The organism is Azospirillum sp. A29, assembly GCF_042604625.1.
Lineage (GTDB): Bacteria > Pseudomonadota > Alphaproteobacteria > Azospirillales > Azospirillaceae > Azospirillum > Azospirillum palustre.
This window is the reverse complement of the sequence record NZ_CP170463.1, coordinates 1-57,671: the sequence shown is the minus strand read 5'-3', so window position 1 is coordinate 57,671 and position 57,671 is coordinate 1. Positions and strand designations below refer to the sequence as shown.

At 67.8% G+C, this 57,671-nt stretch carries 30 protein-coding genes (1 of these 30 running past the window's edge); 12 read left to right on the top strand and 18 right to left on the bottom strand.

All coding sequences use genetic code 11. From position 1 onward, the window contains the following. A protein-coding gene (locus ABNQ38_RS08915; RefSeq protein ID WP_377807123.1) for a tandem-95 repeat protein crosses the window boundary here: on the bottom strand, nucleotides 1-11,587 show its 5' portion. The gene continues 5,690 nt to the left of window position 1, outside the view; only the first 11,587 of its 17,277 coding nucleotides appear in the window; it begins with the start codon at nucleotides 11,585-11,587; its stop codon lies beyond the left edge, outside the window. 320 nt (nucleotides 11,588-11,907) lie between these two features. On the opposite strand from ABNQ38_RS08915, the gene ABNQ38_RS08910 reads away from it, so the two are divergent. Both ABNQ38_RS08910 and ABNQ38_RS08905 read left to right on the top strand, forming a co-directional pair. Further along, complete coding sequence (locus ABNQ38_RS08910; protein ID WP_377807122.1) at nucleotides 11,908-16,029, top strand: peptidase domain-containing ABC transporter; 4,122 nt, start codon at nucleotides 11,908-11,910, stop codon at nucleotides 16,027-16,029. Nucleotides 16,030-16,080: 51 nt separating this feature from the next. After that, entirely contained in the window at nucleotides 16,081-17,403 is a 1,323-nt protein-coding gene (locus ABNQ38_RS08905; RefSeq protein WP_377807121.1) for an HlyD family type I secretion periplasmic adaptor subunit, read from the top strand. 129 nt (nucleotides 17,404-17,532) lie between these two features. On the opposite strand, the gene ABNQ38_RS08900 is transcribed toward ABNQ38_RS08905, so the two are convergent. Continuing rightward, a complete protein-coding gene (locus tag ABNQ38_RS08900) occupies nucleotides 17,533-17,748 on the bottom strand; it encodes a hypothetical protein (protein ID WP_377807120.1) in 216 nt (71 codons plus the stop codon). 319 nt (nucleotides 17,749-18,067) lie between these two features. Here ABNQ38_RS08900 and ABNQ38_RS08895 point away from each other — a divergent pair, with 319 nt between their 5' ends. Continuing rightward, complete coding sequence (locus ABNQ38_RS08895) at nucleotides 18,068-19,615, top strand: hypothetical protein (protein WP_377807119.1); 1,548 nt, start codon at nucleotides 18,068-18,070, stop codon at nucleotides 19,613-19,615. A 19-nt stretch (nucleotides 19,616-19,634) separates the two neighbouring features. Here ABNQ38_RS08895 and ABNQ38_RS08890 read toward each other — a convergent pair whose 3' ends face one another. The 3 genes from ABNQ38_RS08890 to ABNQ38_RS08880 form a co-directional block, all read right to left on the bottom strand. After that, nucleotides 19,635-20,315, bottom strand: a complete 681-nt coding sequence (locus tag ABNQ38_RS08890) for a LuxR C-terminal-related transcriptional regulator (protein WP_377807118.1) — start codon at nucleotides 20,313-20,315, stop codon at nucleotides 19,635-19,637. A 228-nt stretch (nucleotides 20,316-20,543) separates the two neighbouring features. Beyond that, entirely contained in the window at nucleotides 20,544-21,983 is a 1,440-nt protein-coding gene (locus tag ABNQ38_RS08885) for a PAS domain-containing sensor histidine kinase (RefSeq protein WP_377807117.1), read from the bottom strand. Between the two features lie 286 nt (nucleotides 21,984-22,269). Further along, on the bottom strand, nucleotides 22,270-24,537 hold the full coding sequence (locus tag ABNQ38_RS08880) for a CheR family methyltransferase (RefSeq protein WP_377807116.1): 2,268 nt from the start codon (nucleotides 24,535-24,537) through the stop codon (nucleotides 22,270-22,272). A 159-nt stretch (nucleotides 24,538-24,696) separates the two neighbouring features. Here ABNQ38_RS08880 and ABNQ38_RS08875 point away from each other — a divergent pair, with 159 nt between their 5' ends. Together ABNQ38_RS08875 and ABNQ38_RS08870 are read left to right on the top strand one after the other, a co-directional pair. Next, the gene (locus tag ABNQ38_RS08875) at nucleotides 24,697-25,710 is read left to right on the top strand and encodes a chemotaxis protein CheB (RefSeq protein WP_377807115.1); all 1,014 of its coding nucleotides are present in this window, start codon (nucleotides 24,697-24,699) and stop codon (nucleotides 25,708-25,710) included. A 140-nt stretch (nucleotides 25,711-25,850) separates the two neighbouring features. Further along, nucleotides 25,851-28,139, top strand: a complete 2,289-nt coding sequence (locus ABNQ38_RS08870; RefSeq protein WP_377807114.1) for an FdhF/YdeP family oxidoreductase — start codon at nucleotides 25,851-25,853, stop codon at nucleotides 28,137-28,139. 56 nt (nucleotides 28,140-28,195) lie between these two features. Here ABNQ38_RS08870 and polA read toward each other — a convergent pair whose 3' ends face one another. From polA to ABNQ38_RS08855, 3 genes are all read right to left on the bottom strand, one after another. After that, nucleotides 28,196-31,120: a DNA polymerase I gene (polA, locus tag ABNQ38_RS08865; RefSeq protein WP_377807113.1), complete on the bottom strand. Its 2,925-nt coding sequence runs from the start codon at nucleotides 31,118-31,120 to the stop codon at nucleotides 28,196-28,198. A gap of 132 nt (nucleotides 31,121-31,252) precedes the next feature. Further along, the gene (locus tag ABNQ38_RS08860; RefSeq protein WP_377807112.1) at nucleotides 31,253-32,032 is read right to left on the bottom strand and encodes a response regulator transcription factor; all 780 of its coding nucleotides are present in this window, start codon (nucleotides 32,030-32,032) and stop codon (nucleotides 31,253-31,255) included. A gap of 118 nt (nucleotides 32,033-32,150) precedes the next feature. Beyond that, nucleotides 32,151-33,026, bottom strand: coding sequence for a substrate-binding periplasmic protein (locus ABNQ38_RS08855; protein WP_377807110.1), 876 nt, complete (start codon nucleotides 33,024-33,026; stop codon nucleotides 32,151-32,153). Between the two features lie 460 nt (nucleotides 33,027-33,486). Between ABNQ38_RS08855 and ABNQ38_RS08850 the strand changes: the two genes are divergently transcribed. From ABNQ38_RS08850 to ABNQ38_RS08830, 5 genes are read left to right on the top strand one after another with little or no spacing between them, the layout of a single operon-like run. Further along, complete coding sequence (locus ABNQ38_RS08850) at nucleotides 33,487-35,196, top strand: SpoIIE family protein phosphatase (protein WP_377807109.1); 1,710 nt, start codon at nucleotides 33,487-33,489, stop codon at nucleotides 35,194-35,196. A gap of 19 nt (nucleotides 35,197-35,215) precedes the next feature. Next, nucleotides 35,216-35,761, top strand: coding sequence for a SiaB family protein kinase (locus tag ABNQ38_RS08845; RefSeq protein ID WP_109047716.1), 546 nt, complete (start codon nucleotides 35,216-35,218; stop codon nucleotides 35,759-35,761). Between the two features lie 20 nt (nucleotides 35,762-35,781). Beyond that, the gene (gene siaC / locus ABNQ38_RS08840) at nucleotides 35,782-36,156 is read left to right on the top strand and encodes a biofilm regulation phosphoprotein SiaC (protein WP_174473761.1); all 375 of its coding nucleotides are present in this window, start codon (nucleotides 35,782-35,784) and stop codon (nucleotides 36,154-36,156) included. A 20-nt stretch (nucleotides 36,157-36,176) separates the two neighbouring features. After that, entirely contained in the window at nucleotides 36,177-37,130 is a 954-nt protein-coding gene (locus tag ABNQ38_RS08835; protein ID WP_377807108.1) for a sensor histidine kinase, read from the top strand. Then, a complete protein-coding gene (locus ABNQ38_RS08830) occupies nucleotides 37,127-37,915 on the top strand; it encodes a GGDEF domain-containing protein (protein WP_377807106.1) in 789 nt (262 codons plus the stop codon). Before ABNQ38_RS08835 ends, ABNQ38_RS08830 begins: the two co-directional genes overlap by 4 nt. Here the strand turns inward: ABNQ38_RS08830 and ABNQ38_RS08825 are convergent. The 9 genes from ABNQ38_RS08825 to ABNQ38_RS08785 form a co-directional block, all read right to left on the bottom strand. Beyond that, nucleotides 37,912-39,804 (bottom strand): AI-2E family transporter, encoded by a 1,893-nt coding sequence (locus tag ABNQ38_RS08825; RefSeq protein ID WP_377807105.1) that lies wholly within the window; start codon nucleotides 39,802-39,804, stop codon nucleotides 37,912-37,914. The two genes, ABNQ38_RS08830 and ABNQ38_RS08825, sit on opposite strands and share 4 nt — an antisense overlap. A 114-nt stretch (nucleotides 39,805-39,918) precedes the next feature. Beyond that, nucleotides 39,919-40,905 (bottom strand): agmatine/peptidylarginine deiminase, encoded by a 987-nt coding sequence (locus tag ABNQ38_RS08820; RefSeq protein ID WP_377807422.1) that lies wholly within the window; start codon nucleotides 40,903-40,905, stop codon nucleotides 39,919-39,921. A gap of 597 nt (nucleotides 40,906-41,502) precedes the next feature. Further along, on the bottom strand, nucleotides 41,503-42,336 hold the full coding sequence (locus tag ABNQ38_RS08815) for an ABC transporter permease subunit (protein ID WP_098738030.1): 834 nt from the start codon (nucleotides 42,334-42,336) through the stop codon (nucleotides 41,503-41,505). After that, nucleotides 42,333-43,277, bottom strand: a complete 945-nt coding sequence (locus ABNQ38_RS08810) for an ABC transporter permease subunit (RefSeq protein ID WP_377807104.1) — start codon at nucleotides 43,275-43,277, stop codon at nucleotides 42,333-42,335. Before ABNQ38_RS08810 ends, ABNQ38_RS08815 begins: the two co-directional genes overlap by 4 nt. Beyond that, nucleotides 43,274-44,425, bottom strand: coding sequence for an ABC transporter ATP-binding protein (locus ABNQ38_RS08805; protein ID WP_377807103.1), 1,152 nt, complete (start codon nucleotides 44,423-44,425; stop codon nucleotides 43,274-43,276). Before ABNQ38_RS08805 ends, ABNQ38_RS08810 begins: the two co-directional genes overlap by 4 nt. A 100-nt stretch (nucleotides 44,426-44,525) precedes the next feature. Beyond that, nucleotides 44,526-45,623, bottom strand: a complete 1,098-nt coding sequence (locus ABNQ38_RS08800) for an extracellular solute-binding protein (RefSeq protein WP_377807102.1) — start codon at nucleotides 45,621-45,623, stop codon at nucleotides 44,526-44,528. 692 nt (nucleotides 45,624-46,315) lie between these two features. Further along, on the bottom strand, nucleotides 46,316-46,690 hold the full coding sequence (locus ABNQ38_RS08795; RefSeq protein WP_377807101.1) for an EamA family transporter: 375 nt from the start codon (nucleotides 46,688-46,690) through the stop codon (nucleotides 46,316-46,318). A 41-nt stretch (nucleotides 46,691-46,731) separates the two neighbouring features. Next, complete coding sequence (locus ABNQ38_RS08790) at nucleotides 46,732-49,620, bottom strand: UbiA family prenyltransferase (protein WP_377807099.1); 2,889 nt, start codon at nucleotides 49,618-49,620, stop codon at nucleotides 46,732-46,734. A gap of 647 nt (nucleotides 49,621-50,267) precedes the next feature. Beyond that, complete coding sequence (locus ABNQ38_RS08785) at nucleotides 50,268-51,611, bottom strand: glutamine synthetase family protein (protein WP_377807098.1); 1,344 nt, start codon at nucleotides 51,609-51,611, stop codon at nucleotides 50,268-50,270. 168 nt (nucleotides 51,612-51,779) lie between these two features. Between ABNQ38_RS08785 and ABNQ38_RS08780 the strand changes: the two genes are divergently transcribed. Beyond that, nucleotides 51,780-53,060, top strand: a complete 1,281-nt coding sequence (locus tag ABNQ38_RS08780; protein WP_377807097.1) for an NAD(P)/FAD-dependent oxidoreductase — start codon at nucleotides 51,780-51,782, stop codon at nucleotides 53,058-53,060. 66 nt (nucleotides 53,061-53,126) lie between these two features. Next, a complete protein-coding gene (locus tag ABNQ38_RS08775) occupies nucleotides 53,127-54,179 on the top strand; it encodes a hypothetical protein (protein ID WP_377807096.1) in 1,053 nt (350 codons plus the stop codon). A gap of 30 nt (nucleotides 54,180-54,209) precedes the next feature. On the opposite strand, the gene smc is transcribed toward ABNQ38_RS08775, so the two are convergent. Beyond that, entirely contained in the window at nucleotides 54,210-57,671 is a 3,462-nt protein-coding gene (gene smc / locus ABNQ38_RS08770) for a chromosome segregation protein SMC (protein WP_377807095.1), read from the bottom strand.

Here is a 57,671-nt window from a genome sequence, read left to right as displayed (position 1 = left end):
ACCCGTCATTGTCGGTCATCACCAGGTCGCCGAGCTTCAGGTTGATCGCCGTGTCCTCGTCGCCGCGGGCGGTCAGCGTGCCGTTCGGCGTGACCACGTCGGCCACGCCCTGCACCTCGACATGGACGGACACCGCCGCCGCGTCGGCGAAGGCGCCGTTGGAGCCTTCCGTCGCCCGCGCGGTGAAGGTCAAGTTGAAGCCGGTGTTGGAGTTGGCCGACGGGGTGATGGTCAGGCCGGACAGGTCGGCCTGGGTCAACACCCATTTGCCCAGCGTCGCATCGTAATGGCCATGGTTCAGCGTGGCGCCCGCCGGCACGCCGCCGACGAGGATGCTGAGGCTTTCCGACCCGTCGCGGTCGGTCAGGGCGGCGACCACCGACAGCGGGATGGCGGTGTCCTCGCGCCCCACCGCGTCGGAGGCCGACAGGACCGGCGTGTCGGCGACGGCGGTGACGGTCACCGTCAGCGACTGCTGCGCCGAGGTGGCGGTGGTCGCCCCTTCCACCGAGGTGGCGGTGATCTTCAGCGTCAGCGTGCCGGAATAGTTCGGCGGCGGGGTGAAGGTCAGGCCGGTCAGCTGCGCCGGGGTCAGCGTCCAGCTGCCGTCGGCATTGTGGATGCCGGCGGACAGCGTCGCCCCTTCCGGCAGGTTGGTGATGGTGATGTGGTCCAGCGTCTCGCCCGTCACGTCGGACAGGTGGGCATCGATGGACAGCGGGATGGCGGTGTCCTCAAAGCCCGTCGCCGCCGCGGGGATGACGATGGGGGCGTCGGCCACGCCGGTGACGGTCACCGTCAGGGTCGCCGGCGCGGAATCGGCGGTCGAGCTGTTCTCGCGCTCCACCGAGGTAGCGACGACGCTGAGGGTGATGGTGCCGGAGAAGTCGTGCGGCGGGGTCAGACGCAGGCTCGCCAGATCGGCCGCGTTGACCTTCCAGCTGGTGCTGCCGTCGCCCTGGGTGCTCAGGACCGTGCCGAGATTGAGGCTCGCCCCCGCCGGCACGCCGGAAATGGTGACGTAGCCGATGCTCTCAGACCCGTCGGTGTCGGTCAGCGCCGGGGTGATCTTCAGCGCGACCGAGGTGTCCTCGTCCGTCGCCGCGGCGGCGGCGGTCACGGTCGGCGCATCGGCCACCGCATCGACGGTGATGGTGCCGGTCGCCGACTTGCTGCCGCGCACCGTGCCGGCGTTGGTGCTGTCGATGGTCCCGACCGTCAGGGTGTAGGTGAGATCGGCGTCGGAGTTGCGGCTGGTGACGATCTTCAGGCCGGACACCGTCCAGGTTCCGGCCGATCCGCCGGCCACCAGGGCGCTGGTCGGGATCGTCCAGCTGTAGGTCCCCGTGCCGCTGCGCGTCAGCTCCGTGCCGTTCAGGTAAAGCTTGGCACCGGCGACATCCAGCTGCGAGGCCGACATGGTCAGCGTGACCGTCTCCACCGCCTCCGGGCTGGCGGAATCGACGTCGCTGAGCGTGATGGTGGGGGCGATGGCGATGCCGCCGGCCGCATCCTCGTTGCCGCGCGCGTTCAGCGTGGTCAGCGTGATGGAGTCGGCAACCGGCGTCACCTTGACGGTCTGCGTGGCGGTGGAGGTGCCGCCATAACCATCGGTGACGGTGAAAGAGAAGGTCTCCGTGCCGCTGAAATCGGCGTCCGGCGTGTAGGTGAAGGTGCCGTCGGCGTTCACCACCAGGGTCCCGTGCGCCAGGCGCACCGGCTGGCCGTTGTCGCCGGGCCCCTTGAAGGTCATCGTTTCGTCGGTGCGGTGGTTGGTGGTGTCCTGATCGGTCGCCGCCAGCCGGCCGGAAATGGCGTTGTCTTCCGTGGTGGTGGCGGTCGCCGCCGTTGCCGTCGGGGCATAGTTCAGCGCGGTGCGGACATCGACCGGCCGGCCGTCGACATACAGCTCCAGCTTCTCGAAATCGGCCAGCTTGATGCCCAGCGCCGTCAGGGTGGCGGCGTTGGCGACATCGGTGTCCTTGGTCGCGGCGTTGGGGTCGGCCGCAGCCGTCTCGATCCGGTCGCGCAGGGTGCGCAGGTCGGCCAGGATCGATGCGTTCGACAGCTGGGCGGTGGTCAGCATCACCCGGAAAGTGTCGATGCCGGCATCGCCGTCCTGCAGCTCCGGAGCGGACGCGGTGCCGCCGTCGGTGCCGACGGTGAAGATCGACAGGTCGTCGCCCGACCCGCCATGAATGGTGTCGGTCCCGGCCCCGCCGGTGATGGTGTCGTTGCCACCGCCGCCGAGCAGGATGTTGGCGCCGCCGTCGCCGGTGATGACGTCGTCGAAGGCCGAACCGGTGACGTTCTCCAGATTGCGGAGCACGTCGGTGCCCTCGCCGGTGCCGACCCCGGTCGCGAGATTGGCGTTCACCGCGGTCGCCGAGCCGGCATAGGTGACGGTGTCGTTGCCGGCCCCGCCGTCGATGGTGTCATTGCCGGGGCCGCCGGCCAGCAGGTCGTTGTCGTCGCCACCGTCCAGGCTGTCGTCGCCCAGCCCGCCGATCAGGGTGTCGTTGCCGGCCCCGCCGACGATGGTGTCGTTGCCGTCGCCGCCGTCCAGGCTGTCGTTGCCCTTCGGCGTGTTGCCGAAGCTGACGGTCAGCGTCCGCGGGTCGCTGTCGGCGGTGCTGCCGTTCTCCAGCTCCGTCGAGGTCGAGACGACGGTGAGGGTGATCGGGTGGGTGGTATCGCCTTCCTTTGCGGTCAGCGTCAGCCCGGACAGCTGGGCCTGGGTCAGGGTCCAGGTGCCGTCGGCGTTGAGGGTGCCGGCGCTGAGCGTCGCCCCGGCCGGAACGCCGGAGATCGTCACCTTGGAGATGTATTCCGACCCGTCGCGGTCGGTCACGGCGGGGGTGATCGACAGGGCGACGGTGAAGGTGCCGCTGCCATCGCCATAGATCACGTCGTCGCCGGCACCGCCCAGGATGGTGTCGTTGCCGGCACCGCCCGACAGCGTGTCGTTGCCGGCGGTGCCGGTCAGCGTGTCGTTCTGCCCGACCGCCAGATCGTAGGAGATCGGCGTGACGGTGACCGTCGGCTTGTCGGCCACGGCGATGACGGTGACGGCCAGGGTCGTCTGCACCGAGACGGGGGACAGGCCGCGGTCCGTCGCCGTCGCGGTGACGGTCAGGGTGAAATCGACGTCGCTGTCGGCCTTCGGGGTGATCTTCAGGTTGGCCAGCTGGGCCTGGGTCAGGGTCCAGCTGGTGGTGCCGTTGCTTTCCGTGACGTAGCTGCCGGCGCTGAGCGTCGCCCCGGCGGGAACGCCGGTGATCTTGATGCTCAGGCTCTCCGACCCGTCCAGATCGGTCAGGGCCGACCTGATGTCCAGCGCGATGGCGGTGTCTTCGTTGCCGCTCGCCGCGGTGACGCTCAGCGTCGGGGTGTCGGTCACCGGGTTGACGGTGACCGCCAGCGGCAGGGTCGTGGTCGCCTCGGCAGCACCGCGGTCCTTGGAAACGGCAGTCACCGACAGGGTAAAGTCGTCGTCGCTGTTCAGCGGCGGCGTGATCTTCAGCCCGGCGAGCTGGTCGGGATTGAGCGTGATCGAGCCGTTGGTGACCGTCAGCGTGCCGTTCAGCGTGTTGACCAGCGTCGCACCGGCCGGAATGCCGCTGATGCGGATCGTCAGCACCTCAGACCCGTCGGTGTCGACCAGCGCCGGGGTGATCGTCAGCGGAATGGCGGTGTCTTCGTTGCCGGTGACGGCGGTAACGCTCAGCGTCGGCGCGTCGGACACCGGGTTGACGGTGACCGGCAGGGTCTGGGTCACGCTGACCGCATCGGCGACACCGTCCTTGGCGGTCGCGGTGACGGTCAGGGTGAAGTCGTCGTCGCTGTTCAGCGGCGGCGTGATCTTGAGGCCGGCAAGCTGATTGGGGTTCAGCGTGATCGAACCGTTGCTGACCGTCAGCGTCCCATTCAGCGTGTTGGCGAGGATCGCACCGGCCGGGATGCCGCTGATGGTGATCGTCAGGGTTTCCGATCCGTCGGTGTCGGTCAGCGCCGGGCTGATCGCCAGCGGGATCGCCGTGTCCTCATTGCCCGTCGCGGCGGTGACACTCAGCGTCGGCGTGTCGGTGATCGGATCGACGGTGACATGCAGGGTCTGGCTCGTCGTCGCCACCGGCGCGCTGCCGTCCTTGGCGATTGCCGTGACCGTCAGATCGAAATCCACGTCGCTGTTGTGCGGCGGCGTGATCTTCAGGCCGGCAAGCTGGTCCTTCGTCAGGGTCCAGGTGGTGGTGCCGTTGCTTTCCGTGACGTAGGTGCCGGCGCTCAGCGCCGCCCCGGCCGGAACGCCGGAAATCCGGATGCTCAGCGTCTCCGAGCCATCGGTGTCGGTCAGCGCCGGGCTGATCGTCAGCGGGATGGCGGTGTCTTCATCGCCGCGGGCGGCGGACACGGACAGGGTCGGGGTATCCGACACCGGATTGACGGTGACCACCAGCGGCGCGCTGACGCTGACCGGAGCGGCGACACCGTCCTTGGCGGTCGCCGTGACGGTCAGGGTGAAATCGTCGTCGCTGTTCAGCGGAGGCGTGATCTTCAACCCGGCAAGCTGGTCGGGATTGAGCGTGATCGAGCCGTTGCTGACAGTCAGCGTGCCGTTCAGCGTGTTGACGAGCGTCGCACCGGCTGGGATGCCGCTGATCGTGATCGTCAGGGTTTCCGAGCCGTCGGTATCGGTCAGCGCCGGGGTGATCGCCAGCGCAATCGCCGTGTCTTCGTTGCCGGTCGCCGCCGTGACGCTCAGCGTCGGCGTGTCGGTCACCGGATCGACCGTGACGTGCAGGGTCTCCGTCGCAGTCGCCACCGGCGCGCTGCGGTCCTGCGCAATCGCGGTGACGGTCAGGTCGAAGTCCACGTCGCTGTTCGACGGCGGCGTGATCTTCAGACCGGCAAGCTGCTGGGGCGTCAGCGTCCAGGTCGTCGTGCCATTGCTTTCCGTGACCGAAGTGCCGGCGCTCAGCGTCGCTCCGGCCGGAACGCCGGAAATCCGGATGGTCAGAGTCTCCGAGCCGTCGGTGTCGGTTAGCGCCGGGCTGATCCTCAGCAGGATGGCGGTGTCTTCATCGCCACGAGCAGCCGAAACCGACAGGGTCGGGGTGTCGGTCACCGGGGTGACGGTCACCGGCAGCGACTGGGTCACCGAAACCGGGTCGGCAACACCGTCCTTGGCCGTCGCCGTGACGGACAGGGTGAAGGTGCCGTCGCTGTTCAGCGGCGGTGTGATCTTCAGGCCGGCAAGCTGGTCGGGGTTCAGCGTGATCGAGCCGTTGCTGAGCGTCAGCGTCCCGTTCAGCGTATTGGCGAGCGTCGCACCCGCCGGGATGCCGCTGACGGTGATCGTCAGCGTTTCCGACCCGTCCAGATCGGTCAGCGCCGGGGTGATCGCCAGCGCAATCGCCGTGTCTTCGTTGCCGCTCGCCGCGGTGACGCTCAGCGTCGGGGTATCGGTGACCGGATCGACCGTGACGTGCAGGGTCTGCGTCGTCGTCGCGACCGGCGCGCTGCCGTCCTTGGCGGTCGCCGTGACGGTCAGGGTGAAATCGTCGTCGCTGTTCAGCGGAGGCGTGATCTTCAACCCGGCAAGCTGGTCGGGATTGAGCGTGATCGAGCCGTTGCTGACCGTCAGCGTGCCGTTCAGCGTGTTGGCAAGGGTCGCACCGGCCGGAATGCCGCTGATGGTGATCGTCAGCACCTCCGACCCGTCGGTGTCGGTCAGGGCCGGGTTGATGGTCAGCGGGATCGCCGTGTCTTCGTTGCCGGTCGCCGCGGTCACGCTCAGCGTCGGCGTGTCGGTCACCGGATTGACAGTGACCGCCAGCGGTGCGCTGACGCTGACCGGAGTGGCAACGCCATCCTTGGCGGTCGCCGTGACGGTCAGGGTGAAGTCATCGTCGCTGTTCAGCGGCGGCGTGATCTTGAGACCGGCCAACTGGTCGGGGTTCAGCGTGATCGAGCCGTTGCTGACCATCAGCGATCCATTCAGCGTGTTGGCGAGCGTCGCACCCGCCGGGATGCCGCTGATGGTGATCGTCAGCACCTCCGACCCGTCCAGATCGGTCAGCGCCGGAGTGATCGCCAGTGCAATCGCCGTGTCTTCGTTGCCGCTCGCCGCGGTGACGCTCAGCGTCGGGGTATCGGTGACCGGATCGACGGTGACGTGCAGGGTCTGGCTCGTCGTCGCGACCGGCGCGCCGCCATCCTTGGCGATGGCCGTGACCGTCAGGTCGAAATCCACGTCGCTGTTCGATGGCGGCGTGATCTTCAGACCGGCAAGCTGCTGAGGCGTCAGCGTCCAAGTGGTGGTGCCGTTCTGCTCGGTGACCGAGGTGCCGGCGCTGAGCGTCGCCCCGGCCGGAACGCCGGCGACGGTGATCGTCAGCGTCTCCGACCCATCGGTGTCGGTCAGTGCCGGGCTGATCGTCAGCGGGATGGCGGTGTCTTCATCGCCACGGGTGGCGGATACGGACAGAGTCGGGGTGTCGGTAACCGGATTGACGGTCACCGCCAGGGTCTGCGTCACCGAAACCGGGTTGGCAACGCCATCCTTGGCCGTGGCGGTAACGGTCAGGGTGAAATCATCGTCGCTGTTGTGCGGCGGCGTGATCTTCAGGCCGGCAAGCTGGTCGGGGTTCAGCGTGATCGAGCCGTTGCTGACCATCAGCGATCCATTCAGCGTGTTGGCGAGCGTCGCACCCGCCGGGATGCCGCTGATGGTGATCGTCAGCACCTCCGACCCGTCCAGATCGGTCAGCGCCGGGGTGATCGCCAGCGGGATCGCGGTGTCTTCGTTGCCGCTCGCCGCGGTGACGCTCAGCGTCGGGGTATCGGTGACCGGATCGACCGTGACGTGCAGGGTCTCCGTCGCCGTCGCCACCGGCGCGCTGCCGTCCTTGGCGATGGCCGTGACCGTCAGGTCGAAATCCACGTCGCTGTTGGCCGGCGGCGTGATTTTCAGACCGGCAAGCTGCTGAGGCGTCAGCGTCCAGGTGGTGGTGCCGTTCTGCTCGGTGACCGAGGTGCCGGCGCTCAGCGTTGCACCGGCCGGAACGCCGGCGATGGTGATCGTCAGCGTCTCCGATCCATCGGTGTCGGTCAGCGCCGGGCTGATCGTCAGCGGAATGGCGGTGTCTTCTTCACCGCGGGCGGCGGATACGGACAGGGTCGGGGTGTCCGACACCGGGTTGACGGTCACCAGCAGCGGCGCACTGGTGCTGGCCGGCGCGGCGCTCCCGTCCTTCGAGGTCGCGGTGACGGTGAGGGTGAAGTCGTCGTCGCTGTTCACCGGCGGCGTGACCTTCAGCCCGGCGAGCTGGTCGGGCGTCAGCGTGATCGAGCCGTTGGTAACGGTCAGCGTGCCGTTCAGCGTATTGACGAGCGTCGCTCCGGCCGGAATACCGCTGATGGTAACCGTCAGCACCTCCGACCCGTCGGTGTCGGTCAGTGCCGGCGTGATCGACAGCGCAATCGCGGTGTCCTCGTTGCCCGTCGCCGCCGTGACGCTCAGCGAAGGAGTATCCGACACCGGGCTGACGGTCACCGGCAGGGTCTGGCTGACCGAAACCGGGTTGGCGACGCCGTCCTTGGCGGTCGCGGTGACGGTGAGCGTGAAGTCAGCATCGCTGTTCAGCGGCGGCGTGATCTTCAGACCGGCAAGCTGGTCCGGCGTCAGCGTGATCGAGCCGTTGCTGATGGTCAGCGTATTGCCGGCCGTGTTGCTGAGACTGGCGCCGGCCGGAATGCCGCTGATCGTGATCGTCAGCGTTTCCGACCCGTCCAGATCCGTCAGCGCCGGGGTGATCGTCAGCGGGATCGCGGTGTCTTCGTTGCCGCTCGCCGCGGTGACGCTCAGCGTCGGCGTGTCGGTCACCGGGTCGACGGTGACGTGCAGGGTCTGGCTCGTCGTCGCGACCGGCGCAGTGCCATCCTTGGCAATGGCCGTGACCGTCAGGTCGAAATCCACGTCGCTGTTGGCAGGCGGCGTAATCTTCAACCCGGCCAGCTGCTGAGGCGTCAGCGTCCAAGTGGTGGTGCCGTCCTGCTCAGTCACCGAGGTGCCGGCGCTGAGCGTCGCCCCGGCCGGAACGCCGGCGACGGTGATCGTCAGCGTTTCCGACCCGTCGGTGTCGGTCAGCGCCGGGTTGATCGTCAGCGGGATCGCGGTGTCTTCATCGCCACGGGCGGCGGACACGGACAGAGTCGGGGTGTCGGTAACCGGATTGACGGTCACCGTCAGGGTCTGCGTCACCGAAACCGGGTTGGCAACGCCATCCTTGGCCGTGGCGGTAACGGTCAGGGTGAAATCATCGTCGCTGTTGTGCGGCGGCGTGATCGTCAGGCCGGCAAGCTGGCCCGGCGTCAGGGTGACGGACCCGCCGGAAATGGTCAGCAGGTCGCCTGCCGTGTTGGTCAGCACTGCACCGGCGGGGATGCCGGCTATGGTGATCGTCAGCGTTTCCGACCCGTCCAGGTCGGTCAGCGCTGGGGTGATTGTCAGCGGGATCGCGGTGTCTTCGCTGCCGCTCGCGGCAGTGACGCTCAGCGTCGGGGTGTCGGTCACCGGGTTCACCGTGACCGCGAGCGGTGCGCTGACGCTGACCGGAGTGGCGACGCCATCCTTGGCAGTGGCGGTGACGGTCAGGGTGAAGTCGTCGTCGCTATTGAGCGGCGGCGTGATCTTCAGGCCGGCCAGTTGGTCGGGGGTCAGCGTGATCGAGCCGTTGCTGAGCGTCAGCGTCCCGTTCAGCGTATTGGCGAGCGTCGCACCCGCCGGGATGCCGCTGATGGTGATCGTCAGCGTTTCCGACCCGTCGGTGTCGGTCAGCGCCGGGCTGATCGCCAGCGCAATCGCCGTGTCTTCGTTGCCGCTCGCGGCGGAGACGCTCAGCGTCGGGGTATCGGTGACCGGATCGACGATGACGTGCAGGGTCTGGCTCGTCGTCGCCACCGGCGCGCTACCATCCTTGGCAATCGCGGTGACGGTCAGGTCGAAATCCACGTCGCTGTTCGATGGCGGCGTGATCTTCAACCCAGCAAGCTGCTGAGGCGTCAGCGTCCAGGTGGTGGTGCCGTTCTGCTCGGTGACCGAGGTGCCGGCGCTCAGCGTTGCACCGGCCGGAACGCCGGCGATGGTGATTGTCAGCGTCTCAGACCCATCGGTATCGGTCAGCGCCGGGTTGATCGTCAGCGGGATCGCGGTGTCTTCATCGCCACGGGCGGCGGACACGGACAGGGTCGGGGTGTCGGTCACCGGGTTGACGGTCACCGCCAGGGTCTGCGTCACCGAAACCGGATCGGCGACGCCGTCCTTGGCCGTCGCGGTGACGGTGAGCGAGAAATCCGCATCGCTGTTTGTCGGCGGGGTGATCGCCAGGCCCGCCAGCTGACCCGGCGTCAGCGTGATCGACCCGCCGGAAATGGTCAGCGGATCGCCAGCCGTGTTGGTCAGCACCGCACCTGTCGGAATGCCGCTGATCGTGATCGTCAGCGTCTCCGACCCGTCCAGATCGGTCAGCGCCGGGCTGATCGTCAGCGGGATAGCCGTGTCTTCGCTGCCGGTGGCGGCAGTAACGCTCAGCGTCGGCGTGTCGGTGACCGGGGTCACCGTGACCACCAGAGGAGCGCTGACGCTGACCGCATCGGCGCCGCCGTCCCGCGCGGTGGCGGTGACGGTCAGGGTGAAATCCACGTCGCTGTTGGCCGGCGGCGTGATCGTCAGGCCGGCCAGCTGGCTCGGCGACAGCGTGATCGAACCGTTGCCGATGGTCAGCGTGTCGCCCGCACTGTTCTTCAGGCTCGCGCCGACGGGAATGCCGCTGATCGTGATGCTCAGCGATTCCGAGCCGTCGGTGTCCGTCAGGGCCGGCGAGATGACCAGCGGAATGGCCGTATCTTCGTTGCCGCTCGCCGCGGTGACCGACAGAGTCGGCGTGTCGGTCACCGGGTTTACCGTAACGGCCAGCGGAGCGCTGACGCTCACCGGCGCGGCGGTGCCGTCCTGCGCGGTCGTGGTGACGGTCAGGGTGAAGTCGGCGTCGCTGTTGGCCGGCGGCGTGATCCGGAGGCCCGCCAGCTGGCCGGGCGTCAGCGTGACCGCACCGTTGCTGATCGACAGCGTGTCGCCGGCCGCATTGGCGAGGCTGGCACCGGCGGGGATGCCGCTGATCGTGATGCTCAGCGTCTCCGACCCGTCGGTATCGGTCAGCGCCGGGGTGATCGTCAGCGGGATCGCGGAGTCTTCGTTGCCGGTCGCAGCACTGACGCTCAGCGTCGGGGTATCTGTCACCGGGTTCACCGTGACCACCAGCGGCAGGCTGGTGCTGGCCGGCGCGGCGCTGCCGTCGCGGCTGGTCGCCGTGACGGTGAGCGTGAAATCGGCGTCGCTGTTCAGCGGCGGGGTGATCGCCAGCCCCGCCAGCTGGCCCGGCGTCAGGGTGATCGAGCCGCCGGAAACGGTCAGCACCTCGCCGGCCGCATTGGTCAGGACCGCGCCGGTCGGAATGCCGGCGATGGTGACCGTCAGCGTCTCCGACCCGTCGGTGTCGGTCAGGGCCGGGCTGATCGTCAGCGGAATCGCCGTATCCTCGGCACCGGTGACGGCCGAGACGCCGAGCGTCGGCGTGTCGGACACCGGGTTGACCGTGACCGGCAGCGTGGTGGTGACGCTGTTGGGCGCGGCGGTGCCGTCGGTGCTGGTGGCCGTCACGGTCAGGCTGAAGCTGTCGCCGCTGTTGGCCGGCGGGGTCAGCGTCAGGCCGGGGATCTGCGATGCGGTCAGCACGATGCTGCCGTTGACCACCGTCAGCGCCGCGCCGGAGGCGTCGCGCAGAACCGCGCCGTCCGGAATGCCGGCCAGGGTGACCGTCAGCACCTCCGTCCCGCCGGTGTCGGTCAGGGCGGCAGCGATGTTCAGGGCAATGGCGGTGTCCTCGTCACCGGACACCCCGTTCACCGTCAGGCTGGGCGTGTCGGACACCGGTGCCAGGGCCGGCGTCGAGGGAGCGGCGACGGTGGGGGCGACCACCGCGGCGGCCTGCAGGAAGGTCACGCCCTCGGCGGCGGGAACCACCCCGTTGTCGATCACTTGGTCGGGCGTCCCGGGCATCGGGATGTCCGACGCCGCAGCCTCGAGCGGGTCGTAGGCCGAGGTCGTGCGCGCGGCCGATAGCAGTTCCGCCCGCTCCGCCGTCTTGCCGGCGGCCCCGCGGCCCTCCCCGTCCGCCGGGCCGGAGCCTTCGGGACCGGTCGGGCCGGATCCGCGGGTGCCATCGGTGCGCAGAACGTCGCCGTTCAGCAGCAGAGCGTTCACCGCCTGGTCGGCGGCGACCGCCACCGATTCGCCGACGACGGTACCGGTCTGCACCGCGCCGCCCACCATCAGATCCTCGGCGCCACGATAGTCGGTCTGGACATAGCCCAGCGTATCGTCGGGCCGTTGAAGCTGTACCGAGCTTGCCTCATGGATGACGCCGCCCAGGCGGGTGCCGTCGACCTGCTGGAGAAGGGTCAGATCGTCCAGGATCTGACGATCATCGACCGCCGGGACCTTACCCTGAACCGCTTCCTCAGCCATCGGACCGCTCCATAAGTCGGGTGCAAAATCGCACCGCACCACACGTCACGATCCTAGGTTCTAGCGCTCCAACTTGCTTGTGATAAGAAACATCCTGTGATGAGTTTCAACAGGTTGGATGCTGAACCGCTCGTCACCGCCACCCTGAGGGGACCGCCTGGGTGCAACGAAATCCCTTGCAACCGTTGGGTTTTACCGATTTCGCGGAAGCTCCGAAGGGCCGCGCGCGAAGCGCTTTGTCACTCGGTTGCCTTTTGTTGCTATTCGCGGATTTACCTATCACTAGCAATTATGGTGTTGATTAGCGCCCGGTTAACTCCGTGAACAGGTCGATCCGCTTGCAGCCCGCCCCTCAGCCCACCTCCCGCACCACATCGTCCGCCGACTCGGCCAAAGCTTCGGCCGACCGGGATCGGGCCGACAGCAACCGGGCGGCCGAGAAGGCTGCGCGGCGTCTGCTGTCCGGCATGCTGGGCCCGCGCCGCGACCGGGGGATGCTGATCCTCGCATCCTTCGCCCTGAACATCTTCGGACTGGCCCTGCCGGTCACGCTGCTGCACGTCTACGACCGCATCCTGCCGAACGAATCCTACGGCACCATGCTTCTGCTCGGCATCGGCTGCGGAGCGGCGGCGGTGATGGAGGCGATCCTGCGGGTCGCGCGCTCGGCGCTGACCACCTGGATGGGGGCGAGGATCGAGCACCAGTCGAGCGCGTCGCTGATCGACCGGCTGATGCACATGCCGCTCAACGCCTTTTCCCAGCAGGGCATCGGCACCCATTTCGAGGTCTACCGCGCCATCAAGCTGGTGCGGGAATTCTATTCGGGCCAGGCGCTGCAGTCGGCCATCGACATCCCCTTCGCCGTTCTCTACCTGGGCCTGATCGCCTTGCTGGCCGGCTGGCTGGCGGCGATCCCGGTGGCGGTGCTGGGCCTGTTCCTGATCGTCGGCGCCGTGCTGGGCCGGCGGATGCGCCGGGCGCTGGAAAGCCGCCACACGCTGGAGGAGCGGCGCCTGAACTTCATCAGCGAGGTGCTGGGCGGCGTCCACACCGTGAAGGGCCTGGGGACAGAGGCCGGCCTGCTGCGCCGCCACGAGCGCCTGCAACAGGGTTGCAGCGAGGAGGACTTCACCGTCGCCCGGCTCAGCGGCACCGCCTCCGTCGTTGCCGGCACGCTGGCGCAGGCGACGATGATGCTGGTGGTTCTGCTGGGCAGCGTGTCGGTGATCGACGGCGCGATGACCACCGGCGTGCTCACCGCCTGCTCGATGCTGGCGGGGCGCTGCGTGCAGCCGGTGCAGGCGCTGTTCGACCGCTGGGTGCGCTACCAGTCGGTGTCGCTGGCGCTGCGCCGCATCGGCCATGTCCTGCTGGAGGTCGGATCGGACGGCACCGCGGCTCCGGTCGCCAGGGATGGAAGCCCCGAGGCGGACGGTGCGGTCGCCACACCGCTGGCCCCCGGCTCCATCGAGATGGACAAGGTCAGCTTCGCCTACGACCGCGGGCCGGAGATCCTGAGCGGCCTGTCGCTCAGCGTCGGGCCGGGCGAGTTCCTGGGCGTGGTGGCGACCAACAGTTCGGGCAAGACGACGCTGCTGCGCCTGATCCTGGGCGTGCTGCGGCCGCGGTCCGGCGAGGTCCGGGTCGGCGTGCGCACCTTGACCGGGGCCGACGCCATGATCGGCATCGGCGGCGTCGTCTATGTCGGCGAGCATCCGGAGCTGTTCAAAGGCACCATCCTGCAAAACCTGACGCTGTTCGACCCCAGCCGGGCCGATCTGGCGATGGAGGTCTGCCGGCGCCTTGGCCTCGACCGCCGCATCGCCAGCCTGCCGCAGGGCTACGAGACCATCGTCGGCGACGCCTCGCAGGAGGCGCTGCCCCGCGGCGCCCGCCAGATGATCTGCCTTGCCCGCGCGCTGGTCCGCGAGCCGGCCGTCCTGCTGCTGGACGAGCCGAACTCCTCGCTCGACGTCGAGTCCGACAAGGCGTTCCGCCGCGCGCTCGACGAGCTGCGCGGCAGCGTCACCATCCTGCTGGTCAGCAGCCGCCCGTCGCTGCTGTCGCTGGCCGACCGGGTGGTGCAGATCGTCGACGGCCATGCGGTGGCCCGCAACCCGGCCGTCGAAGCCATCGGCGGACAGCCGGCCCTGGTGGCTGCCGTCTCCAGCGCCCCGGCACCGGTTGCCGAGGCCGGCGCCGATGCGGAGCCGATCCGCGCCGCCCATGACGACGGCGACATCCTGCGCCGCCGGCTGGCCGAGGCGTCGGCCGTCGGCGCCTGCATGGTGCCGCTGCTCGACGCGCTCGGCTGGCGCGGCGCGCCGCAGACGCTGGCCGAAGCCCTGCCCCACTTCTCCGAGGTGCAGACGGTGGAGGAGCTGTGCGACGTGTTCCAGCGCCTGCATTTCGAGGGGCGCAGCCTGCGCTTCGACCTCGGCCGGCCGGAATCGTCGCTGATGCCCTGCCTGTTCCGCGCCCGCGACGGCGGCATCTACACGCTGCTGTCCGCCGACGCCGACGGCGTCACCGCCTTCAGCGGCCGGTCGCGCGAAACGGTGACGCTGAACTACGGCAAGGGCACGGCCTACGTCTTCACGCCGCGGGAGGCCGCCTCCGGCGCCGGGAACCAGAACTGGGTCGGCTCGGTCATCCACGCCTATTTCCCGCTGCTGTGGGCGGTGCTGGGGCTGAGTGCCGTCATCAACCTGCTATCGGTCGCCGCCCCGCTCTTCACCATGGCGATCTATGACAAGGTGATCGGCACCGGGTCGTTCGACACGCTGGCGACCATCGCCGTCGGCGCCTTCCTGGTCATCGCCGGCGACTTCGCCCTGCGCCAGATCCGCGGCCAGGCGCTGGCCCATGCCGGGTCGCGCATCGCCCGCACCGTCAGCAACGCCACCATCGACCGCATCCTGATGCTGCCGGTGGGGATGAGCGAACGGGCGGCCATCGGCACGCAGATCGCCCGGGTGAAGGATCTGGAGTCGATCCGCGATTTCATCAGCCAGGGGCAGGTGGCGGCGCTGTTCGACGTGCCCTTCGCCCTGTTCTATCTGGGCGTGATGGCGGTTCTGGGCGGGCCGCTGGCTCTGGTCCCGCTGGCCGCCGTTCTGGTCACCGCCGCCATCGGCGCCGCCGTCCACCCGCTGGTACGCGCCCGCACCGGCACCACCGCGCGGGCCGACACCGAGCGGCAGGAATTCTTCGTCGAGATGGTCGCCAAGATGCCGGCCCTGCGCGCCATCGGCGGGCTGGCCCACTGGCGCGACCGCTATGACCGGCTGTCGGCCCGCACTGCGCGGTCGGGCCACACCGCCGCCAACCTGTCGGCGACCCATGCGGCGCTGGCCGGGCTGGTGGTGCCGGTGGCAGGATTGGCCACCGTCGGCGTCGGTGCCCTCCAGGTCTTCGCCGGCACGATGACGCCGGGCGCGCTGATGGCGTCGATGATGCTGCTGTGGCGGGTGATGGTGCCTTTGCAGACCGCCGTCTCCATGCTGCCGCGCATCGAGCAGCTGCGCGCCAATGCCCGCCAGATCAACGGCCTGATGAGCATCCGGCCGGAGCGCGAGCCGCGCTGCGCCACCTTGCAGCCGCGCAAGCTGAAGGGCGAGGTGTCCTTCTCCCGCGTGTCGCTGCGCTACCGCAACGATGCCGATCCGGCGCTGGTCGGCGTGACGTTCAACGTCAAGCCGGGGCAGATCGTCGCCATCGTCGGGCCGGACGGCGCCGGCAAGTCGTCGCTGCTGAAGGTGATGCTGGGGCTGTACGCGCCGCAGGCCGGCAATGTGCGGGTCGACGGCGTCGACATCCGCCAGATGGATCCGGTCGATCTGCGCAAGTCCATCGGCTATGTGCCGCAGGCGAGCTCGCTGTTCTACGGCACCATCGCGCAGAACCTCCGCTTCGCCGACCAGACCGCCGACGAGGCCGAGCTGCGCTGGGCGCTGTCGCTGGCCGGCGCGCTGGACGAGGTGGAGGCGCTGCCGCGCGGGCTGGACACCCGCATCGGCGACAACCAGTCGCTGCGCCTGTCGCCCAGCCTGACCCAGAAGATCTGTCTGGCCCGCGCCTACATCCGCCGTCCGCGCATCCTGCTGCTGGACGAGCCGGCGAGCCGGCTGGACTTCGAGGGCGACAAGGCGCTGCACGCGGCGCTGGCCGCCCTGCGCGGCCACAGCACCATCTTCCTGGTCACCCACCGGCCGAGCCACCTGACGCTGGCCGACACGGTGCTGACCATGGATGCCGGCATGATCGGCCCCGCCGCCCCGGCCGGCGGCCTGCCCGGCCCCCGTCCGGTCGGTCCCGGCACCGGCCCCAATGGCGGCCCTGGCGGCGGCAACAGCGTCGCCAACGGCATCGCCGGGGCGCTGCTGGGTGGGATCGGGCTGCAACGCCCGCCCGGCGTCGCCGCCACACCCCAGCGCTGATCGGGCGCTGACGCCTTCCGCTCTTTCCTCCAGTCCCGTGTGAACCGCAAGATGGCCGCTTCAGACCTCGCCCGCCCCACCGGCAAATCGCTCAGCGCCGACGATGCGACGCTGTCGCTGGTCCGCGCCACCATCCTCGTGCTGGTCCTGCTGATGGCGGCCCTGCTGACCTGGGCCACGCTGATGCCGGTCAAGGAGGCTGTCGTCACCGCCGGGCAGGTGGTGCCGTCCGGCAACGCCCAGGTCGTCCAGCATCTGGAAGGCGGCATCGTGTCGTCCATCCTGATCAAGGAAGGCGATCTGGTGGAGGCCGGCCAGCCGCTGCTCGTCTTCGATCCCAAGCAGGTCCAGGCGGAGCGCGAGCAGATGAACGCCCGCCTGCTGACGCTGGAACTGCGGGCGGAGCGGCTGCGCGCCTTCGCCGCCGGGCGGGCCCCCGATTTCGCCCGCGTCTCCGGCCCCGACACGCCGCAGACGGAGTCGCAGGTCGCCGACCAGACCCTGATCTACGACACTCAGCGGCAGGCCCGCGACACCGCCATCGCCGTTCTGCGCGCCCAGGTGTCGCAGCGCGAGGCGGAACTGGCGCTGTATGAGGGGCAGCTGGCCAACATCAAGGACCAGATCACCTTCATCACGGGATCGGTCGACATCCGCAACAAGCTGGAATCGATGGGCCTGTCATCGAAGCTGCAATCGCTGGAAACCCAGCGCGAGCAGTCGCGCCTGATGGGCGAGCAGCGGCGGATCGAGGGTCAGATCATCGCCACCGGCCAGGCGATCACCGAGGCCGGCAACCGCATCCTCGACCAGTCGGCCAAGCTGTCGCAGGACGCCGTGACCGAGATGGGCACCGTCACCGCCGAGATCGCCCAGCTGCGCGAGGCCCGCGCCAAGCTCGACGACCGTGCCCAGCGTTTGACCGTGCTGTCGCCGGTGCGCGGGCTGGTGCAGGATCTGCGGGTCAACACCATCGGCGCGGTGGTGCCGGAAGGCGGCGTGCTGATGCAGGTCGTCCCGGTCGACCATGAAATGACGGTGGAGGCTCACGTCACCCCGCGCGACGTCGGCCATCTCCAAGTCGGGCAGGAGGCGACGGTCAAGGTTCTGACCTACGATTTCGCCCGCTATGGCGCCATCACCGGCAAGCTGCTGCGCATCTCGGCCTCCACCTTCCTGGACGAGCAGCACCGCCCCTACTACAAGGCGGTGGTGGCGCTTAGCCGCAACCATGTCGGCCGCGACGACGTCCAGCACCCGGTTCTTCCCGGCATGACCACCCAGGTGGAACTGCCCACCGGCGAGCGGTCGCTGCTGGAATATCTGCTGAAGCCGATCTACTTCGCCCTGTCCGACAGCTTCAACGAGCGGTAAGGAAATCGGCCATCCCCTCTTCCCACCGGAGAGAGGGGATGGCGGCCACCCTCTGCACACACTCCACAAACGCAAAAAGGCCGCCGGTCCTGGCTGGACGGGCGGCCGGCGTGGGAACGGCGTAAAGGGTCAGTAGGCGCCGAGCGACCGGGCGACCGCGGTGAATTCCTCGGCGAGCCAGCCTTCCTGCCGGATCAGGTGGCCCATCAGCTGCTTCAGCGCCGCCTCGTAGGCCTCGGCCCGCTCATCGGCCGACAGGCCGGCCGCGGCGAGACGGGCGACGAAATCGTCTGCCGCCTGCTCGGGCCCGACCTGCTCAACCTTGCGGGAGTCGACCTGGGTCATGACTTTGAACAACCTGGGAGCGGTGTCGGCGATCTGCTGCGAAACCATTTAAGCGCCTTGATGCTGGAGGCGATGCCTGGCCCCATAATGAGTGTACGGCACACGTGTGTGAAGAGACCATTTAGCGCTTAAATGAAATAAATTTTGAATGCATTTGATGCATCTCGTTTCAATTGTGTCGGTCTATTGGCCAAGGTTGCGGAGGTGCTGCAAGAAACGGCTCCGACACAGCTCGACAGAATATGTCACGACATACCAGTAGCAATCATTCGTGCCAGTACCTAAAATTGCCGCGATTCAGCAGCGCCCGTGAACGCCAATGGCCGGCCGCCCCAACCGCAGCGCCTCCCTTCAGACCGCTCCGCTCCGTGCGGTCGAACCCGATCCGGCTGCCGTCAGCCTGGACAAGGTGAAGGCGATTCTGGCTCCGCTGGACCGGGCGCAGAAATCCAAGCTGTTCGAACTGGTGCAGGCTGGGCATCTGGAAGACGACCAGATGACGGTGGAAGTCGGCCGGCTGATCGTCGCCATGTTGAACGGCCCGCGCACCGAACATGCGCGCCGCATCTGGACCGGCTGGTTCGATCCGGTGATGCTGCGCACCGACCAGCTGATGCTGGCGGAAAGCCGGCCACCCGGCTGCATGCATGTGGTTGACGCCAGCGCCTGGTGGTTCGCGCTGCTGCCGCACCTGCGCGAATTGGCCGGCCGGGTGCAGTCCGACATCGCCACCCGTGCCAGCGAGCATCCGCTGGACCGGGTCCTCGCCTCCCCCGCCGCGGCGGATTGGGCGGAAGAGCTTCGCGTTCGCTCGCTGACCGTCCTGCGCCAGCGCGGCGTGGCCGGGCCGCTGCTGGCCACCGCCAACTCCGAACGGCTGACGCTGCTGCGCAAGCGCGGGCTGGCGGGGGTGGCGCCGCTGTCGATGAGCGATCTGGCGATGCTGGATTCCATGCTGGAGCATGCGCCGATGTGGAAGGGCATGGTCCGCCCGCGCGAAACCATCGGCATCCTACACGCCGTGTCGGAGATGGCGGAGCACGGCTCGCCCGACGGCGCAATGCACTATGCGCTGGCCCTGATCAACGGGTCGCGCGATCCCGATCAGGCGCTGGCGCTCCATGGCATGTCGCCCAGCCCGGCATTGGTGGAGGCCGCGGTCGGCCATGTGCAGTTCGGCTGGCAATGCCTGCGCCAGAAGCTGGAGGATCTGCATCTCGGCCGCCCTGCCCCGCCGCAGCTGACGGCGGGCGAGACGGTGGACCGTCTGCAGGAGCGTGCCTTCCGCTGGTACGACGCGTTGCAGGGCTTCGGCGTCGAGCGCGGCGGGCGCAACTGGGCGGCGGTCTCGGCCGCCGTCGGCCGGGTGACCGGGCTGGTCGAAGGCGAGGTGGTGCCGGTGCTGAGCCACCGGCTGCTGACGCTGAACGCCAGCACCTCGGCCCGGCCGCTGATCGACCCGGTGCGCTTCATCAACGGTTTCAATCACCGGCTGCGCCGCCGCGGCATCGCCGCCTCGACCAACCCCTGGCTGACGGCAATCGGGGAGCATCTGGCCGCCCTGTTCCGCCAGATCGGCGCCTATGGCCGGGAAGACGCGCTGTCCACAATGGCGGACCTGTGCGAACTGGCGGAGGAGGCCGGCTACCCCATCGAGGTTACGGCCATCGACAAGACCCTGCTGGGCATCGCCGAGCGGGCCCTGCGCGATGGCCGTGAACTGAACGCCGGGGAAAGCAGGCTGATCGAGCGGGTCGTGACCGTCGCGACAGAGGAGCGCCGCCGCTGCCGCTGGTGGGTGTCGGGCGAACTCGTCAGCCTGCTGGACGCCGCCCAGCAGCGCGGCATCGGCCCGACACCGCAATAGACCGCCACCCTTTACCGGATCAGGACGACAGCTTGATCCCCGACTTCATGGTGGCGAGCGCCAGCTGGGTGCGGTTGCGGACGCCCAGCCGCTGCATCACCGTGCGCAGATGGACCTTGATGGTGCCCTCCAGCACGCCCAGCGCCCGGGCGATCTCCTTGTTCGACTGGCCTTCCAGCAGCAGGCGAAGCACCTCGCGCTGACGCTCGGTCAGACTGTTGACGGCGTCGCTTTCGCTGTGGACAGGCGTCGCGGAGGTCGAAAGCGGGATGCGGATCGGCGTGCCGCCGCGCACGGCCGGCGGCGCCGGGGCGAAGATGCCGCCTTCCAGCACGATCGGCAACGCCTGGTCGAGCACCGTGCCCTCGCATCCCTTGTGGACGAAACCGCGGGCGCCGGCGCGGATGCAGGACGCGATCACGTTACCGTCGGTCACCCCCGAAACCACGATCACCGGCACGTCGCCCGCCGCCTCCAGCATCTCAGCCAGACCGCTGTGCTCGTCGGCATCGCCCATCTGAAGATCGTAGAGAATGGCGGTAAGCGCCGGTTCCGAGCGTGCCTTGCGCATGGCGTCAGCCAGCGATCCCGCCTCAATGATCGCAACATTCTCGTAGCGCTGTCGCAGAGCCAGCGACAGACCGTAGCGGACCAGGGCATGGTCGTCGACAATCAGGAACTTGAGGGTAGCGCTTGTCAAGCCACGACGGTCGGACACCTGATCCAACTTTGCGGAGTCGTGAGCATGCTGCACGTGATGGTCCACGTTTGTTCTCCTTTGCTCGTCTAAAGTGCCGCTTCCTATGGAGACGCAGCGCCACGCCGCAACCTTAGGGCCAATCCGGCATCGGAATAAACGGCTCCATCGGCACCCCTAGGGGTGCATGGGGATAGCCGCACTCCAAACCGAAGGTGGCATGCCGCAGCATCAACGGTGGCGTTTGCGCCTTTTACGTTCGGCAAGTGGAACCGTGACCGAAAAGACCGATCCACGGTCCGGCCAGGAGCGCAGGCTAACCGCGTGGCCGAGCCGGCCGGCGAGCCGCGAGACGATTGCCAACCCCAGCCCGACGCCGCGCTTCTGGTCACGGCTCGGGTTGTCGAGCTGCCGGAACTCCTCGAAGATTTCCTTCTGACTGTGCTCCGGGATACCGGGGCCGGTGTCCCACACCTCGATGCGCAGGTGGTCGCCGCAGCGCCGGCAGCCCAGCAGGATTTTGCCGGACGTCGTGTATTTCAGCGCGTTGGCGACGAGGTTACGCAGGATGCGCTCCAGCAGCTGGGGGTCGCTGACCACCATTGCGGTGCTGGGCACAAAGCGAAGGCGCAGGCCGCGCATTTCGGCTTGCGGCATGAACTCGCCATGGATGATTTCCAGCATCGTCGCGACCGGCAACGGCTCGATCATCGGCTCTATCACGCCAGCGTCGAGCCTTGCGGTGTCCAGCATGCCTTCCAGCAAGGTGCGGATCGACAGGTGTGCCGCCAGCAGTCCGCCTATGATCGGTCGCTCCGCCTCACCCAGCCGGCTGCGCAGGACATCGAGGAACAGCCCCATCGACATCACCGGCTGACGCAGATCGTGGCTGGCCGACGCCAGAAGCTGCAGCTTGTCGGCATCGGCGGCCTGGAGGCGGCGCAGCTCCTCGTTGGCGCGGGCCAGCTGGATGTTGGACTCCTCCACCTGCTCCAGCGTGGCGCGCAGTTCCTCGTCCATCGCCCGCAGCACTTCCAATGACGTGTTCAGTTCGAAGTCCGAGCGTTCGAAGTCCCTGCCACGGCGTTCCAGCGCGTTCTCGCGGATGGCCAACCTCTCCTGAATTGCATCCAGCTGCGTCAGGGAGTCGCGGTAGCGCTCCGTCATGATCGCCAATTCGCGAGATCGGCGGTCGATCAGTTCATCAGCGTCGATTTGACGCCGCTCCAGATCCTCGATCAGCGTCTGTGCCTGCTCCAGCTCGGCCGACAGGCGCATCAGCGCGTCGGGCGTCCGGTCTTCCTTCAGGGCCTCCGCCACGCAGATGAAATGCTCGGTTTCGCCGCGCACCCCGACCAGCGGCGTGATGACGAGGCTGCACAGATAGTCGCTGCCATCCTTGCGCCGGTTGACCAGGGAAACACGGGCCGCACCGCCTTGCTGCAAATCACGCCGGATGGTCGCAACCACGGCGGGATCGGTGCGGTGGCAGTGCAGGAAGCGTGGGGAGCGGCCGATGGCCTCGTCCGCCCGGTAGCCGGTCAGGGTGGTGAAGGCCCGGTTGACATAGAGGATGGTCGGCCCCGGAGCATCGAGCCGGCTGTCGGTAGCGATGACGGCATGGTCCATATGGTCCCACAGGGGCTGCACGACCAGCGGCTTGGGCTTCATGCCGGCACCCACGGTCCCCGCAATTTTGAATCCATGGTCATCGGACATTCCATCCAACCCCCGCCAGTACCACCAACGCGCCACGTTGCATCAAGTCGCCAGGGCAGAACAGCAGTAAGTTCACTATCTGAACTGTCAAGGTCAGCCGCTGTTCCGGACAGTTTCTTTAGAGCGATCACCATGACGGAAATTGAGTATCGGGGCATCACCAGCCCTGATACCGTCGTTCGCAAACAAACCCGTTTGGGCTCTCTTTTCGTCCCCATCACGCAAACCGGCCCGACGATCAGCTGCCGACAACCTCCGCACGGCTGTCGTCGAGACCGATCCGCTGCCGTTCCGTCACGTCATGAGCCAAGGCGACGAGGATCGGCGGCTGTTCCTCCGCGAAATACTGCATGCAGATTTCCATCGGACGCAGCGTCTGGTCGGGGGCCTCGATGGTCGTTTCGAACACGATCTCGGCCTTTTCACCGGACAGCAGCGGCCCCACCAGCCGGGTGAAGGCGAGGGCGTCGATGTCCGGCATCAGGTCGTGCAGGGCGATCTGGCGCAGCGACTCCAGGGAATAGCCCAGCTTCAGCTCCGCCCCCTTGTTGACCAGCTGGAAGCTGAAGGTGGCGGGATCGATGAAATAGACCTCGTTCAGCGACTCCCCGATGATGCGCCCGAGATATTCGGCGAACGCGTCGGACCGTGCCCGCTCCGTCACATCCTCGATGATCAGCACCACGCCGCGCGCCAGCCGGGTGTCATAGAGCAGCGGCGACAGGCGGATGCGGCAGGCGATGCGCCGGCCACGGCGGTCCATCACCGTTATCTCCACCGGCTCAACCGCCGCCTGCGTCGTCAGGATGTCGTGCAGCGGACGGCGCAGGCGCTGAACCGGCAGGCCGATGTCGAGGTCCAGGAACACCTCGCCCATCACTTCCTCGTTGCGCAGGCCCCAGACATTCTCGCTCCAGCGGTTCCAGGACTGGACGGTGAGGTTGTCGTCCAGAACGATGATGCCGACGTCGATGCTGCGCAGGATCGACTCGGAATAGAGGCGATACTCGCCCGCCTCCTCGCTCTGCCGGCGCATCTCCTCATTGGCGACCTCCAGCTCTTCGTTGGTGGAGCGCAGCTCCTCGTTCATCGTCTCCAGTTCCTCGTTGGTGGACTGGAGTTCCTCGTTGGTCGTTTCCAGCTCTTCGTTGGTGGACTGGAGTTCCTCGTTGGTCGTCTCCAGCTCCTCGTTGGAGGACTGGAGTTCCTCGATGGTGGTTTCCAGGCTTTCCTGCGCCGCCTCGATCTCCTGTTGCAGCAGATAGATGCGGCTGGTGTCGAAGAAGCTGAGCAGCGTGGCGAAGGCCTTGCCGTCGCGGCTGTAGAGCGGCGCCACCTCGATGGTCAGGCGGACCGGCTCGGCCCCCGGCCGGGTGAAGGGCTGGTGTTCGATGCGGACCATACGGCCGGAATTGCGCACCTCCTCGATCCGGCTGCGCAGCTCGGTCGGGCGGTAGGAGATGGTGAGGTCTTGGAATGGGCGGCCGATGTCGCTTTCCTCGACATCGAACAGGCGGCGGGCATGGGTGTTGGCGAAGACCAGCACCCCTTCGGCATTCACCGCCAGATAGCCGGTGGAGCTGCCGTCGACGATGCTTTCCAGCAGCCGCACCTGCTGGTTGACGCGGGGACTGCCGGCGTCGTTGGCCAGCGACAGGCTTCCGCCGGCGCTCCGCCGCCATTCCTGCGGCACCTTGGCGAAGATGCGGCTTTTCAGGTCGACCGGTTCGAACATGCGCGACCGGGCCAACTGGGTTTCCGCCTTGCCCAGGAACAGGAAACCGTCATTGACCAGGGCGTAATGCAGCCGCGGCAGGACGACGCCCTGGGTGTCGGCCTCCAGATAGATCAGCAGGTTGCGGCAGATCAGCAGGTCGATGCGGGAGATCGGCGCGTCGCTGACCACATTGTGGCGGCCGAAGATCACGCATTTGCGCAGGTCGCGCTGGAACACGTAATGATTGCCGATGCGCTCGAAATAGCGTTCCAGCAGCGGCTCCGGCACCGATTCCACATCGCGCGGCCCATAGGTGGCATGTCGCGCGGTGTTCAGCGCCGCATCGTCCAGGTCGGTGGCGTAGATCTTGACGCGTTGGCAGAACTCTGCCGTCCCCAGCGCCTCGGCAAACATCATCGCCAGCGAATAGGGTTCCTCGCCCGATGCGCAGCCGACGCTCCAGATCCGGATCGGCGCCTTGTCGCCCTTGCGCTCCAAAATGCGGGGAACGACCTCCCGCCGCATCACCTCCCACGCCTCGTCGTCGCGGAAGAAAGAGGTAACGTTGATGAGGACGGTGTTCAGAAGATCGACGAATTCCTGCGGATGGGCTTCCAGAAAGGCGTGGTAGGCGGCAAAGCCGTCGCAGCCGACCTCCTCCATCCGCCGACGGATACGCCGCTCCAGGCTCGTGCGTTTGTAGCCGCGGAAATCGATGCCACGGCTTTCCTGGATGTGACGGATCAGATTGTTGAAATCGCTTTCGGGATCGTCGGTCTTCTTGGTCATCAGTCTGCGTCATGACGGTGTGGGGGACAGCATAATCGCCCGCCCGCCCCCGGCTCAAGCGGCGCGGAGACCTACGCCCCTCCCGGGAAGTGCTGGAAGGAACAGGGGAATTATTCAGCCAATCGTGAAACGCCGGAGCTGCGGACCTGTTCTGGTTTCATGGAGAATCGCGACCTCATCGCCATCGGTGCATCGGCCGGCGGTCTGAGCGCCCTCACCCGCCTGTTCGGCGCGATGCCGAAGGGGTGGGCGCCGACGGTGTTCGTCGTTCTCCACATCACGCCCAATGCCCGCAGCGTCCTGCCGCAGTTGCTCGACCGGACCGGCTGGCTGCCGGCCTTCCATCCCGTCGATGGCGAACCGATCCGCCACGGTCACATCCATGTCGCGCCGCCCGACCACCATCTGCTGGTCCACCGCGACCGGGTGCTGGTCCGCCGCGGCCCGCGGGAGAACCGGACCCGGCCGGCGGTGGACCCGCTGTTCCGCTCGGCCGGGGTCGCCTTCGGCAGCCGCGTCGTCGGCGTCGTGCTGTCGGGCACCCTGGACGACGGCACGTCCGGCCTGCGGGCGATCCGCCGCTGCGGCGGCATCGGCGTCGTCCAGGATCCGGGCGATGCCGAATGGCCGGGAATGCCGCAAAGCGCCATCGACAACGGAGAGGCCGATCACGTCCTGCCGCTCGACCATATGCCGGCCCTGCTGTCCCGGCTGGCCGCCGAACCGGCGCCACCGAGCCCACCCGTGCCGTTCGATGTCGCCACCGAGGCGCGGATCGCCGAGCAGGAGTTCACAGCTGTGTCCGAAGACATCCAAGCGGGCGGCTTGCCGACCACCCTGTCCTGCCCGGAATGCGGCGGCGGCCTGAGCGAGATTCATGACGGACCGGTCCTGCGCTTCCGCTGCCATGTCGGTCATGCCTACAGCCCCGACAGCATGGAGGCGGCCCAGGCCGAAGCGATGGAAACGGCCCTGTGGGTCGCCCTGCGGACCCACGAGGAGCGGGTGGAGCTGTTCCAGCGCCTGGGCGCCTATGCCCGCGAACGCGGCCAGGACCTGATCGCCGCCAATTGGGACAGCCAGAAGCAGGAGGCCCGCAAGAACGCCGAGCTGCTGCGCGCCGTGCTGTCCAAGCCGGAGGTTCGGAACGCCAGCTCCCAGAAGAAGCGGTGATCGGAGCGCTGGTGCCGACCGGATGGCCGGCCGCCGGAACCGGATGGCATCCGGCGGGTTGGATCCTTTCGGAACCTAAGTTCCGGCCCCAGGAGCCTGCCCCCGAAATGTCGCAAGACCACCCCCCAGAGTATCGCCCCATGAGCATCGACGGACTGTCGGACGACAAGGACACCCCGCATTACGACGGTCCGGCCGGTGGCTGGGGATCGGTTGGGTCGATGGCCCGCATCATGGGGGAGGAACGGCCGACTCCTGCCGTGCTCGACACGCTGCGCCGGCAGAACAAGCCCGGCGGCTTCATGTGCGTGTCCTGCGCCTGGGCCAAGCCGGCCAAGCCCCACACCTTCGAGTTCTGCGAGAATGGTGCCAAGGCGACGATCTGGGAATTGACCAGCCGGCGCTGCACCCCCGACTTCTTCGCCGAGCACACGGTCACGGAGCTGAAGGGCTGGAAGGATTACGATCTGGAGCAGCAGGGGCGGCTGACCCACCCGATGCGCTATGACCGGGCCGGCGACCGCTATGTGCCCTGCGGCTGGGACGAGGCCTTCGCCGCCATCGGCGCGGAGCTGCGCGCCATCGATCCGGAGCAGGCGGTGTTCTACGCCTCGGGCCGCGCCAGCCTGGAAACCTCCTATCTCTACGCGCTGTTCGCGCGGCTCTATGGGCACAACAATCTGCCCGACAGCTCCAACATGTGCCACGAGACGACCTCGGTCGGGCTGAAGACGGTGATCGGCTCGCCGGTCGGCACCTGCGTGCTCGACGACTTCGACAGTTGCAACGCCATCTTCTTCTTCGGCCAGAACACCGGGTCGAACAGTCCCCGCCTGCTGCATCCGTTGCAGGACGCGGTGAAGCGCGGGGCGAAGATCGTCACCTTCAACCCCGTGCGGGAAAAGGGGCTGGAAAGCTTCCGCAACCCGCAAAGCCCGCTGGAGATGCTGACCGGCAAGGAAACCCAAATCTCCACCCTGTATTTCCAGGTGAAGGCCGGCGGCGACATCGCCGCGATCACCGGCATGATCAAGCATGTGCTGGCGGCCGAGGAGGAGCGGAAGGCGGACGGCAAGCACGTCCTCGATCACGACTTCATCGCCCAGCACACCGCCGGCCTCACTGAGATGAAAGCGCGGATCGACGCCATCGGCTGGGAGGAGATCGAGGAGGAATCCGGCCTGACCCGCGCGGATCTGAAGGAAGCCGCCGACATCTACATCGAGGCGGACCGCTCCATCGCCATGTACGGCATGGGCCTGACCCAGCAGGTGCGCGGATCGGAGACGCTGGCGGCGCTGGTCAATCTGTGGCTGCTGAAGGGCAACATCGGCCGCGACGGCGCCGGCATCTCGCCGGTGCGCGGCCATTCCAACGTCCAGGGCCAGCGCACCGTCGGCATCTCCGAGAAGCCGGAGCTGGTGCCGCTCGACCGGCTGGCCGAACAGTTCGGCTTCGAACCGCCGCGCAAGGAAGGGCTGAACACCGTCAAGGCCTGCGAGAAGATCCTGTCGGGCGAGGTGAAGGCCTTCATCGGGCTCGGCGGCAACTTCGTCCGCGCCATCCCCGAGCGCGAGCGGATGGAGGCGGCCTGGACGCGGATGCGCCTGACCGTGCAAATCGCGACCAAGCTGAACCGCAGCCACCTGATCAACGGCGAGGTCGCCTACCTGCTGCCCTGCCTCGGCCGGTCGGAGGAGGATATGCAGGAGAGCGGCGCGCAGGCGGTGACGATGGAGGACAGCCTGAGCTGCATCCACGGCTCGCTCGGCAACAACACGCCGGCCAGCCCGCATCTGAAATCGGAGGTCGCCATCGTCGCCGGCATGGCCAAGGCGACCCTGCCGCCGAATCCGAAGGTGACCTGGGACGCGTGGGTGGCCGATTACCGCCGCATCCGCGCCCTGATCGAGGCGACCTATCCCGACCAGTTCCACCATTTCAACGAGCGGGTCTTCACCCCCGGCGGCTTCTACCGCGGCAACCCGGCGCGCGAGCGGATCTGGAAGACGGAGTCCGGCAAGGCCCACTTCACCCCGCCGGGCCGCCTGCGCGCCATCGGCTTCGAGGATGCGCCGGGCCGCTGGCGGCTGATGACCATGCGGTCGAACGACCAGTTCAACACGACGATCTACGGCTACTCCGACCGCCTGCGCGGCATCGAGGGCACCCGCGACGTTCTGCTGATGAATCCGCTCGACATCGCCGCGGCCGGTTTGCGCGAGGGCCAGGTGGTGGCGCTGGCGAGCGATGCCGGCGACGATGTCGACCGCCGGGTGGGCGGGCTGACGGTGACGCCCTTCCAGCTGCCGCGCGGCTGCGTCGGGGCGTACTATCCGGAGATGAACCCGCTGATTCCGCTGTGGTACCACGACGAGGCGTCGAAGACGCCCGCCGCGAAGGGCGTGCCGGTGCGGATCGTGGCGTAGGGGGCGGGAACCTGAAATTCCCTCTCCCGCCCCGGGAGAGGGAACCGAACGCTCCCTCAGTGCGCCTCTTCCCAATTGTCGCCGATCCCCGCTTCCGCCACCAGCGGCACACCCAGCGTCGCCGCCCCCTCCATCACCTCGCGCACGATCCGCGCGGCGTCCTCGGCCTCCGCTTCCGGCACTTCGAACAGCAGTTCGTCGTGCACTTGCAGCAGCATCCGGGCATTGCTGCCCGCGGCGGCCAGGGCGCCCGGCATGCGGTTCATCGCCCGCTTCATGATGTCGGCGGCGGTGCCCTGGATCGGGGCGTTGATCGCCTGACGCTCGGCGAAGGCGCGGCGGGCGGCGTTCTTCTCCTGGATGCCGGGCATGTAGCAGCGGCGGCCGAACAGGGTCGCCACATAGCCATGCTGGCGGGCGAAGGCCTTGGTCGCCTCCATCCACACCTTCAGCTCGTGGAAGCGCTCCAGATAGGTCTTGATGAAGGCGTTGGCTTCTCCCGGCGCGATGCCGAGCTGGCGGCCCAGCCCGAAGCCGGAGATGCCGTAGATGATGCCGAAGTTGATCGCCTTGGCCTTGCGGCGGATGTCCGGCGTCATCTGTTCCAGCGGGATGCCGAAGACCTGGGCGGCGGTGGCGGCGTGAATGTCCAGCCCGTCGCGGAAGGCGTCCTTCAACGCCTGGATGTTCGCCATCTCCGCCACCAGACGCAGCTCGATCTGCGAGTAATCGACGCTCAGCAGCTTGCAGCCGGGGGATGCCACGAAGGCGCGGCGGATCTTCTTGCCCTCCTCCGTCCGCACCGGGATGTTCTGCAGGTTCGGGTCGGTCGAGGACAGGCGGCCGGTGTTGGTCGCCGCCAGCGCAAAGGCGGTGTGGACGCGGCCGGTGACCGGCGAGATCTTCTCCTGCAACGCGTCGGTGTAGGTGCTCTTCAGCTTGGCGAGCTGACGCCAGTCGAGCACGCGCTGGGCGATGGTGTGGCCCTGCTCCGCCAGTTCCTCCAGCACGCTGCTGTCGGTGGAATAGGCGCCGGTCTTGCCCTTCTTGCCGGTGCCGAGCTTGAGAGTGTCGAACAGGATCTCGCCCAGCTGCTTGGGCGAGCCGATGTTGAAGCTCTGGCCGGCCAGCGCATGGACGTCCTTCTCGATCTCGGCGAGGCGGAGCGACAGGCTCTGCGACAGGTCGGACAGCGCCTTCTTGTCGATGTGGACGCCGGCCCGCTCCATGTCCGCCACCACCGGGACCAGCGGGCGGTCCAACGTCTCGTAGACGGTGACCATGCGGTCGTCGACCAGCCGCGGCTTCAGCAGCGTCCACAGCCGTAGCGTGATGTCGGCGTCCTCAGCGGCATAGGCCAGCGCCTTGTCCAACGGCACGCGGTCGAAGGTGATCTGGTTCTTGCCGGTGCCGCAGACCTCCTTGAAGGGGATCGGCGTGTAGGCGAGGTGCAGTTCCGCCAGCTCGTCCATGCCGTGGCCGTGCGACCCGCCCTCCAGCACATAGGAGATCAGCATGCTGTCGTCGACCGGCGACACCGCGATGCCGTTGCGGGCGAACAGCTGGTGGTCGAACTTGAAGTTGTGGCCGATCTTCAGGACCGACCGGTCCTCCAGCACGTCCTTCAGAATCGCCATCGCCTCGTCGGTCGGAATCTGCTTGGGCGGCGTCGGGGCTTCGAAGTCGAGCTGGCCGGCCGCCGCCGCTCCCTCCGCCTTGTGGGCGAGCGGGATGTAGCAGGCGATGCCCGGCTCGGTCGACAGCGAGACGCCGACCAGCGTGGCGGTGGCGGGCGTCAGGCTGTCGGTCTCGGTATCGACCGACAGCACGCCGGTCTCGCGCGCCCGCTCGACCCAGCGGCGCAGCGCGTCGGCGTCCTGCACCAGCTCGTAGCGCACCTCCGGGACGTTCAGCACCGTCTTGCGGGCCGGGCGGTCCTCCGCGGCCGGGCTTTCGGCCGTCGCCGGAGACTTCGCGGCGGGGGTGGGCATGGAGCCGGGAGCCGGCAGCGAACCGCTGGCGCCGTCGGCGATGCGGCCGTCCTTCTGCATCTCCATCTCGACGCGGGAGACGATGCTGCGGAAGCCCTGGGCGCGCAGGAAGTCGATCAGCCGCTGGTGGTCGGGCTCGCGCACCCGCAGATCGTCCAGCGGCTTGGGCGGCGGCACCTGATCGTCGAGCAGGACCAGACGGCGGGAGACGCGGGCCAGATCGGCGAACTCGATCAGCTTCTGGCGGCGGGCCGGCTGCTTGATCTTCTCGGCATTGGCCAGCAGGGCTTCCAGGTCGCCATACTCGGTGATCAGCTGGGCGGCGGTCTTCACGCCGATGCCGGGAACGCCGGGAACGTTGTCGACGCTGTCGCCGGCCAGCGCCTGGACGTCCACCACCTTCTCCGGCGGGACGCCGAACTTCTCGAACACCTCGTCGGGCCCGATCGCCTTGTTCTTCATCGGGTCGAACATGCCGACGCCGGGGCGGACCAGCTGCATCAGGTCCTTGTCCGACGACACGATGGTGACCGGCCGCCCGGCCTCCTGCGCCAGACGGGCGTAGGTGGCGATCAGGTCGTCGGCCTCGAAGCCCTCCAGCTCCAGGCAGGGCAGGCAGAAGGCCTCGGTCGCCTCGCGGATCAAGGCGAACTGCGGCTTCAGCTCCTCCGGCGGCTCCGGGCGGTGGGCCTTGTAGTCAGGGTAGAATTCGTTGCGGAAATTCAGCCGCTTGCTGTCGAAGACCACCGCCACGGCTTCCGCCTTGGCATCGGCCAGCAGCTTCAGCAGCATGTTGGAGAAGCCCAGCACCGCGTTGACCGGCGTGCCGTCCGGCCGCGTCAGCATTGGCAGCGCGTGGAAGGCGCGGAAGATGAAGCCGGAGCCGTCGACCAGATACAGGCCGCTGCCGTCACCGCCCGGATTGGTGCCGCCCGAAGCGGGGCTGCCGGTGGCGGGGGTGTTCTCGGAGGCGGCGGTGGCATCTGTCATGGTGGTCTCTCGTCCCTTCCTTGCGGGCGCTACCATCGCCGAAGGAGGGCCGGGAGTCGAGTGCCGAGACCGGGGTAGAGACCCGCCGCCGACGCCCCTCGCCGCCGGCAGCGCACCGCCGGCAGCGTGGTTTCAGTCGGCGCTGTCCTCCACCGCGCTGGTCACCACCGGACCGACGAAGGCATAGCCGACGCCATGCACCGCCTGGACCGGCAGGGCGCAGCCGCTGCGCTCCTCCACCTTGATGCGCAGACGGCGGACCAGGGAATCGATGGAGCGGCTGTAGGGGTCCCAATCGCGGCCGGTCAGGGTGATGGAAATGTCCTGGCGGCTGACCGCTTCGCCGGGGGCGGCGACCAGCAGCGAGAGAAACTTGTACTCCGTCGCGGTCAGCGGCACGGCGGAGCCGGTCGGCGGCTGGATGCGCCATTCGATGTCGTCGAACACCCAGACCTTGCGCGAGTCCGCAGGGGCGTGAGCGGGGGCGGGAGTCGGGCCGGCCACCGGCATCCCCGCCGATGGCTCCGCAGCCGATTGCGGTGCGGCGCCCTTCTGCATCCGGCGCATCAACGCCTTGATCTGCGCCTCCACCTCGCGGAAATCGACCGGCTTGACCAGATAGACGTCGGCGCCCAGCTCCAGCCCGATGACACGGTCGATCAGCCCGGATCGCGCCGTCAGCATGATGATGGCGGCCGAAGAGCTGGCGCGGACACGGCGGGCGACCGAGAAGCCATCCTCGTCCGGCAGATTGATGTCGAGCACGATCACATCCGCCGGGCCTGCCTCCAGCAGGCGGTCCAGCTCCGCGCCGCGCGACGCACCCCCAACCTCGAACCCGCAGCGGTCGAGATATTCGACAAGATCGTCACGAAGGTCGGCTTCGTCCTCGACCACAATGATCCGGGCCACGACGCCTCACGCCCCCATTCACATTCGTATGAAGTTATATTAAACGCCCGAAGCGGTTACGCAAACCATATCGGACGGATGGGATAAACCCCGGTCCCGCAAATCCGGTTCCAGCATCTTACCTTTGGGACAGGTAGCGGTCGCCGACCGTCGCTGAATAGCGGCCCACCCACTCGCGGTCGATGGCATCGAGGCGGCCCTTCCCCTTCATCTCCGCAAGGCAGCGGTCGAAGTCGGCACGCAGCTGTTCGTCGCGGAACACCATGCTGTAGGCGGTGGGCGGGAAGATGGCGGAGAACTGCACCGGCTGGGCCGGGTCGAAAGGCAGTCCGCCGGCCGCCTTCGCCTTTTCCTGAAGCTGGCGGTTGTATTCGGCGAAGATCAGGCCGTCGGCCAGAACCGCGTCGACCCGCCCGGCGAACAGCAGGTTGGAATGCACCATCTGGTCGGCGCGTTCGCGGAAATCGCCGAAGCTCGGGATCGCGGCGCGCAGCCCCGGCAGCACGTCCGGCGCGCCGGAAAAGGTGATGACGCGCTTGCCCGCCAGATCGGCCAGCGACTGCACGGTCAGGCCGCTGCTCTTCAGCACGGAGGCGCCGTTCTGGTAGAGGATGTAGGGGGCGGAGCGGGCCCCAGGCATCTCCATGCCCGCCGGGACGGTGGAAACGGCGTCGACCTGCCCTCCCGTTTGGCCGCCAGCCTGCGCACTTCCCCGGACGCTGTCGCGATAGTCGTTCCAGTGGCGGCCGAAGGGGACAACCTTGAAATGCGCCTCATGCCCGCAGGCGGCCAGCGTCTCGGTGATGATGCTGGCCTCGCGCCCGGTGCCGTCGGCGCTCATCATCGGCGGCAGTTCCGGCGCCAGCACGGTCACCGGACGCGCGGCGGCGGGCAGCGCCGTCGCGGCCAATGCGGCAAGAACGGCCCCGCCGGCGGCGGCAAGTCTGGCTGGAACGATCCGCGGGACAAAGAACGCACGAACACCAAACGCCATCCTTCGCTCTCCCCAGAAGACAGCTCCAGCCGCCGGCTCTTGCCACAAGCAACTGTATCCGAAGGTAGCACGGCCGAGGACGCGGCCGTCCACGGGAAAAACCACTGTCCCCCAAAGGCCTCAGCCGGTTGGCCGTGCCGTTGTTACACTTCGTCGCAATTGGACGGAAATGGTCTCCACCAGTTTCCGATTGTTCTCATTTCCCCGGACGTTCCGACACTGTATGAAACCGGTGCCGAATGTTATTTCAGGACTGATTAATCCCGTTGTGCTAAGGGTAAGCTCATCCGCCACATGCATCATGTCCGCCGGCCGGTTCGATGACTGTCGGCATGCTGCACGCGAGGGTGGATTTACTGATGCGCCTGGGACTATCGCGGACTTGGAAACCAGGACCGCGGCTGAATTGAAACCCGCCATGAACACGGAACGCCCGATCGGCCGGGTCAGGAGGATGTGGATGAGCGTCACGGGATGGGACGACACCGAATCCTATACGCTGCGCGGCGCCGGCCCCCAGGGGTCGGGCGACGAGACGGTCCGTTCCGGCGGGTCGTCGCTGCTGACGCGCGTCATCCTGATGATCGTCGGCTGCACCCTGCTGGTCGGGCTGATCGCCATGGGCGTCTCCTCCGTCCTGGTCGGCCGCCAGCAGAGGGAGGCGCTGACCCACCGCGCGACCCTGGTCGGCACGCTCCAGGCATCAGCCATGGGGCAGGCGGTGTGGGAATTCGACACCCGCGCGGTGGAGGCGATGATCCGCGGCCTGTTGGCCGAGGACCCGGCGGTGCGCAGCGTGAAGGTGTGGGCGGCGTCCGGCGGCCGCGGCGGCCATGGCGAGCCGCTGGTGGCGCTGGAGCGGCCGGCCGGCCGGGCCGAGCTGACGACCGTCGAAAAGCAGATCGTCATGTCCGGCGGCAACGGCGAGCGCACGATGGTCGGCCTGCTGCGCATGACCTATTCGCTGGAGGAGGCGGAAAGCGCCACCATGACCGCGCTGGCGCCGATGGCCGGCTTGGTCTTCTTCTCGCTGCTCGCCGTCATCGGCATGATCAGCATCCTGCTGAACCGGCTGGTGCTGGCGCCGCTCGCCCGGCTGACGCGCTCCGCCGGCGCCATCGCCGCCGGCGACTACCGCGTCCGTCTGCGCAACACCCGCGCCGACGAGATCGGCCAGCTGACCGTCGCCTTCAACCATATGGCGGAAACCGTCCACGGCTATACCGAGCGGCTCGAACATCGCGTCGCCGAACGGACGGAGGAGCTGCGCCAGTCCAACGAGCAGCTGGCGGTCGTAAACCGGCAGGTGATGGACAGCATCCAGTATGCCAGCCTCCTGCAATCCGCCATCCTGCCCGACGAGCGGGAGATGGCGCGGCACCTCGACGGCGTCTGCGTGCTGTGGCGTCCGCGCGACGTGGTGGGCGGCGATTTCCACATCTTCCGCGAGTTGGAGGACGGCCGCTTCCTGATCGGCGTCGCCGACTGTTCCGGCCATGGCGTGCCGGGCGCCTTCATGACGATGACGGTGTCGGCCATCCTGGACCATGTACTGTCGGAAATCCCGGACAGCGATCCGGCGGCGATCCTGGGCGGGCTGAACCGCATGGTGCGCGCGGCATTGGCCCGCGGGCGCGACAACCCGCGCTTCGACAACGGCCTGGACATCGGGTTGTGCCTGGTGCGGCCGGACAAGGGCGACCTGCTGTTCGCCGGCGGCCGGATCGGCCTGCACATCGTCGACTCCGCTGCCGGCAACAGTCCCAATGCCGGCACAGCCGGCGGCACCGTCGGCGAAGTGAAGGGCGATGCGCAGAGCCTGGGCTATCGCCGGTCCGACAGCGGCCACCGCTTCACCATCCACCGGGTGGAACTGGCTCCGGACCGCAGCTTCTACCTGACCACCGACGGCTTCCTCGATCAGGCCGGCGGCACCCGCGGCTTCGGCTTCGGCAACCGCCGCTTCACCGCGATGCTGCTGGAGCATGACGCCATCCCGATGACGGAGCGCCGGGCCGCCTTCGCGCAGGCCCTGGCCGAGCATCAGGGAGAGCGGGCGCAGCGCGACGACATCACCCTGGTCGGCTTCACCGTTTCGCCGGCCGCAAACCCGGCCGTTGCGGCGGCGCCCCCGGCCGGCGCATCCTCATCCCACCCCGTTCACCCGTAAGGCAGGTCGTCAAGGTACGATGAAAGGCAACGAACTCTTCAACCTTCAGGAGCTGCTGTCGCGGCAGAAGCTGCTGATCTGCTTCAGCGGCCCCTTCAGCCACAGCGTCATCGAAGAGCTGGGCAAGGCGGTCCGCAACCATCTGGAAAATGAGCGGATCGAAAAGTCGGCGATCATGGACGTCTTCTCCGTCTATGTGGAGCAGGCGCAGAATGTCCGCAACTACACGGCATCGCGGGAAGCGCTGGGCCGGCCGATCCCGGCCAACAGCGGCATCGTGGTGATCGGCAAGGAGGACGACCATTACGTCGTCAGCTCCGGCAATTTGGTCGAGGCGGACGACGTCCCCGGCCTGTCGGCGATGCTGGAGAAGCTGCGCGGCCTGGACAAGGCCGGCCTGAAGGCGGTCTACAAGGAACAGTCGCGCAAGCCGCGCGAGGCGGGCGCCAGCGGCGCCGGGCTGGGCCTGATCGACATGGCGCGCAAGGCCACCCGGCCGCTGGAATATTCGTTGCGCGCGGTGGATGACACCTATTTCTTCTTCAGCCTTGAAGTGCAGCTATAAGAAATCACGGAATTCACATAATGGACAGTTTGCGGATCGAGGCAACCTCCTGCTCTCCCCTGATCGATTTCGATCCGGCGGCCGGGCTGCTGCGCATCGAAGGCGAATCCTATCCGGAGAACTCCTTCGATTTCTACGCGCCGGTGTTCAACTGGCTGGAGGATTATCTGAAGGCCCCCGCCCCGGCGGTGGTGCTGGACATCGGGCTGAGCTACCTCAACACCAGCAGCATCAAATGCATGATCGACGTGCTGGAGATGCTGGACGGCGCCCACCAGAAGGGTCAGACGGTGTCGGTGCGCTGGCATTACGACAGCGACAACGACCGCGCGCTCGACATGGCGGAGGAGTTCGCCGAGGACGTGTCGCTGCCGTTCGAAATTCTGGCCCATTGACGGCACACTGAACATCCGGGATGACGATGCGGTCGCAGGAACAGGAACTGCGTCAGTGGGTTCAGCGGCTGGCCGAGGATCCGGCCAATGCCGGCAACCCGCTGCTGGCGGAATTCCAGACGCTGGCGGAGCGGCACGGCAAGCTTTTGCGCCAGTTCCGCAAGATCGCCAAGATCAGTGACCGTCTCCAGACCGAGACCAAGGAGATGGCGCGCCAGCAGCGGCAGTTCGTGCTGATGGTCAGCCACGAATTCCGCACGCCGCTGGCGATCATCGACAGCGCCTCGCAAATGCTGGAGCTGGAGCCGAAGCTGCCGGTTTCGGCGATGCCGCGGGTCGGCAAGATTCGCAACGCGGTCCAGCGGATGCTGCACCTGATCGAACGCTGCCTGACCAACGACCGGCTGGGCACCGCGGCGGCACGGCCGGTGGCCTTCGACCTTGCGGCGATGCTGACCGCGCTGGCGGGCGAGATGGCAGGGACCGCCACCGGCCACCGCTTCGAACTTCACGGCCTCGACCGTCCGGTGCCGATTCCCGGCGACCGCGACCTTTTGGCCGTTGTGTTTTCCAACCTGATGGAAAACGCTGTCAAGTACTCGCCGAACGGGGGCACGATCCGCCTCGACCTCTCGGTCGGCGACGGCGCCGCCGGCAGCCCCTGTGGAGGCCCTGGCGGTCAGGTCACGGTGCGGATCGCGGACCAGGGGATCGGCGTCAACGCCGCCGACGCGGCTCGGCTGTTCGACAAGTATTTCCGTGCGTCCAACGCGGCGGGGACGACCGGGGCCGGGCTTGGCCTCCACCTTGCCCGCTGCATCGTGGATACCCACGGCGGCGGCATCTCGGTGGCGAGCGAGCCGGGCCAGGGCTCGGCCTTCACCGTCCGGCTGCCGGTCGCACGGGCAACGACGCCCACGGCGGCTCCGGCAGCAGCTTCGGCGGCGGTTCCGGTACCGGAGACGTCGTCATGACAGGGACTGCCGACTCCGAGGTCGGCAATTCCGGCGACGCGACGGTAACGGGCTTGCCCAGGCGCTGGGCCTTGCGGCGGGGAACGATGGGCATGATGGTGCAGGAACAGAAGCTTCAGGATTGGGTCGCCCGCCTCGCGGCGAACGAGGATTATGCCGACCATCCGCTGATGCAGGAGTTCCGCGCGCTCGCCAACGACCACATGAAGCTGATGCGGCAGCTGACCAAGATCGCCAAGATCAGCGACCGCATGCAGACCGACACCCGCCAGATGGCGCGCACGCTCCACGCCGCATCGCAGACCGACCCGCTGACCGATCTGCCGAACCGCCGCCAGATGATCGAGCGGCTGGAGGCGGAGCTGTGCCGCATCAGCCGCAACGGCAGCGGCTTCGCCCTGATCATGCTGGACATCGACCATTTCAAGGACGTGAACGACGCCTTCGGCCATGCCGCCGGCGACCATGTGCTGGTGGAGACCGCCGGCCTGCTGCGCCGGAACCTGCGCCTGCACGACCTGTGCGCCCGTTGGGGCGGAGAGGAATTCCTGATCCTGTTGCCCGGCAGCGATCAGATCCAGGCCGAAACGGTCGCGGAAAAGCTGCGGCAGCTCATCGCCCATCATCCCTTCGTCCACCAGGACAGCAGCATCACGGTGACGTTGAGCCTTGGCATTGCATCCTATCGCCAGGGGCAGACCGCCGACGCCTGCATCCAGGCGGCCGACGACGCGCTCTACGTCGCCAAGCGCGCCGGACGCAACCGCTGGGCGGCAGCCGCTTAAGTCGTGGAAGGCGCTGCTTCGGTAACCGTGTCTGGCACCGGGGTGGCACCGATGTTCAGTTCCTCCAGTTGCGCCAGCGCCCCGGCCATGCCAGTGGCGACCAGATTGGCGTCGGTCTCGGCACTCGCCCGCTCCGGCACCTCGGATTCCGGATGGGCGCTCCACAGGCAGAGCAGGATCGGCACGCGCGGACCGAAATGCATCCGCAGGCGGCGCATCATCCGCCGGCAATGGCCAAGCGCCGTCGGGTTGAGCGAGGACAGCACCACCGCATCCACCCCCGTGGTGCCGAGGCTGGCGATGGCGCGGGTCGATGCCTTCTCGCAGGGCACGACATCGGCATGGATGCCGCGTCCCACCAGCAGATAGGCGAGAAGCCCGGCCGCCGCCTCGTCCAGATTGTTGCGGGCTCCGACGCAGAGCACGCGCGGCGCATTGTCGGCGGGCGTCGTCGCATCGGCCAGCTCATCCAGCAGGCCCGCCATGCCCTCGGCCACCGCCTGCCGCCCGTCCGGGTTGAGGGAGCCGCGCTGGCGCTCCTGCTCGGCCAGCGACAGGGCGGGCAGCAGAAGCCCGTCGGCCAGTTCCACCGGAGTGCATTTGCCGAGCCGCTCCTCGGCAAGCTCGGTCGCCTCCACCGGATCGCGGGCCAGCAGGCGCTGGTAGATCTTCGCCTCGTCGGGCAGGACCGGGCGGTCGCCGAGCATCACCTCCAGGAAATGCAGCTGCGGCACATGGCGGCCGAGCACCACGAGGCAGACGGTCAGCGGCGTCGCCAGCAAGAGGCCGATCGGCCCCCACAGCGTCGTCCACACCACCGCCGCGACGATGATGGCAAGCGAGGACAAGCCGGTCGCCGTTCCATAGAGCCAGGGCTCCACCACATTGTTGGAGAACAGCTCCACCGCCACGAACAGGGCGATGCACAGCAGCGGCAGAGTCCAGCCGGTATCGACCGCAAAGGACAGCAGGATGGGAAAGGCCGAGGCGATCACCGGCCCGAGGAAGGGGATGAAGCGCAGCACCGTCGCCAGCAACCCCCACAGCAGCGGGTTCGGCACGCCGAGCAGCCAGAGCCCGACGCCGATGGGCAGCCCGTAGGTGACATTCACCACCACCTGCATCAGCAGATAGCGGCTGACCCGCTCGCCGGCGTCGTTCATCGCCTCCGTCGTCCGGCTGAGATCGCCCGAGCCCACCAGCCGGATCATGCGGTCGCGTAGATCCTCCCGCTGCAACAGCATGAAGATGGTGAAGACCAGCACCATGCCGGCGGTGGCGATCGGCGTCATCGCCGGGCCGAGCACCCGGCTGACCAGATCGAAGACGCCGGTATCTGACTGGTCGATGCGCACCGGGACCGGTTCGCGGTGCGCCGGCGCACCGGCCTGCGGCGCCGGGCCGGCGCCGGGCAGTTGGTTTGGGGCGGCACCGGCGGTGGCGCGCTCGATCTCCTGTTGCAGGTCGCGGAATGCGTCCGTCGCCTGCTTCAGCGCGCCGCGGTCGCCGGCCGATGCGGTGGCACTGCGCAGGGACTCGATCTTGGTGTGGATGTTGCGCTGGTAGGTCGGCAGATTGTCGGCCAGATCGCCCAGCTGGCTGCCCACCACGGCACCGAAACCGATGATGCCGAGGAACAGCAGCGCCACCACCGCCAGCACCGACGGCACGCGGCCGAGACGCCAGCGCTCCAGCCGGGTGACGATGGGCGTCAGCACGAAGCTGAGCAGCACCGCCAGTGCGATGGGCATCAGGATGTCCGCCGCCAGATACAGCGTCACCACGATCAGCGTGATGATCAGCAGGATCGTCTGGGTGGAGACGGGAGGAGCGGCCTTCGTCACCGCAATTGGGCGTGCCAGCAGCCGGCGGGCGGTGTCCTCGGCCATGATCGTCGGGCTTTCCGGAAGGGAGAATGCCCGACATGAACACCGGCCGCGCCGGCACGTTCCCTCGCCTGCCCCGTCACGGCGGCGAGGGTCGCCAAACGATGATTGGGCCCGTCAGGGAAGCGGCTGCTGCTGGGTGATGCAGTGGATGCCGCCGCCGCCGCGGACGATGTCGAGTGCTGCGATCTGCACCACCTCGCGGTCGGGGAAGGCCTTGCGGACGACGCGGAACGCCTCGTCGTCGGCCGGATCCTCGAAGGCCGGCATGACGATGCCGCCGTTGGCGATGTAGAGGTTGGTGTAGGACAGGGTCAGGCGCACGCCGTTCAGGTCGCGGCGGGCGGGCTGCTGGATGGTGATGACCTCCAGTTCGCGGCCCTTCGCGTCGCGGGCGCGCTTCAGCCGGTCGAGATTGTCCTGGAAGATCTTGAAATTGGCGTCGCCGGGATCGTCGGTGGTGATCGCCATCACCACGCCGGGACGCACGAACAGCGCAATCTCGTCGATGTGGCCGTCGGTCTCGTCGTCCTGATAGCCCTGCCCCAGCCAGATAACCGTCTCGACGCCGAGATGGTCCTTCAACTGCTGCTCGATCTCCTCGCGCGACAGGCCGGGATTGCGGTTGGGGTTCAGCAGGCACTGTTCGGTGGTGATCAGCGTCCCCTCCCCGTCGACATGGAAGGAGCCGCCCTCCATCACCAGCGGGGCGGAAATGCAGGGGAGCTTGAGATGGTCGAGGATCAGGCGGCCGACCTGCTGGTCCTTGTCGCTGCCCTGGTAATTGCCGCCCCAGGCGTTGAAGCCCCAATGGACGCCGGCCAGCCCGCCCTTGCCGTCGATGACGAAGCTGGGGCCGGTGTCGCGAATCCAGGAATCGCTGATCGGCAGCGGCAGGATCTGGATGCCGGGGCCGCAGGCGAGCGAGGCTTCCGCCACGTCCGCCGGGTCGCACACCATCGTCACCGGCTCGAAGCGGGAGATGGCCTGCGCGACCTCGGCGTAGGCGTCGCACGCGGCATCGAAGGCACCCTCAGGCCAAGTTTCCGGCCGGCACGGCCATGCCATCCAGCATCCGCTGTGGCGAGCCCACTCACCGGGCATGCGGAAGCCTTGACCCGTCCCTTCACCCGTCGGCATCGGGGCGTTCGGTGTCGTCATGCGTCGATCCCTCTACCCTTTTTCAAAGTCCTCTGCCCGTCGCAGCCACAACACCGAAACAACGCTCGGCGGGCCGCAAGGGACCGGGACATTTTTCATCCCCATCCACCCTAACCACGGGAGCGCGCCTTTGGCAATCGCGTCCACCGCAACGGGTGCTTGGCCTTATGGCCAAGGGGCGTCGTGCAGAGGGGCCTTGCGACGAAGGGATTTTAAAAAAGACGCGGAAGGACGTCGCGTCGGCATGCCGGGAAAGGGAGCCGGCATGAGGTCCGGCTAGAGGCCGGACGGCGGGCGCAGGGCGCGGCGGGCGGTGACCGAACGGGTGGTCGCATAGGCAGTGGAAACGGGACTGAAAAATCCAAGTCTCAACAAAGGGAACCACAGGAGCGCGCGCATGGCACGACCTCTTTCGCTGTTGACGATGACATCAACATAGCAAAAGAAACGGGCAATTGCCATCCGCGGCGGCAGAGGTCTGCTGCGCGCGGATGGGTGGGTCTGCGGAACGCTTCAAAAAAGCCGGTCAGCCGCTCCGGATCAGCCGTTCTGGATCGCCATCTGTTCGTCGCGTTTGCGCTGCCGTTCCTGGCGGGCCATGACGATGCTGGCGACGAAGATGCCGGTCGCCACCACCAGAACCATCAGCGTTGCCAACGCGTTGATCTGTGGGCTGATGCCGAACTTCACGCTGGAGAAGATCACCATCGGCAGCGTCGTCGATCCGGGGCCGGAGACGAAGCTCGCCACCACCACGTCGTCCAGCGACAGGGTGAAGGCCAGCAGCCAGCCGGCCACCAGCGCCGGGGCGATCAGCGGCAGGGTGATGACGAAGAACACCTTGGCCGGGCGGGCGCCCAGATCCATCGCCGCCTCTTCCAGGCTGCCGTCCATGCCGGCCAGCCGCGACTGGATGACCACGGCGACATAGGACATGGTGAAGGTGGTGTGGGCGATGGTGATGGTGGTGACGCCGCGCCCATCGGGCCAGCCCAGCCATTGCTCCATTGCCACGAACAGCAGCAGAAGCGACAGGCCGGTGATGACCTCCGGCATGACCAGCGGGGCGGTGATCATGCCGCCGAACAGGGTACGGCCGCGGAACCGCCCGAAGCGGGTCAGCGCCAGCCCGGCGCAGGTGCCCAGCAGCACCGACAGCGTCGCCGACACCGCCGCCACCTGGAAGGACAGGAAGGCCGCATCCAGCAGCGCATCGTTGTGGAGCAGCTCGGCATACCATTTGGTCGAAAAGCCGCTCCACACCGTCACCAGCCGCGACTCGTTGAAGCTGAAGACGACCAGCAGCGCGATGGGGACATAGAGGAAGGCATAGCCGAACAGCAGCGCCCAGGACAGGAACCCGAACCGTTTCATTGCCCGGCCTCCGCCTGTTTGCCCTGAACATGCTGGAAGATCATGATCGGCACCACCAGGACCAGCAGCAGCGCGATGGCCACCGCCGACGCCACCGGCCAGTCGCGGTTGGCGAAGAACTCGTTCCACAGCACGCGGCCGATCATCAGCGTGTCCGGGCCGCCCAGCAGCTCCGGCGTCACAAACTCGCCCACCGCCGGAATGAAGACCAGCAGCGAGCCGGCAATGATGCCGGGCAGCGACAGCGGCAGCGTGATCGATAGGAAGGACTTGAACGGACGGGAGCCGAGGTCGGCCGCCGCCTCCAGCAGGCTGGGGTCCATCTTCTCCAGCGTCGAATAGAGCGGCAGGACCATGAAGGGCAGATAGCAGTAGGTCATGCCGATATAGACGGCCCAGTCGGAATAGAGGATCTCCACCGGCCCGCTGGTGATGCCCACCCATTCCAGCAGATTGCTGATGACGCCATTGCCCTTGAGGATGCCGATCCAGGCATAGATGCGGATCAGGAAGCTGGTCCAGAAGGGCAGGATCACCAGCATCATCAGCGGCCCGCGCCGGGCCGGATCGGCCTTGGCGATGGCATAGGCCATGGGATAGCCGATGGCGAGGCACATCAGCGTGGTCACCGCCGCGATGCGCAGCGAATTCAGGTAGGCGAGGATGTAGAGGTCGTCCCCGCCCAGCCGGAAATAGTTGCTGATGTTCAGCAGGATCTGCAGCTTGGAGGTGCCGGCGTCCTCGTCGGTCAACCAGTCCACCAGCGACGAATAGGGCGGCTGGGCGATGATCGATTCGGAGAAGCTGATGCCGAAGACGATCAGGAAGGGCACCATGAAGAACAGCAGCAGCCACAGATAGGGGATGGCGACGACCACGCCGCGGCCCCACAGCCCGATCCGGCTGAGCCCGGAAACGAGGACGGAGACGACCGTCCTCATTGGGTCAACACCACGCCGGCGAAGGGACGCCAGGTCAGGGTCACCTCGTCCTCCCAGGTGATCGGCATTTCGGTGCGGCGGGTGATGTTGGGGGCGGTGACGCGCACCGTCTTGCCGGTCGGCAGTTGCACCAGATAGATCGACACGTCGCCGAGATAGGCGATCTCGCGCACGATGCCGATGCTCGTGTTCCTGCCGTCACTACCCGCCGGCGGCTCCTTCGACAGGGCGATCTTCTCCGGCCGGATGGCGACGGAGACGGGCGAGCCGGCCGGCGCCGGGGTGGCATGAGCGATCAGCAGCTCGCAGCCGGCCTCCTCCGACTCGACCAGAACCTGATCGCCTTCGGTCGAGACGACGCGGCCGTCGAACATGTTGATCGAGCCGATGAACTCGGCCACGAACCGGTTGTGCGGGTATTCGTAGATCTCTGTCGGCGTGCCGACCTGCGCAATCACGCCGTGGTTCATCACGGCGATGCGCGAGGACATGGTCATCGCCTCTTCTTGGTCGTGGGTCACGACGATGAAGGTGACGCCCAGCTTTTCCTGGATGTTGACCAGCTCGAACTGCGTGCGCTCGCGCAGCTTCTTGTCGAGCGCGCCCAACGGCTCGTCCAGCAGCAGCAGCTTCGGCCGCTTGACCAGCGAGCGGGCGAGCGCCACGCGCTGGCGCTGGCCGCCGGACAGCTGGTGCGGGCGGCGCTTGCCGAAGGCCGAGAGCTGGACCATCCCCAGCATCTCGGTCACGCGGTCGCGGATCTCCGCCTTCGCCACCCCGTCCTGCTTCAGGCCGAAGGCGACGTTCTGCTCCACCGTCATGTGCGGGAACAGAGCGTAGGACTGGAACATCATGTTGACCGGCCGCTCATAAGGCGGGATGCCGGCCATGTCGACGCCGTCGATGTAGATCTTGCCCTCGGTCGGCTGTTCGAACCCCGCCAGCATGCGCAGCAGCGTCGTCTTGCCCGAGCCGGAGCCGCCCAGCAGGGCAAAGAACTCGTTGCGGTAGATCGACAGGCTGACCTCGTCCACGGCGACGAAATCGCCGAAGGTCTTCGTCACCTTCTCGATGCGGACATAGGGAGTCTGGCCCGCGTCCTGCCACGGTTCCAGGCGGGTGGGCTTGCGAATCGGCTGACCGGCCATCCGGTTTCCTCTTTCATGACAACGCCCCGGCCGCTCCCCATCGCTGGGGATCGGCCGGGGCGGGCCAGCGCTATGGGGGCGCTTCTTAAGGGGGCCCGGCTTACTTGCCGGTCTTGACCTTGGTCCACACGCGGGTGCGGGCGCGGTCGGTGGCCTGCTTGATCTGCTTCAGCGAGAACAGCTTCAGCTTGCTGTCGGCCGGCAGGAAGATGCCGGGGTTCGACTTGATGTCGTCGGCGACCGTCGCCAGCGAGGCCGGCACCGCGTTGGCGTAGCTGACCTTGTTGGAGATGTTCGCCATGTTGGCCGGGTCGAGCACGAAGTTGATGTACTCGTAGGCGCCGTCCTTGTTCGGCGCGTCGGCCGGAACCGCCAGCGTGTCCCACCAGACCTGCACGCCTTCCTTCGGCGTGACGTATTCGACCTTGGCGCTCTTGGCCTCGGCGGCGCGGGCGGCGCCCTGGATGGCGTCGCCGTTGTAGGCCATCACGACGCAGGCGTCGCCGCCGGCGAGGATGTTGATGTTCTCACCCGTGACGAAGCGCTTGATGTAGGGGCGGACCGCCATCAGCGTCTTCTCGACCTTGTCCAGATCCTCCTTCTTCTCGGAGTTCGGGTCGAGGCCGAGATAGTTCAGCACCGACGGGATGACGTCGATGGCCGAATCCATCACGGTGATGCCGCAGGCCGCAACCTTCTTCGCCACTTCCGGCTTGAAGATCAGGTCCCAGCTGTCGAGCGCCACGTCGGGGGCGACGGCCTTAATCTTTTCCGGGATAATTGCGATGCCGACGGTGCCGCCGAGATAGGGCACGGCGTACTTGTTGCCGGGATCCGAATTCTCCAGCAGCTTCAGGACCTTCGGGTCGAGGTTCTTGTAGTTGGGGATCTTCGACTTGTCGAGCGGGCCCACGACCTTGGCCTGGATCAGGCGCGACAGGGTCGGCTCCGCGGTCGGCACGATCACGTCATAGCCGGACTTGCCGACGAGCACCTTCTGCTCCAGCAGTTCCAGGCTGTCGTACAGGTCGACCTTCGTCTCAGCGCCCGTGGCCTTGGTGAAGTCGGCGAGGGTCGTTTCACCCAGATAATCGTTCCAGATGTAGATGTTGACCGGCTTCTTGGCCTGGGCCATCGCCGGGCCGGCAATGGCGATCGCGGCGACCGCGCCGATGAGGCTGAGAGCGATTTTTTTCATGATTTGCCCCGACCTGTTCGTGTGTGTTGCGGGCACCGCCACATCCCAACGGCTGGCCCGGCTCGCGGGCGCTATTGCACCCACGCCCGGGCATGTTGTCAACGGTTTGGGTCGTGGTCGGAGGCTGGTTTGCGGGACTGGTTTGCAGGCGACGGCCATCTCCGCGAAGCCATGCACAATCAATCGTCTACACACCGAATGTCGCAGCGGGCCGGTCGGGGCGAAGACCCGGCTCCAACGCTGCGAATCGCCACCGGAGAATTGGCCACCGGGCGGCGCGGCCGCCCCTCCGGGCCCTGGGGCTGGCAAATGGCGACCGGCCGCGACCCCAGGGGTTCCGGAGAACCCGCAAGGGCGTGTCGCGGCCGGCAAAGGAAACCCTTTCCCCAGATAACGGCCTGCTGGCCGGAACCCGGGTCGCCCGTCTTTAAAATTGCGTGCCCTGGTATTTGTGCTCGCGAATATGCCGTCAGTTATACCCACCATTCTTTTCCGGTCAATACCCGAATCGTGTCATTCCATTTTCAAATTGAAAGATACTGTGACGAAACTCGTCATCATATCATGGTATTCAATGGCATACAGACAGTCGCGTGCCAAGGATATTGGTGCAATGCAAAAGAAGGCGCCGCGACTATTGTCACGACGCCTTCCTGTTTTGCAGCCGGCTCTATGGCTTGGTTTACGGCGCCTTAACTCTGCGCCGTCAGCACCACGCCCAGCACCACCAGCAGCGTGCCGATCAGGCGGGTCATGCTGATGGTCTCCCCCAGCAGCAGCATGCCGAGCGCCAGCGTGACCAGGAAGCCCAGCCCGACGAAGGGATAGGCCATGGAAACGTCGACCTTCGCCAGGACCGCCAACCACACCACCATGCCCAGCCCGTAGCAGGCCAGACCGGTCAGGATGTGCGGCGTGGCGACCACCGACAGGGCGATCCGCCCCGCCCCGCCCCCTGCCAGCGCGGTCGACACCGCGGGGCTGGACATGCCGATCTTCAGGGAAATCTGCGCGATGGCGGACAGGGTGACGCTCAGCAGGATCAGTCCGACGACGGCGATTGGCATGGCGACTCCGGAAGGATGACGGAAGGATGGAGGGTGACGACTCACGCCCGACCGAGGATCAGCGCGACGCCGCAGACCAGCCCGATGGCGATGCTCCACTTGTCGCGGGCGGCGAACACCACCGGGTCGTCATGCATCAGCCCACGGTGGGTTTGCAGCCACACCCGCCCGATCCAGAAGAGCAGCAGCGGACAGATGATCCACAGCGCCTGCGGCTGGTCATAGACGCGCCCAACCTCCGGGCTGTTGATGTAGAGCGCCATCACCAGCACCGAGAGGAAGCCGGCCGACACGCCGATGGATTGCAGCACCGGCATGTCGGCGGTCACATAGCCCCTGCCCTCCGCCTGCCCCAGCCCGAGCTTCAGCATGCTGTCCATTTCCGAATAGCGCTTCACCATGGCGAGGCTGAGGAACAGGAACATCGAGAAGGCGAGCAGCCAGAAGGATGGGACGATGGCCGTCGCCGTGGCGCCGCCCAGCACCCGCAGCGAATAGAGCCCGGCCAGCAGCATCACGTCCCAGATCACCCGGTTCTTGGCGAACAGGTTGTAGAACAGCGACGAGGCGGCATAGGTCGCCAGCGCCGCCAGGAACAGCGGCGGCAGCGCCACCAGCGACAGGACGAGGCTGGCCAGCAGCAGGCCGGGGATCAGCGACAGGCCGAGGTCGAGCGGCAGGTCGCCGGCCGCGAAGGGACGGCGGCGCTTGCGCGGGTGGCGGCGGTCGGCCGGCAGGTCCAGCAGGTCATTCAGCACATAGATGCTCGACGCGCACAGCCCGAAGGCGAAGAAGGCGGCAATGGCCTGGAGGGTCGGCCCGACCTCCCCCAGCTTCTGGCCGGCCACCAGCGGCACGAAGACCAGCAGGTTCTTCAGCCACTGGTGCAGGCGCAGCGCCTTCAGGATCAGCAGCAGGCGCGGCCGGCGCGGAGTGGCAATGGTTTCCAGCGGGCACAGGGTGGCGGCGTGGCGAACCACCCCGGCCGCGGCGTCCACCGCGATGCCGCGGCGGGCGGCGCGCCAGACGGCATAATCGGCCTCGTCATTGCCCATGTAGTCGAAGATGCCGGACGGCACCTGCGCCCGGATGGCTTCCAGCTTGCGCTCGCTCTTCAGGTTCAGCCCGTCGCTGCTGGACAGCACCTGATCGAACAGGCCAAGGTGACGGGCGATGGCGTCGGCATAGCGGTGGTGGGCGGCGGTCGCCAGCACCAGCCGCCGGCCGCTCTTGCGCTCCGCCTCCAGCCGTTGCAGGACGGCGGGGTTGTAGATCAGGCCGGCCGGGTCGATCTCCACCCGGCGGGCCAGCTCCGCCTTCAGCCGCGCCTTGCCGCCGGCCAGCCAGACCGGCACCAGCAGCGCCGCCCAGGGCTGCGCCTTTATAAGGCCGAACAGGGACTCATAGAGAAGGTCGGTCCTCAGCAGCGTGCCGTCGAGATCGACGAACAGCGGCGGCTCCTCGGCGGCGGGGGGCGGGACCGGCGTCTCGGCAGCGGCACGCGGGAGCGCGACGACGGACGGCGCGGCCTCCTCCGCCGTTGGAGCATGGCCGCGCCCGGCCGTTCCCAGGTCGCCCCACAGGGCCGCGGCGGCACGGTCGTGCCGGCCGGCCAGCACCGGGATCAGGCCCAGCAGCATCAGGGTGGCGAATAACAGGTAGGATTGCAGGACGTTCAGCGGGGTGTCAGCCAGTGCGTTGACCGGCCAGAACAGGACGTTGCCGGCCAGGAAATAGGCCACCGCCAGCAGTGCGGCCGCCCCGGCCGGGCGCCGCAGCCCGGGCTCCAGCAGCATCAGGAAGGCGAGCGCGAAGGCCGGCAGCAGGATGCCGTAATGATGCACCCAGGCGACCGGCGAACCGACGGTGAAGCAGATGCCGGCGACGACGAAGGCCAGGATCCGCTCGGCCCCGCGGTCGCGCCGCCGCCACAGCAGGCCGAAGCCGACGAAGGCGAGGCCGGAAACCTGCGTGGCGATATGGACCGCCGGGTGATAGGGGGCGAAGGCCTCCGCCGACCACTCCAGATTGTTGCCGTTGTGCAGCAGGCGGTTGACCAGCCCGTTGACGGTCTGGTTGACGTGATAGCTCTCGCCGTGGCGGCCGATGAACAGCAGGACATCGAGGTAATCGATCATCGGCGCAAAGCCGTAGAACAAGGTCGCCAGCGCCACGCCCGGCACCACGATCGCCGCCCAGCCCGCCGCCATCCGCCAGTCGCCGCGGAGCGCCGCCCAGGCGAGGAACAGCGACATCTGCGGCTTCATCAGGGTCGATGCGCCGAGCAGGGCTCCGCACAGCACCCGCCGGTCGCGCAGCAGGGCGATGCAGGCGAAGACGAAGGCGGCGTTGAGCCAGACCTGCACCTGCCCCAGCGAGAAGGCCTTCAGCACCGGATAGAAGCACAGGGTGGCAACGAAGCCGAAGCCGCCCAGCAGCACCTGAGTCAGCCGGTCGTCCCGCGCGCCGGGCAGGCGCAGCCGCGCCGCCATCTCCAGCACCAGGATCGCCATGCCGGCCGCAGTCGCCAGCACGAACAGCAGGTTGACCCGCTCGAACGCCACGAGGTTTAGCACCCCCAGCGCCTTCATCGCCTCCAGCGGCAGCAGCGAGGTCACCGGATACTGGAACTTGATGTGTTGCTTGAAGAACACGCCGTCATAGACATTCTCGCCCGGCCGTTCATGCAGCCAGTCGAGCGCGGCGATCATCGGGTCCCAGCTGTCGACCGGGATCAGGTCGGGGTTCTCCAGCACGAACAGGTTCTGGATGTCGGTCAGGTTGCTGGCATGGCCGCCACGGTGCAGCGCCAGCCCCAGCAGCCCGGTCGTCAGCACGATGAACAGCGACGCCAGGATGACGCTGCGCTGAACCCAGCCAACGCTTCGCAGGCCTGTTCGAAGGGACGGGATCGCAGGTTGCATGCTCATGCTTGGCCATCCATCGGTTGCCCATCACTTTTGTCGCGACACGGCCCCGGCTCCGGCTCACCCGCCCGGGCGGGACAATCGGCCAGGACAATCGAAGGCGTGCCGCGGCGGCGGGAATGCCATGTCCGCGGAAGCTACGGCTCCGTGCCTTGACTATTTTCAAAGGAGATAACAAAGTGCTGCAGCGCCCAACCGGCGCCAATCCGCCGCATGGCGACCGCATCTTCCCCTGCCTCTCCTCACAGGGTCGAAAATACACTGCGGTTTTGCTTTGAAAGTCTTCGATTACGTGTGCCGCCGGCCATAAAGGGATGAACGGCGGCCTTGCGTTTTTAAGCGTGTCCGCCAAAATCGGGCTGCACGGCGGTGGCAGAGCACCGCGCCCGGCGCCCGGCCGGCGAGAGGGATCGCACCGCTCGGGGTAGGACGGGCGGTGGAGGGCGCGGACGGGACGGGCTTTCGGGCCGAACTTTCGAATGTCCGGGGCGGAACGGCACACGAATGGCGAGTCCGCCGGCGCGACCCGCTACGGAGCGGACGGACGCCGTCGAGCGGGAGCGGCGCAGGAGCAGGGAACCAAAAACGTAAAGGGGCTGCCGGTGGATGTCCCCGCCGGCAGCCCCTTAGCTCGTTACCCTGGAGTCCAATCAGACGTTCAGCAGCAGGTTTTCCCGCTCCCACGAGCTGATGACCCGGTTGTAGGCCTCATATTCCGTCTGCTTCACGCAGGTGACGGCGTCGATGAAGCGCTCGCCGAGGATTTCCTTCAGCGGCTTGCAGGCGTTGAACTTGGTCAGCGCTTCCGACTGGTGGCGCGGCAGGGTGAAGGCGAGGCGGTAGGCCGATCCCTTGATCGGGTCGTTCGGCTCCAGCCCCTGGGTCATGCCGACATAGCCGCAGGCGAGCGATGCGGCGATGGCGAGATAGGGGTTGGCGTCGGCGCCGGCCACCCGGTTCTCCACCCGGCGGGCGTCGGGCTGGGAGACGGGAACGCGCAGGCCGGTGGTGCGGTTGTCGCGGCCCCAATGCACGTTGATCGGCGCATCGGAGTTCGGCACCAGCCGGCGGTAGCTGTTGACGTTGGGCGCCAGCAGCGGCATCACGTAGGGCAGGTATTTCTGCAACCCGGCGATGTGCGCCATGAACAGGTCGCTGTCGGTGCCGTCGGGGTTGGAGAACAGGTTGCGGCCGTTGACGGTATCCACCACCGACTGGTGGATGTGCATGGCGCTGCCGGGTTCGCCCTGCATCGGCTTCGCCATAAAGGTGGCGTAGATCTGGTGGCGGATCGCCGCCTCGCGCGCCGTGCGCTTGAACAGGAAGGCCTGGTCGGCCAGTTCCAGCGCGTCGCCGTGGTTGAAGTTGATCTCGATCTGGGCGGCGCCGGCCTCGTGGGTCAGCGTGTCGATGTCGATGTCCTGCTTCTCGCAGAAATCATAGACCGCCTCGAAGATCGGGTCGAATTCGTTGACGGCGTCGATGCCGAAGGCCTGCCGCCCGCTCTCCATCCGGCCGTTGCGCCCGACCGGCGGCACCAGCGGGTAATCGGGGTCCTTGTTGACCTGGACCAGGAAGAACTCCAGCTCCGGCGCCACCAGCGGCTTCCAGCCGCGCTCCTCGTAGAGCGACAGCACGCGCTTCAGCACATGGCGGGGCGACACGTCCACCGGCCGGCCGTCGGCATAGACGCAGTCGGTGATGACCTGGGCCGTCGGCTCATTGTACCAGGGGACGAAGCGGATCGTCCGTTCGTCCGGAATCATGTAGATGTCGGAATTCTCGTCCGAGGTGATGTCTTCGTCGTCGGGGAATTCACCGGTCACGGTCTGGACGAAGATCGCCTCGGGCAGGCGCAGGCCGCGGTCGCGCAGGATGCGGAGGAATTTTTCGGCGGGAACGATCTTTCCCCGCGCGATGCCCGACATGTCGGGCACAAGACATTCGACTTCGGTAATGCGGTTCTTCTTGATGAAGTCTTCCATAAAACCCATGGGTATGGCGGACCGCTCCGGACTATGGGCAGCCCCCTCCGTGCTGTGGACGACAGCGACACTATGACGCCGTTCCGGCGGAACGCGCCAGAGGGTTCCGCATGACGGTTCGGTGAAATATCCGCCTTTCCGTTGACCTCCCCCGTCGGCTCGGACTTAACTGCGGCCATGCCGAAAGCCTCCTACCTGAACAGCTGGTACGCGGCCTCCGCCGCTCCCCGTGCAGACCGCCCCTCCCTGGAAGGAGAGGCCGCCTGCGACGTCTGCATCGTCGGCGGCGGCTACACCGGCCTGACCGCGGCGCTGGAACTGGCGGAGCGCGGCTTCGACGTCGTTCTGCTGGAGGCGGAGCAGTGCGGCTGGGGGGCTTCGGGCCGCAACGGCGGACAGATCATCACCGGCTACAACAAGCCGATGGCGACCATCGAGGGCTGGGTCGGCAAGGAGGATGCCCGCCGCCTGTGGGAGTTCGGCGAGGAGGCGAAGGCCCAGCTGGCCGGGCGGGTGGAACGCCACGCCATCGCCTGCGACCTGACCTGGGGCTTCGCCTATGCCGCGCTGAAGCCGCGCCACATGCAGGATGTGGCGGCGCTGGAACGCGAGATGCGCGACGGGTACGGCTATGACCGGGTGCAGCGGCTGGACCGCGCCGGCATCCGCGCCCATGTCGGCAGCGACGCCTACATCGGCGGCCTGCTGGACGAGGGCAGCGGCCACCTGCACCCGCTGAACTACGCGCTGGGCCTCGCCCGCGCCGCCGATGCCGCCGGGGTTCGCATCTTCGAGAACAGCCGCGCGCTGGCCATGGACAGCGGGGCAAAGCCCTGGGTCCGCACCGAGCGCGGGCGGGTGACGGCCAGGCACCTGATCCTGGCCGGCAACGCCTATCTCGGCGGGCTGGCCCCGGCGCTGGACCGCACCATCATGCCGGTCGCGACCTACATGATCGCCACCGAACCGCTGGGCGAGGAGCGGGCGCGGACCCTGCTGCCGACCAACATCGCGGTGTCGGACATGAAGTTCTCGCTGGATTACTTCCGCCGCTCCGCCGACCACCGGCTGCTGTTCGGCGGCGGCGTCAGCTATTCGGGCGTCGACGGGCCGGGGCTGAAGCAGGCGATGCGGATGAAGATGCTGGCGATCTATCCGGATCTGAAGGACGCCCGCGTCGATTATTTCTGGGGCGGGCGGGTCGCCATCACCATGAACCGCATGCCGCATCTGGGCCGGCTGTCGCCCACCACGCTCTATGCCCACGGCTATTCCGGCCATGGCGTGGCGCTGGCCGGCATGGCCGGGCGGCTGATGGCGGAGACGGTGAGCGGCACCGCCGGGCGCTTCGACGTGTTCACCCGCGTCCCCCACACCCCCTTCCCCGGCGGACGGCGCTTCCGCACCCCGGCGCTGGTCCTCGCAATGATGTGGTTCCGTCTGCGCGATCTGCTGTAGGCTGGGGAAGCAATCCATTGGCCTCCCCCATCCACCTCCTTCCTCCGCCGAGTATCGCCCCCTCCGATGACCGACATCTCCAGCAGCGACGAGACTCCTCCCTCTTCGGATGCCGCACCGGGCAAGGACGCCGCCCCAGACGCTGCCATCGCCGAGAAGGCGGCGCAGGAGAATGTCCTGGTCCAACCGATGCGGGACACGCATTTCGATTTCCAGCACAAGGTCTTCAGCCTGCCCGGCGCCTTCTTCTGCCAGGATCCGAACAGCAAGGATCCCGTGCTGAACATGCTGCTGGGCGATCTGAAGGTGGCGCTGGCCTTCCCCACCCTGATGGAATCCTTCCAGATCGAGGACGGCACCCACGACGCCCGCCTGCTGGAGGTCATCGAACAGGGGCTGGCCTTCGTGAAGCAGATCCGGCCGGGCGAGGAAATTCCCGGCGAGCTGCTGGACGGCCGCGCCTCCTGGTCGGTGGAAGACAAGCACCGCATCGCTGCCAAGGGGCGGCTGACCATGCAGATCGTCTCCTCCTTCTCCGGCAACGAGATCATCGTTTCCGACCAGTCGCAGCTGGAGCAGCTGCTGGACGATCCGCAGACGCACGAGAAGATGAAGGCGGCCTTCGCCAAGATCGCCGAGCGGCTGAAGCTGACCAACAATCCTGAACAGTATTTGACCGACCGCATCGACGATCTGGCGCAGGAACTGTCCTACATCGAGGCGCTGCGCGACCGCTTCCGGCACATCCGCCGCATCGAGCAGGCGATGGGCAAGCTCGCCACCATCTACCGCACCGACCGCACCTTCTGCAGCGAGCTGAACCGGATGCAGGGGCTGATCCGTAAGCCGGTGCGCGAATACGACATGATCTTCGATCAGGCCGACGCCCAGACCGGCGACATCGTCGGCGCGCTGCGCAACTTCCATCCCACCATCCAGTTCATCCGCAAGATCCGCGACGATCTGCGCGCCAAGCTGCTGGAGTGGGAAGATTTGCTGCGCGGCTGGGACGACATCTCGATGGAGCGCTCGCCCAAGGTGGAGGCGTTGCAGAAGCAGACCTACCGCTTCCTGGCGAGCCGCTACATCGAGACGACGGTGTGGAAGCGGGGGGGATGAGCGCGGGCGGCCACCGCCGACCCTCCTCCTTTACGCCACCCCCCGCAGTTCCTCCGCCCGGCTCAGATCGACGCTGACCAGCTGCGACACGCCGCGTTCCACCATCGTCACGCCGAACAGGCGGTCGACGCGGGCCATGGTCAGGCGGTGGTGGGTGATGATCAGGAAGCGGGTGTCGCCCTGCCGAGCGATGTCCTCGACCAGATCGCAGAAGCGGCCGACATTCGCCTCGTCCAGCGGGGCGTCGACCTCGTCCAGCACGCAGATCGGCGCCGGGTTCGACCGGAAGACGGCGAACAGCAGCGACAAGGCCGTCAGCGCCTGCTCGCCGCCCGACAGCAGCGAGAGCACCTGTAGCTTCTTGCCCGGCGGGCTGGCGTAGATCTCCAGCCCGGCATTCAGCGGGTCCTCGGCGTTGACCAGCTCCAGATAGGCCTTGCCGCCGCCGAACAGGCGGGTGAACAGCTCCTGGAAGTCGCGGTTGACCACGTCGAAGCTGGCGACCAGCCGCTCGCGCGCCTCGCGGTTCAGACTGGAAATGCCCTGGCGCAGGCGGGCGATGGCGGCGGTCAGATCCTCGCGCTCGCCGTTCAGGCCGCCGATCTGGGCGTCCAGCTCCTCCGCCTCGATCTCCGCGCGCAAATTGACCGGTCCCATGTTCTCGCGCTCGCGCGTCAGCTTGTCGAGCCGCGCTTCCACCGCACCCGCATCGGGCATCGGTTCGGCAGGGTCGAGGTCGGCGGCGGCACGGGTGTCCTCCGGCCGGCAGTCCAGCCGTTCGGCGATGCGCTCCGTCAGGGTGCGTTCCTGCTGGAGCGCCGCGGACACCGCGGCTTCGGCGCGGGCGCGCGCCTCGCGCCCATCGGCCAGCGCCGCTTCGGCATCATGCAGCGCCTGTTCGGTCCCGGCCAGCCGGGATTCGGCCTCGGCCAGCGCATCGGCGGCGCGCTTGCGGTCGCGCTCGGCCAGGGCGATGCGGTCGAGAAGCTCCTGGCGCTCCGCCGCGATCTCGGCCGGGCGGCCGGCCTGCAGGGCGATCTCGCCCTCCGCCTCCGCGGCGCGCTGGCGCAGCTCGGCGACGCGGCCGCCGGCCCCGGCGGAGCGGGTGTCCCAGGAGGCGGTTTCCGACTGGATGGCGGCAAGGCGCTGGCGCCGGGCCTGGGCCTCGCGGGTCAGCCGGTCCAGCGCGTTCTGCCGCTCGGCCAGGACGGCGCGGCGCTCGGCCAGGGCGGTGCGCCGGTCGTTGACCTGCTCCCGCCCTTCGCGCGGGTCGGGCAGCTGCTCCAGCAGTTCCAGCACCTCGTCGCGGCGGGCGGCGGCCTCGCCCTCCTCGGCGGCGAGCCGTTCCACCGCCTCCGCCAGCGCGGCGAGGCGGGTGGATGCGGCGTCGGCCTCGCGCGCCAGCTTGGCATGGCGGTCGCGGGCGGCGTTCAGCGCGGCGAAGCCGTCGCGCACGGCGTCGCGGGCGCGGCGGTCGGCCTGGGCCGCTTCCTCGACCGTCCGCTTGGCGGCCTCCAGCGCCTCGCGCGCCAGCTCGACCTGTTCCTCGGCAAGCTCCAGCTCGCCGCGCAGTTCGGCCAGCCGGTTGCGCTGCTTCAGGCGGATGGCGGCAGCGGTCGGGGCGCCGGCCTGCACGGTCAGCCCGTCCCAGCGCCAAGCCCCGCCGTCGCGGCTGACCAGCACCTGTCCGGGTGCCAGCGTCGCCGCCAGGGCCGCACCATGGCCGGCGTCGGCGACCACCGCGATGTGGGCGAGCGCGCGGCCGGCGGCAGGCGGACCCTGCACATGGTTCGACAGCGGCACGGCGCCGGCCGGCAGCGGCGCTGCCGCCTCATAGGCGGGAAGCATGCGCCAATGCACCGGCGCCGCCGTGTCCAGTGGCGCGGTCAGCGCATCGCCGAGCGCGGCGGCCAGCGCCCCCTCATAGCCGGGCGACACCGTCACCGCATCGACCAGCGGCGGGAACTGCCCGCCGGCACCGGCCTCCAGCAGTTCGGCCAGCGCGCGTTCCTCGGCGCGCAGCCGGGCGCGGGCGCTGTCGGCGGCGGACAGCGCCTCGCGGGCGCGGGACTGGGCCGGTTCGGCCTCCGCCTTCGCCTGTTCGGCGGCTTCGGCGGCGTCGCGGGCCTGCTCCAGCCGCTGTTCCGCCAGTTCGACCGCCAGTTCGGCCTCCGACAGGTCGGCGCGGGCGGCGATCTCCGCCTCCAGCGCCGCGCGCTGGGCCTGCTGCTCGGCCAGCCGCTTGGCGAGGCCGGCCGCGCGGGTCTCCAGTTCGGCGGCCTGACGCTGGGTGGCGGCGCGGCGGGCCTCGTCGGTGGCGACCGCCTCGGTCAGCCGGGTCAATTCGCGGTCGAGCGCATCGACCTGCTCGCGCGCTTCGGCCAGAGCCTCGCCGGCGGCGTCCTCCAGCATCTCCTCGTCGGCCTGCGCCTCGATCAGCCGGTCGCGCTCGGCCATCAGCCGGGCCAGCGCGTCGCCGGCATCGGCGGCCAGCGCCTCCTCGCGGCCGAGGTCGCCGGCGATCTGGCGCAGCCGCGCCTCCAGCGCGCGCTGCTGGTCGGCGACGCGCTTCTCCTCGGCGTCCAGCTGTTCGCGGGCGATCACCAGCCGTTGCAGGGCGGAGGCGGCCCGCGCCTCGTCCTGGCGCTTCGCGGGCAGGCCGGCGGCGGCCTCGGTCCGGCGGGCGGCCAGCTGGTTGACCGCCAGCATGCGGTCGCGCACCTCGGCCTCGGATGCTTCGAAGGCGGCATGGGCGCGGGCGCGCTCCTCCTGGGCGGCGAGCCAGCGCAAATGCCACAGAACCGCCTCCGCCCTGCGGATCTGGTCGGACAGGTTGCGGTAGCGGGATGCCTGCCGCGCCTGCTTCTTCAGGCTTTGCAGCTGGGTGTCCATCGCCCCGATCACGTCGTCGAGGCGGGTCAGGTTGGTCTCCGCCGCCTTCAGCCGCAGCTCGGCCTCATGCCGGCGGGAATGCAGGCCGGTGATGCCGGCGGCCTCCTCCAGCAGGGCGCGGCGGTCCTGCGGCTTGGCGGAGATGATCTGCGCCACCTTGCCCTGGCTGACCAGGGCCGGCGAACCGGCGCCTGAGGCATTGTCGGCAAACAGCAGCTGGACGTCGCGCGCCCGCACCAGCTTGCCGTTGATGCGGTAGTCGGAGCCGGACCCGCGCTCGATCCGGCGGGTGATCTCAAGCTCGTCATGCTCGTTGAAACCGGCGGGCGCCGTGCGCGACCGGTTGTCGACCGCCAGCGTCACTTCGCCCAGATTGCGCGCCGGCCGGCTGGAGGTGCCGCCGAAGATGACATCGTCCATGTCGTCGCCGCGCATGCGCTTGGCCGAGGTCTCGCCCATCACCCAGCGCAGCGCCTCCACCAGATTGGACTTGCCGCAGCCGTTGGGACCGACGATGCCGGTCATGCCGGGTTCGATGACCAGATCGGTGGCATCGACGAAAGACTTGAAGCCCGACAGGCGGAGACGCGTGAACTGCAC

What these genes read in the sequence shown, in the direction of transcription:
- ABNQ38_RS08815 (WP_098738030.1), bottom strand. Translation starts at nt 42,336, where the DNA reads ATGAAACGGTTCGGGTTCCTGTCCTGGGCGCTGCTGTTCGGCTATGCC.
- ABNQ38_RS08900 (WP_377807120.1), bottom strand. Translation starts at nt 17,748, where the DNA reads ATGACCCAGGTCGACTCCCGCAAGGTTGAGCAGGTCGGGCCCGAGCAG.
- polA (WP_377807113.1), bottom strand. Translation starts at nt 31,120, where the DNA reads ATGACAGATGCCACCGCCGCCTCCGAGAACACCCCCGCCACCGGCAGC.
- ABNQ38_RS08850 (WP_377807109.1), top strand. Translation starts at nt 33,487, where the DNA reads ATGAGCGTCACGGGATGGGACGACACCGAATCCTATACGCTGCGCGGC.
- ABNQ38_RS08795 (WP_377807101.1), bottom strand. Translation starts at nt 46,690, where the DNA reads ATGCCAATCGCCGTCGTCGGACTGATCCTGCTGAGCGTCACCCTGTCC.
- ABNQ38_RS08820 (WP_377807422.1), bottom strand. Translation starts at nt 40,905, where the DNA reads ATGCCCGGTGAGTGGGCTCGCCACAGCGGATGCTGGATGGCATGGCCG.
- ABNQ38_RS08805 (WP_377807103.1), bottom strand. Translation starts at nt 44,425, where the DNA reads ATGGCCGGTCAGCCGATTCGCAAGCCCACCCGCCTGGAACCGTGGCAG.
- siaC (WP_174473761.1), top strand. Translation starts at nt 35,782, where the DNA reads ATGGACAGTTTGCGGATCGAGGCAACCTCCTGCTCTCCCCTGATCGAT.
- ABNQ38_RS08785 (WP_377807098.1), bottom strand. Translation starts at nt 51,611, where the DNA reads ATGGGTTTTATGGAAGACTTCATCAAGAAGAACCGCATTACCGAAGTC.
- ABNQ38_RS08870 (WP_377807114.1), top strand. Translation starts at nt 25,851, where the DNA reads ATGAGCATCGACGGACTGTCGGACGACAAGGACACCCCGCATTACGAC.
- ABNQ38_RS08875 (WP_377807115.1), top strand. Translation starts at nt 24,697, where the DNA reads ATGGAGAATCGCGACCTCATCGCCATCGGTGCATCGGCCGGCGGTCTG.
- ABNQ38_RS08835 (WP_377807108.1), top strand. Translation starts at nt 36,177, where the DNA reads ATGACGATGCGGTCGCAGGAACAGGAACTGCGTCAGTGGGTTCAGCGG.
- ABNQ38_RS08855 (WP_377807110.1), bottom strand. Translation starts at nt 33,026, where the DNA reads ATGGCGTTTGGTGTTCGTGCGTTCTTTGTCCCGCGGATCGTTCCAGCC.
- ABNQ38_RS08810 (WP_377807104.1), bottom strand. Translation starts at nt 43,277, where the DNA reads ATGAGGACGGTCGTCTCCGTCCTCGTTTCCGGGCTCAGCCGGATCGGG.
- ABNQ38_RS08800 (WP_377807102.1), bottom strand. Translation starts at nt 45,623, where the DNA reads ATGAAAAAAATCGCTCTCAGCCTCATCGGCGCGGTCGCCGCGATCGCC.
- ABNQ38_RS08845 (WP_109047716.1), top strand. Translation starts at nt 35,216, where the DNA reads ATGAAAGGCAACGAACTCTTCAACCTTCAGGAGCTGCTGTCGCGGCAG.
- ABNQ38_RS08830 (WP_377807106.1), top strand. Translation starts at nt 37,127, where the DNA reads ATGACAGGGACTGCCGACTCCGAGGTCGGCAATTCCGGCGACGCGACG.
- ABNQ38_RS08895 (WP_377807119.1), top strand. Translation starts at nt 18,068, where the DNA reads ATGGCCGGCCGCCCCAACCGCAGCGCCTCCCTTCAGACCGCTCCGCTC.
- ABNQ38_RS08825 (WP_377807105.1), bottom strand. Translation starts at nt 39,804, where the DNA reads ATGGCCGAGGACACCGCCCGCCGGCTGCTGGCACGCCCAATTGCGGTG.
- ABNQ38_RS08905 (WP_377807121.1), top strand. Translation starts at nt 16,081, where the DNA reads ATGGCCGCTTCAGACCTCGCCCGCCCCACCGGCAAATCGCTCAGCGCC.
- ABNQ38_RS08790 (WP_377807099.1), bottom strand. Translation starts at nt 49,620, where the DNA reads ATGAGCATGCAACCTGCGATCCCGTCCCTTCGAACAGGCCTGCGAAGC.
- ABNQ38_RS08780 (WP_377807097.1), top strand. Translation starts at nt 51,780, where the DNA reads ATGCCGAAAGCCTCCTACCTGAACAGCTGGTACGCGGCCTCCGCCGCT.
- ABNQ38_RS08775 (WP_377807096.1), top strand. Translation starts at nt 53,127, where the DNA reads ATGACCGACATCTCCAGCAGCGACGAGACTCCTCCCTCTTCGGATGCC.
- ABNQ38_RS08885 (WP_377807117.1), bottom strand. Translation starts at nt 21,983, where the DNA reads ATGAAGCCCAAGCCGCTGGTCGTGCAGCCCCTGTGGGACCATATGGAC.
- ABNQ38_RS08880 (WP_377807116.1), bottom strand. Translation starts at nt 24,537, where the DNA reads ATGACCAAGAAGACCGACGATCCCGAAAGCGATTTCAACAATCTGATC.